A 56,535-nucleotide genomic window follows, 5' to 3' on the forward strand; every position below is an offset into this window, starting at 1 on the left:
GATCTGGAGCGGATGCGGCGTCAGGGGTTGCCGGCGTTGGATCCGGTGCAGGGTCTGGCGTTGTTCGATGCGGGTCTGGCTTCGGGTCGGGCGGCATTGGTTCCGTTGCCGATCGATGTGGCGGCGCTCCGTGCGCGTACGGACACCATTCCCGCACTCCTGCGCGACCTCGCCCACACCACCAAGAGGCGCAGTGCCGTCTCCAAGCCGGACGCGACGTCTCTGCGGCAGCGGTTCGCGCAGGCCGATCAGGAAGGGCAGGAGACCCTCCTCAGGACGCTCGTCCTGGAGCGGGCCGCCGCGCTTCTCGGCCACAGCAGCGCGGACGCCCTCGACGCGGAACGCGACTTCCTGGAGACCGGGTTCGACTCCCTGAGCGCGATGGAACTCCGTAACGCCCTGATGAAGGACACCGGACTGCGGCTTGCTCCGATGGTGGTCTTCGACAGCAAGAGTCCGGCCGAGCTCGCCCGGCTGCTGCGTACGGACCTCCTGGCCGCAGGGCCGCTCACACCCGACGGAACCGACGAGGTGAGTGCGGCCGGAGCCCGATCGTCCGATGGGCTCGACGGCGCGGAGAGCGGGGCCGTGACGGGGAGGGCCGAGGTCTCTTCTGCGGGCAGGCCGCCCGAGACTCTCCGTGACCTGTTCCACTCCGCCGTCGTCTCCGGCCGGGCGGACAAGGGGTTCGCGCTTCTTCAGGCGGCTGCCGACGTCAGGCCGGGCTTCGGATCGGTGGACGAGATCGACCGGTTGCCCGCCGCGGTCCGTCTCACGGACGCTGCCGAGGGGCCGCATCTCATCTGCCTCAGCACGCCGATGGCCACCGGCGGTGTCCATCAGCACGCGCGGCTCGTCTCCCACTTCGGAGGCAGGCACAAGATATCCGCACTGCCCGTCCCCGGATTCCTCGCAGGGGAGAGTCTGCCCACATCCGCCACCGCGGCCGTCCAGGCGCTTGCCCGGAGCGTCCTGACCGCGGCTGACGGCAAGCCGTTCGTCCTGCTCGGCTATTCGTCCGGAGGCACCCTCGCCTACGCCACCGCCGGGTACCTGGAACAGGAATGCGGGGTCCGTCCTGCGGGCGTCATCCTGCTGGACACCTTCGCCGTGCACGACGGCGGAAGTGACGGTGTCCCCCTCGACGGCCTCGCACTCGGCATGTTCGACAAGGAAGCGGTGTTCGGCAGTTTCGACAGCAGCAGGCTCTCCGCGATGGGCCGCTGGGTGGAACTCGTCCCCCAGCTCCCGCTCCCTCCCGTCGAGGCCCCGGTGCTCTTCGTGCAGTGCACCCAGTCCTTCGTACCGAACGGGGACGACCCGTCCCCCGAGCTGGTCAGCGGTCGTGCCGAGCCGTGGGAGACCGCCCACACCCTGCGGACCGTGAGCGCCAACCACTTCACGCTCGTCGAGGACCGAGCCGAGGAGACCGCGCACGTCATTGACGAGTGGCTGGAATCCAACGGGACGCCGACCGGAGCCTGACCGCAGCCGCAGCCGCAGCCGCAGCCGCAGCCGCAGCCGCAGCCGCAGAGCCCATGGCCCGCCCACACGCCCCACCCGCAAAAAGGCGGCGTGACGAAACGAAGCGGACGAAGCATGCGAACGAACCGAACGAACCGAACGAGCCGAACGAACCGAACGATGCGAACGAACCGAACGATGCGAACGAACCGAACGATGCCAACGAACCGAAGCGAGGCGAAGTGACGTGACCGTGGCACCCAGCAAGAAGGGGACCCTGCCGTTCGGCGAGCACGAGACGTGGTACCGGGTGACGGGCGACCTTCGCTCCGACCGGCCCACGCTCGTCGTCGTGCACGGAGGTCCGGGATCCACCCACGACTACCTGCAGAACCTCTCCGACCTCGCCGAAGACGGCTGGTCCGTCGTGCACTACGACCAGATCGGGAACGGCGGCTCGACCCATCTGCCCGACCGGGATGCGGAGTTCTGGACGGTGGACCTGTTCGCCGCCGAGCTCGACAACCTACTCACCGGTCTCGGCATCGCCGACGACTACGTGCTGTTCGGCCAGTCCTGGGGCGGCATGCTCATCACGCACCACGCTGCGGCACGCCCGGCCGGTCTGCGCGGCCTGGTCATCGCCAACTCGCCGGCCTCCTACCCGCTCTGGCTCCAGGAGGCCAAGATCCTCCGGGACCAGCTCCCGCCCGGCGTCAACGACACCCTGCTCCGCCACGAGGCCGCCGGAACCACCGAGACGGACGAGTACCACACGGCCATGCGCACGTTCTACGAGCGGCACGTCTGCCGCCTCACGCCCTGGCCCCGTGACTACCTGGCGTCGTTCTACGAGGTGTACAACGACCCCACCGTCTACTACGCGATGAACGGCCCCAGCGAGTTCCACGTGAACGGCACCCTGCGCGACTGGTCGGTCATCGACCTCTGCCCCGATGTCGACGTGCCCACTCTGCTGATATCCGGGCGCCATGACGAGGCCACTCCCGCGACGGTACAACCGTTCCAGGACCTCATTCCGGGAGCGCGCTGGGAGATATTCGAGGAGTCCAGCCACCTGCCGCACCTCGAGGAGCCGGAGCACTTCCGGCAGGTGATGCGGGCGTTCCTCGACGAGGTGGCCCCACCGCCTGCGGGTGGGCCGGGAGACCCCGCTCCGTCCCACAGGCCGTAGGCTGCGTGGAGAAGGCCGGCGGCACGTGGTGCCGCCGACCGGCAGGGCCCGGTGTCACCGTTGAGGCAGTGATATCCGGGTTGCAGTGGCAAGGTAGTCGCAGGGCGTGTCCGGAGTTGTGTACGAGGTCCGGATCGCCTGTCGCGGCAGTGGTGACCCGGGCATGGGTCCGGGTTCGGGTTTCGTTGAGGAGTGGTTTTGATGGTCATCGGTCGTGTGGTGCGGTTCGACAGCGCAAAGGGCTATGGGTTCATCGCCCCCGACCACGGAGGCGAGGACGTCTTCCTGCACGTGAACGACCTCCGTATTCCGGAGACGTCCCTGCGGCCCGGTCTGGTGGTCGAGTTCGAGATCGAGCAGGGCGACCGGGGTCTGAAGGCGTCCTCGGTGCAGCTCGCCGCCGGTAACGGCAGTGGGCCGGCCGCAGCGCCGGCGGCCGCTTTCCCGGCCAGGTCCGAGTTCCCGGCCAGGCAGGCGGCCGACGGTGACGACGTGTTGTGCGATGTGCTCAACTCGCAGGAGTACGTGCGGGACGTCACGGAAGTACTGCTGGAATCGGCTCCCTCACTCACCGCGGAGAACATCCTCCAGGTGCGTCAGGCGCTGTTGCAGTTCGCCAAGAACCACGGCTGGGTCGAGGGCTAGCCGAGGGCCGGCGCCGAGGAGTCAGGGGCCGGCGCCGCGGGGGCCTTCTTCCGCCCCCGCGCGTCGGCCGGTCTAACCTGCCTCCCATGACCGTAACCCTCGAAGTAAGCGGCGGCGTCGGCACGATCCGGCTGGACCGGCCGCCGATGAACGCCCTGGACGTCGCGACCCAGGACCGGCTCCGCGAGCTGGCCGAGGAGGCCTCCGGGCGCGACGACGTACGCGCTGTGGTCCTCTACGGCGGGGAGAAGGTGTTCGCGGCCGGCGCGGACATCAAGGAGATGCAGGCGATGGACCACCCGGCCATGGTCGTACGCTCCAAGGCGCTGCAGGACTCCTTCACCGCCGTGGCCAGGATCCCCAAGCCCGTTGTCGCCGCCGTCACCGGCTATGCGCTCGGCGGCGGCTGCGAGCTGGCACTCTGCGCCGACTTCCGGATCGTCGGCGACAACGCCAAGCTGGGACAGCCGGAGATCATGCTCGGCCTGATCCCGGGCGCCGGCGGCACCCAGCGGCTCGCTCGTCTGGTGGGCCCGTCCAAGGCCAAGGACCTGATCTTCACCGGCCGCCATGTGAAGGCCGAGGAAGCTCTCACCATGGGCCTGGTGGACCGTGTGGTGCCCGCGGCCGAGGTGTACGAGCAGGCGCACGCCTGGGCCGCGAAGCTGGCCAAGGGCCCGGCGCTCGCGCTGCGCGCGGCCAAGGAAGCCGTCGACGCCGGACTGGAGACCGACATTGATTCCGGCCTCACGATCGAACGGACCTGGTTCGCCGGACTGTTCGCCACGGAGGACCGGGAGCGCGGTATGCGCAGCTTTGTGGAGGACGGACCGGGCAAGGCCAAATTCCTCTGACCGAACGATAGTTGGGAACAGATCAAGGCGCGTTCATCCGTGCGGGCGGATTAGCTGAGCCTTAAGACAACCTTAAGGCTCAGCGTGCCGCCCGTCCTGGCAAACCCGTTCGGACGGGATGTCCGTGCAGGTCGGCGGGGGTGCGGACGGGGGCATTCTGCCAGTGGCATATGCCGGTAGACCACCACGGAATTGCTGATTCCGGGTCAGGGATTCCCGCGGAACGGCCCCGGAGTGCCCGCCGTGCGGCCATGATGGTGTCCATGGCGGGCCTGGAGGGTGTGGAGCAGCCGCGACAGCGCAGCGGCGCGACAGCGGCACGGGGGATGCCGACCGTCGAGGACGAACAGGCGTTCAAGGCGCTGGAGTTGTTCGGGAATCCGACGGAGGACGAAGTGCGGCTGCCCTCCCGCCCGGAGTCCGCCGCCACCGCGCGCCGGCTCACCTCGTGTGTGGTGCTGCGCCAGTGGGCGCTCTCCCCGCAGACCGCCGAACACGCCGTTCTGCTCGTGTCGGAACTCGTCGGGAACGCTGTGCGGCACACCGGTGCCAGGGTCTTCGGTCTGCGGATGCTGCGTCGTCGCGGCTGGATCAGGATCGAGGTGCGCGACCCCTCGCGCGGGCTGCCGTGCCTCATGCCCGTACAGGAGATGGACATCAGCGGGCGGGGGCTCTTCCTCGTCGACAAGCTCTCCGACCGGTGGGGCGTGGACCTGCTGCCGCGCGGCAAGACCACCTGGTTCGAGATGAGGATCTCCGACCGCTGACGACGCCCCGGATGCACCCCCCGGATGTGCCCCCCCGGGCACGCACCCCGGGCACGTGCCCCGGATGCACAGAAGCCCCCGGGTCGGCCGTCGTGCGGCGCTTGCGGGAGCTGCTGTGTGGGGGGCCGTGAAATGGGGGGTGTGTTCACGGCCGCTGATGACGACCCGGCCCGGGTCAATGGGGGTCGTGTCACCGACTATGGCAGACGGACGACCCCATCGCCAAAGCCGCAAAACGCCCATTAAGTAATGTATCTGGATATTGTCGCGATGAATCATAGGTGGGCTGGGTCACTTGCCTGGAAATCTATGAGCATTCAGGAGCTTCCGCGGGTGATTCATCGAACGCCGAGGGGGTTCGCGGCGCGCATCCGTGTGACCTGCGGGAGCAGGGAACAGGGTCAATTGTAATTTTCCTGACATTACGCACTTACTGTTCTGCACATGAACGTCTCCGACACCCCGGTGCACCGCCGCAGCGCCCTGCGCGCAGGAGCCGGGGCCGCCCTCGCCGCCGCCCTCGCCACCGGTTGCGGGGACCGGGACGCCGCCGGGACCTCGGCGAAGACCCTCACCCACCCCGCCCCCAAGAAGCCGGCCGGAACCGCCGGTGCCCCCGCGCCCGCCCCCGCCCCGCGCCGCTTCCCCGGCCGGCCCGTGCAGATCGACCACGGCCCCCGCGACCGCGCGCGCGTCGCCCTCACCTTCCACGGCCAGGGCGACCCCGCCATCGCCAGGACCGTGCTCGCCGAGGCCGAACGCGCCCAGGTGCGGATCACCGTCCTCGCCGTCGGCAGCTGGTTGGACGAACACCCCGAGATGGCCCGCCGCATCCTGGACGGCGGCCATGACCTCGGCAACCACACCCAGCGCCACATCGACATCTCCTCGATGGACGAGGCACAGGCGTACGCGGAGATCACCGGCTGCGCCCAGCGGCTGCGCCGGCTCACCGGCTCCATCGGCACCTGGTTCCGGCCCTCGCGCACCCAGTACGCCACCCCGCTCGTCCAGCGGCTCGCCGTCCGAGCGGGCTACCCGCACGTCCTCTCGTACGACGTGGACTCCCTCGACTTCACCTCGCCCGGCGCCGCGGCCGTCACCCGCAAGGTGGCCGGGGAGATCCGTAACGGATCGGTGGTGAGCATGCACTTCGGCTACGCGGACACGGTCGCCGCGCTGCCCCTCCTTCTCACCGAACTCGACCGCCGCGGACTGCGTGCGGTGACGACCACGGAGCTGCTGACCTGATGCTTCCCTCCACCACGCGCACCGCGGCCCTGCTCGGGGGCGTCCTGCTCGCCGTACTCACCGGCTGCGGCACCCCCGCGGACAAGGGGGCGTCCGACGCCGCCAGCGAGGCCGCGGCCCCGCCCGCAAGGCCCAAGCACATCAGCCCGCCCGCGCCGGCCGGCCTCGCCGGCATGCCTCCGGTGCTCGACCCCAGGAACGTGTACGCGGCCGACGCACCCGGAAAGCTGTCCCCGGCCGTCAAGGGCTTCCCGTCCCGGATCTACGTGCCCAACACCAACTCCAACACGGTGTCGGTCATCGACCCCGCCACGTACAAGGTCATCGAGACCATCCCGGTCGGCCGTCAGCCGCAGCACGTCGTCCCGTCCTGGGACCTGAAGACGCTCTGGGTCAACAACGACCTCGGCGACAGCCTCACCGCGATCGACCCGGCGACGGGGAAGGCGGGGAAGACGGTCGACGTCTCCGACCCGTACAACCTCTACTTCACCCCGAACGGCAAGTACGCCATCGTGATGGCCTCGATGGACCGGCAGCTGGTCTTCCGCGACGCCCACACCATGAAGACGGCCAAGGCCGTACCCGTCAGCTGCGCGGGCGTGAACCACGCCGACTTCTCCGCGGACGGCCGGTACTTCATCGTCTCCTGCGAGTTCTCCGGCGAACTCCTCAAGGTCGACACGGCGAAGATGGAGGTCGTGGGCCAGCAGAAGCTGCCGTTCAAGGGCGCCATGCCGCAGGACGTGAAGCTGTCGCCCGACGGCGGCACCTTCTACATCGCGGACATGATGGCCAACGGCATGTGGGTGCTGGACGGGAAGAAGTTCACCACCCCGAAACTGCTGCCCACCGGCAAGGGCTGCCACGGGCTCTACATCAGCCGCGACGCCAAGGAGATGTACATCTCCAACCGGGGCGAGGGGTCCGTCTCCGTCTTCGACTTCGCGCGGAACGAGCTGGCGAAGAAATGGCAGCTGCCGGGCGGCGGCAGCCCCGACATGGGCGGAGTCTCGGCGGACGGCAAGGTCCTCTGGCTGACCGGGCGGTACGACGCCGAGGTGTACGCGATCGACACCACCAGCGGCAAACAGCTCGCCCGGATCCCGGTGGGCAGCGGACCGCACGGCCTCGCCGTCTACCCGCAGCCGGGCCGCTACTCCCTGGGCCACACCGGCGTCTTCCGCTGAGACCTCCTCCGGACCCGGGCCGGCCGGTGGCTCAGCCCTCGACGAGCAGCGCCTCCGACCCCACCGGCCGGTAGCCCGCCGCCTGGAACGTCCGCACACTGCGGGCGTTCCCCGGCGACTGCTGCGCCCACACCACCTCGTCCGGCACCAGCTGCCGGGCCGCCCGCGCCAGCCGTTCGCCGAGCCGCCGCCCGCGTGCCTCCTCGGCCACCTCGATCGCGGTCTCCCAGCGGCCCGCGACGCCGCGGCCGAGGATCAGCACACCGCCGTCCGTCCCCCAGACCCGCACCTCGTCACGGAACCTCATCGCCTCGCCACCCGCGGGTGTTCCGGATCCCGGATCTCACGCAGCCCGAGCCCGGGGGAGCCCGGCAGGGCGCTCGCGACCGTGAGCAGGTCGATCGTGTTCATGTGCCGGCCGGTCCGGTCGAGCAGCGCGCCCAGGAACGACGGATTCATCGTCGCGGCGAGAGCGTCCCCCGGCGTGGCCGCCAGGGTCGCCCGCACCCAACGAGGATCCTCGTCCGTGAAGACCACCGAGTGCGCGGTGAACGCCAGCACCCCGGCGTCCCGGACGTTCGGCTGCCGCACCACCGTGGTGGACCCGTCCGGCGGCGGGAACCGCCCCCGCGCCGCGGCCGCCAGGATCCCCGCCAGTGCATCGGTCATCGCGCCGTACTCTCCCAACTCCGGTCCGCCGCCCCCGACGGACGGCCCCGCTCGTGATCGACGGCCGCCTGCCGACGGACGGCTCCGCCCATGATCGACGACCGGCCGCCGCGATCGCCATCCATCACGCCCGATAATCTGACTTCCGTCATCCAGGCATTACGAAGGGGCGGAACAGTGGCGGACATCGAGTCGGCGCGCAAGGCGTTCGAGCGGTACGACCTGAACGGCGACGGGCTGATCTCGGCCGCCGAGTACAAGAGCGTCATGGCCCAGCTGGGGGACCCCTATGTCACGGAGCCGGTCGCGCAGGCCGTGATCAACTCCCACGACGCCAACGGGGACGGCCTGCTCACGTTCGAGGAGTTCTGGGGCGCCCAGAACAAGGGCTGACGGACCGGGCCCCCGGCCGGCGGGCCGGGGGACGCGCCCGGCCCGGCTCAGGGGCCCGGCGGGTCGGCCGACCCGCCCGATTCGAAGGCCTCGTCGGGGGTCGCCACCGGGCGGAACAGGCCGTGCAGCCGGCCGGCCCGCAGCAGCCGCAGGATCCTCGGGCAGTCGCAGACGAGCCAGAACCGCCCGTCCCGGTCCAGCGCCCGCCGCCGGGCCCGGCACAACAGCGTCAGTCCCGAGCAGTCGAGGAAGCTCACCGCGGTCAGGTCGACCACCACGTGCGGTGACCCGTCCGACGTGGCCACGTCCAGGGCCGGTGTGATGAGGGCGGCGGTGGCGATGTCGATCTCGTCGCGCAACGCCACCACGGTACGGCCGCCTCTGCGGTACACACGGCCGCACGGTTCGGGCAGAGGGATGAGTGCAGGGGATGCCGTGGGGGACAGCCTCTCGGTCATGATGCCTCTCCTCGCAGCGCCGAATCCGCGGAGGCACCCGGGCTGGGTCGCTGTAGTTGAGGTGACAGTCGGTGAACCTAACCCGAGGCTCGCGTCGAGTGGTCATGCAGAAACGTTCGCGCCTGCGCTAATGCGTCCTTCCGGGTGAACGTCCGGTGTTGCCGTGGACATCGGGAGCCGGTTTGTGTGTTTGTCGGTCAGGAAGGGGGTGGGGGTGCTCCACTCACGCGTGCCCGCACCGGCCCGCCGTGGATCCGCGGTGGCCGCGCTCATCACGGCGGCGCTCTGCCTGACCGCCGTGGCAGCCGCACTGCTCGGCCCCGGCCTCGTCGCCCACGGCACCGGTGAACTGCGCATACCCGGCGCCGGAACGGCCACCCTGCTGCGCGCGGTCCTCTTCGGCGCGCTCGCCGTCCACCTCGGCACCCTCGCGGTCACCGCACTGGCCCGCACCCTGCCCGGCCGGCCCCGCACCGCCCCGCGCAACTGGACGGTGGCGGCCTCGGTCGCCGGGGCGGTCGCCGCGGCGGGACAGATCCTCCGGCTGGCCCGGATCAGCGATCTCGGCCTCGTCGAGACCTATGGGACCCGCGAGGGCGGGCTGCTGCTCCTGACCGCCAACGGCTTCGCCCTCGCCGCGTGCTGCGCCGCGAGCAGACGCCCGGCCCTGGCCACCGCCCCACTCGCCCTGGTCGTAGGCGCCGAGGCACTGCGCGCCCACCCAGAGGCCTACAGCCCGGCGGTGGGGGCCGTGCTCACCGTCGTCCATCTGACCGCAGCCTCGCTCTGGTGCGGCGGACTGCTCCAGGTGCTGCGCACCATGCGGCTGTGGCGGCGGACCGGGCCGGGCGCCGCCCGCGCGCTGCTCGGCCGCTACGCCCGGCTCGCCGGTTGGCTGTACGCGGCCCTGGCGGTGACCGGCACGTGCAGCGCCCTGCGCCGGCTGCCGCCGGACGTCGTCCTCACCTCCGCGTACGGGCGCACCCTGCTGGCCAAGCTGGTGCTGGTGACCGTCGTGAGCGCGCTGGCGCTGGCCGCGCGCCGGAGGCTGACGTCGGACGCGGACCCGCCGGCCGCCCACCGCCGGGCGCGCCGCGAACTGGTGGCGCTGGCGGCCGTCGTACTCGTGTCGGCGGTCCTGACCGTCGTACCCGACCCGCACTGGCTCAGCACTCGCTGACCACCGCGGGGGCGCCGCGCTCAGGGCTCGTCGCGGTACGGCGCCCAGCCGTGCAGTTCGTCGTCGCGCGGGGCCCGCACGAGCCCGGGAGCGCCGGGCCCGAACGCCATCACCGGACGTGACGCGTCCCAGGCGGGCCAGCCCGGGTCCCCGGAGCCGGCGAACCTCACCCAGGCTGCGTGCATCGCGTCGGCCAGCTCCTGCGGGGCGTCCCGGCCCGCGAGCGCCACCGCGTCCGGCCGGTCCAGATTGTCGAGGACGAAGCCGATCTCCAGCCCGTGGCAGGCGCCGAGCCGCTGTACCGGTGACGGCCAGCCGAACTCGTAGAGGTGGGTGGAGCCGGGGGCGCCGGTGCGGGCGTCGGCCAGCAGGTTGAGCGGCACGCGCAGCAGCAGATCGGTGGCGAGGGCGCCGAGCAGCTCGCCGGGAGTGGCCTCGGGCCGGTTGGCGCGGTAGGTGCGGGCCGTGGCGCGCGGCACCTTGAACTTCAGCAGCGCCAGCCGGAGTTTCGTACGGGAGAGCCGTTCGGTGAGGCCGCTGGGCACGAACCAGAGGCGGTACTCCTCGGTGTTCGAGCCCATCAGCAGATCGATCCCGGACGCGGCGCCGTCCCGCAGCGCATCGGCCGGGTCGCGGGGCAGCAGATCGCCGTCCACCACGATCTGGAAGGAGTTCCCGCCGGTCAGCGGGGAGCCGCCGCTCGTCACCTCGGTCTGCGCCGCCAGGAGCCGGTCGGGGTCCACGGCGGCCAGGGCCCGCGCCGTCGCCGCCACCCCAAGCCGCCCGGCGATCAGTTCGGTGGTGCGGCGGCCCTCGCGCACGGGGAGCGCGGTCGGAGCGCCGCTCTGCAGCACCGCGCGCCGGAACAGCCCCCGTGACCGCGGGGCGGCGAGCAGTGCGGCGATGCCTATGGCGCCCGCCGACTCCCCGCACACCGTCACCAGGTCCGGATCGCCGCCGAACGAGGCGATGTTGTCCCGTACCCAGCCGAGCGCGGCGAGCTGGTCGAGCAGCCCCCGGTTGGCGGGCGCGTCCGGGAACACTCCGAACCCCTCCATGCCGAGGCGGTAGTTGACCGAGACGAACACCACGCCGTCGCGGGCGAAGGCGGCCCCGTCGTACAGCGGAACGGCGGACGAGCCGTGCAGCAGTGAGCCGCCGTGGATCCAGACGAGGACGGGCAGCCCGGTGCGGGTGGGCGACGGCGTCCACACGTTGAGGTTGAGGCAGCCGGCGCCGGGCACCTCGGGATCGGGCAGCAGCCGGTCCAGTGGCGGGGCGTACGGCCGCTTGGGCGCGGTCGGTCCGAAGGCAACCGCCTCCCGTACCCCGTCCCAGCGCTCCGGTGGCGCGGGCGCCCGGAACCGCTCGGCGCCCACCGGCGCGGCCGCGTACGGGATACCGCGGAACGCGGCGACGCCCCGTTCGAGGGTGCCGCGGACCGTGCCCTGGGCGGTTTCGGCGTGCGGAGCCGCCCGGTCGGCGCCGGAGGCGGATATCGGAGGAGGTACGGCCGTCATGAGATGCCTCCAGCCCTGCTGCGGTGAGGCCGGCGGGCCCGCACCACCGGGCTGCCGCCTGCCATCGGGCGTACGCACCAGCACATCACGGCCGGGGGCGGCCGACCATTCGTGGGGCGCCGGAACCTTCCGCGGCCGGGCCGGGGAAGGGCTGCTTCAGGTAACACGCGTTTCTGGCCGCCGGCGGCGCCTCCGGTCCGGCCGGCGGCCCCGCCGGCGCCGACCGGGACCGTCGCCATGACGAATGTCCGGAAATCGCTGCCGGGTGCCGGCCTTCCGGGGGCAGGCGGCGCCCGACGGGGGCCCGGCAGGGCTTCGAGCCCTCGCCGGTCACCCCGCCGGGAGCCTCCTCAGGCGGCGAAGTTCCGTGACATGGAGCCCTGTTCGTCGATCTCCACGAGGTCCGGACGGGTGTAACGCTCGGCCCGCGCGTGGTAGTCGAAGTCTCCTCGGACGAGGCCCCGGTAGTCCTGGACGCAGCGCTCCAGAGCGACTCGGGGCGGGCCCTCGATCCCCGCCGCCGCCATCTCCTCGACGAGTTCCTTCTCGGCCCGCTGCACCCGGTCGGTAATGCGCGCCAGCAGGATTCCCGCCTCCTCCACCGCCTCCTGGAGCGTGCCTCCACGATCCCGCTGGATCAGCCGGACGGTGTTGTGTTCATAACCGAGCAGCGCCTCCTTCTCGAAGGAGCAGATATCGTTGCAGAGACCCGAGTGATCGGTCACCGCATTGCGCAGCGCGATATAGGCGGGAAGGCTCCTGGCGAATTCCGGAAGGTCTATTCCGGCGGTGATCTCGTGCAGATCGAGGAACGGCTGCATGGCCACGGAGTCGCGGCGGTGCTTCACGAAGTCGGCCGTGCTCGGCACATGGCCCGCGGCCCGGTCGACGGCCTCCGCGTAGTACGTCCACAGCCAGGCCGCCGTATCCCGGCGGAATTGCCGGACCCAGTGTGCCGGCCTGTCCGTGCAGGTCCGGACCAGGAGTTCGTCGAGGGCGTGCTCCATGGGGCCCACGGGTGCGCGGGCGCCGTCGAGTACGTCCACCAGATGCGCGATCGCCGATTCGCACAGCCGGGGGTCGCGGCCGGCCGGACCGTCGTCGAACTCGTCGTCGACGAGGAACGCCCAGAACAGCCATTGGCAGAACAGGTCCAGGTGTTTCTGCGAGGCCCTCGGGAATATCAGGGATATCCAGAGTTCGGGGCGGGTCCGGATCATCTTCTTGTGGGCCACGGGTGACAGGACGAGATTGCTGGACTCGGCCCATTCCCAGGCGGCCTGCCTGGTCTTCTCAACTCCCGGATTACATCCCGCACTCTCGAACGGCATGTGAAATTCTGGAAGCGCGATCTTGCTCATGGTGCACCTCGTGGAGACGAAACGAACAGGGAAGGGGGATGCGCGAAACGGACGCGCACGCGGAGACCGGAACGGCGAGCGGTGAACGCGGCCCTGCCGATCGGCGCTTCGGCAGGGCCGCGTCATCGGGGACAGCTGTCCGCACCGGCGCGACGGGGAGCGGTGAGACAGGGAACCTGCCGCGGCGGCGACCGCCGCGGCAATGGATCAGGGGCGGTTGGGCGGTCGTGCGTGACGACAGGGCCGCACCGCTCTTCGAGCGGTGCGGCCGGGCCGGACGGCCGGATCCCGCCGGAGGTACGTCACGGGAGGGGCGGCTGTCATCGCTGTCCTCTTTCCTCCGCCGGGGCCTGGGCATCGGAGCCGGGCCTCACGAGGCCCATGGCAGCGGACCGCCTGACGTGCACGGCGATTGCGTCACCACTCGTCACGACCAGTGAACTCCCAGTATGCGGAGGAGGGAAGCCGCCCGTGACTGAAAATGTGTGTTCCCCATGAACAGCTGCTCATTTATGAGCAGTTGAGGTACTCCTGTGTTGGCCGGGATGTCGCCCGGTGAGCCCCCGCTGGCCGGTTCGGTTCGCGGAGGGGAGGGTTCAGGCGAGGCGGGGGTGCGCGGGAGGCGGGCTGGACTGTTCGGCGGGGCGGGCTCAGGCGGGCAGTGAGCTGAGCCAGCCGGTCAGGATCCGGTTGACCTCCTCGGCGCGCTCCTGCTGGATCCAGTGGCCGCAGCCGTCCAGGATGTGCGAGGAGACCAGGCCGGGCAGAGTCGTGGGGTACGCGGCGATGGCATCGGCCATCCAGGTGGTGGAGGCGTCCAGGGAGCCGCCGATGAAGAGGGACGGCTGGGTGACGGGCGCCCCGTCGAAGTCGGCGAGATCCTCCCAGTCCCGGTCCATGTTCCGGTAGCGACTGAGCGCACCGGTCAGCCCGGTACGCTCGAACTCAGCCGCGTAGAAGTCGAGGTCTGCGTCATCGAGCCAGCCGGGACGGCCGGCCGGGAACCGTTCGCGCAGTGTTCCGCCGCGCGCTGCGAAGTGCGGGTCCGGGGCGTCGGGCGCGGGCATGGTGTCGGCCGAGAACGCCGCGTAGAAGCCCGCGAGCCAGCCGCGTACGTCCGGTTCGATCTCCGCCTCCGCCCGGCCGGGCTCCTGGAACCGGGAGACGTAGAACTCCTGGTCCCCGCCCATCCCCGCGAACACCTCACTGGGCCGCGGTCCGCCGCGCGGCGCGTACGGGACGCTCAGCAGCCCCACCGCACGGAAGACATCGGGCCTGAGCAGCGCGGAGTTCGCCGCGATCGTCGAGCCCCAGTCATGGCCCACGACGACCGCACCGCTCTCGCCCAGCGCGTGCACCACGGCGACGGCGTCCTCGACCAGTTCGGCCATCCGGTACGCGGCGACGTCGCCGGGCCGGGAGGACCGCCCGTAGCCACGGACGTCGACGGCGACTGCCCGGTAGCCGGCGGCGGCCAGCACGGGCAGCTGGTGGCGCCAGGAGTACCAGGACTCCGGGAATCCGTGCAGCAGCAGCACCAGGGGCCCACTGCCCTGCTCCACCAGATGGGTGCGGCCCGCCGGGGAGGCCACCAGACGGTGCGTGGGGCCGGGGGTGCGTTCGGACGGCTGGGGCATGGTTCCTCCTTGGCTGCGGGCCGGGAACTGGCCGTATCGTGCACCCGGCACCGGCCACGATCATGGAACGCCCGCGCATTCCACCGCGAGTCCTGTTGCCGCTTCGGCAAAGAGACGAACCCGCGAACCCGCGAACCCGCGAACCCGCGGACCCGCGAACCCGTGGGCCTGAAAGGCGACGGCGTGGGGCGGCGCCCTGCTCTCACGTCGTCCGGGACCCGCACTACGGCTGATGTCCGCCCGGCCGGTCCGTGACGGGTCACACCGTGCGGACCTTGACCTCGCCCGCACTCCAACTCCTAGCGTCACCCGCATGAGTACGAGACAGCAGAAGACCGGCACCGGGTTCGGTGCGCACAGCACGGCCGAGGACGTCCTCGCCGGGACCGACCTGACCGGCACCACCGCCCTGGTCACCGGTGGCTATTCCGGGCTCGGCCTGGAAGCGACCCGCGCCCTGGTCCGCGCGGGAGCCCATGTGATCGTCCCCGCGCGGCGGCCGGCCACCGCCGAGGACGCCCTGAGTGATCTCCGGGACGTCGAGGTGCACGCCCTGGACCTGGCCGACCTGGAGAGCGTTCGGACCTTCGCCGGCCGCGTCCTGGAGACGGGACGCACCCTGGACATCGTCATCAACAACGCCGGGGTGATGGCCTGCCCGGAGACCCGCGTGGGTCCCGGCTGGGAAGGGCACTTCGCGACCAACCACCTGGGGCACTTCGCCCTGGTCAACCACCTGCGCCCCGGCCTCGCCGCCGACGCCCGGGTGGTGGCCGTGTCGTCGTCGGGCCACTTCCTCTCCGGCATCAGGTGGGACGACCTCCACTTCCGCACCGGCTACGACCGCTGGCTCGCCTACGCCCAGTCCAAGACCGCCAACGCCCTGTTCGCCCTGCACCTCGACCGGCTCGGTGCGGCGAGCGGTCTGCACGCCTTCGCCGTGCACCCCGGCAGCATCCTCACCCCACTGCAACGCCACGTCCCGCGCGACGAGTGGCCGGCGCTCGGCTGGGTGACCGCCGACGACCGGCCCGCGGACGGCTTCAAGTCGCCGCAACAGGGGGCGGCCACCGCGGTCTGGGCCGCGACCTCACCCCTGCTCGACGCCCACGGCGGCGCCTACTGCCAGGACTGCGATGTCGCGGACCCGGCCGGCACCGAGGACATGCTCGCCGGCGGGGTGAAGCCCTGGGCCACCGATGCCCGGGACGCCGCCCGTCTCTGGGAGCTGTCGGCCGAACTCACCGGGGTCAGTGCGTTCTGAGACGGCCCTGATGCCGGCCGCCGGGCCGGTGGACGGTTCAGCCCCGTTCAGCCGGCGCTACGGACCGGGCGTCGTCCGAGGGGACGATCGGGCGCCACGCGATGGCTTCGGCGAGCCCGCTCCTGTTATGCGGTGCTCATGCACGAGCGCCCTCCCGGGTGTTTCTTTCTTGTGGTGGATGCCTATGGAAGCCGGTGGATCAAGATCGGACAATTCGACATGCGTAGGTTCCGGGGTTCCCCCGAAGGCCTGGTCGGTCGGCCAGGCCTGGTTCATGACCACGTGAGGTTCGCTGCACTCCAAGTGAGGGCGACAGCTTCGCCGTTGAGGAGTGTGTCCGCGAAGGCGGTGACCTGCCGGACGACGTCCGTGAAGCGTCCCGGGTAGCTCGTTGCGGCGGTGCCTTGCCGGCGGCGCCAGGCGGTGTAGGAGGTCTGGCGGCGCTCGCCGAGGTCGGTGATGGTGGTGCTGAGGGGTTTCGGATTGATGCCGCGGTGTGTGGCGGTGGCGGTCAGCGCCGTGGTGAGTTCTTGGCCGTCCAGGTCGTTGAGGGGGAGCAGGCGGTAGAGGTCGCCGTAGTCGCGGTCGCGGGTGTTGAGGTCGCCGAGTGAGACGGCGGTGGAGAGCTTTTCGGCGATGACGGTGGCGAGTGGGTAGCCGAGGAGCTGGAAGCTGTCCGTCGTGAGTTGCTGCGGATAGTCGATGACCCGGGGGCCGGGAGTGACGGGGTCGCCGAAGCTGATATCCAGTTGGAGCTTGAGTCGTGCTCGGGCGATGTAGGCGGCCATCGACAGGCGTAGACCGTGGTACTCGTCCTCCTCACGAATGGGGACGGTCTTGAGTGTCGTGGGATCGAATGCGACGCCGTCGTCGCTCTCGGTGGCGGCGATGGCCGCGATTCTGTGAATGATCTCTGTTTCTGTGCCTGGGAAAGATCGACCGAGGATGTCGACGTCCCGGGTCATTCGACGTGCGCCGAACTGAGCGAGCAGCAGGCCACCTTTGAGGACGAAGTGCTCCCGGCCCAGGGACGATGAGGCCAGGCGGTAGAGGAACCGCTCGAGGATGTACTCGACCATGACTTCGTCCGTGGACCGGCGGTTGCGGCGCGCCAGGTTGCGCAGGTCGTTGTAGACGCGGCCGGCGGTGGTGTCGCGGGTGGGGTTGGCCATCAGGCGAGCACCGCCTCTACGGCGGGACGGACAACGGAGAGGGCGTCCAGCTCGCGTGCGACGTGCTGGAGTTCGCCAACCCCGCCGCGCCCGCTTCGACGCAGGTAGCGGCCGAGCGCGGACAGGGCGAGGGTTTCGCCGAGGCGGCTGCGGTGGCGCATTGCGTCGACGACGCTGCGAGCTGCGTTGTACATGGGGATGCTTTCTCCCGGGGCTGCTTCGAACCGTTCGATACCGAGGTCGAAGGTCTTTGCGGCGTACTGCGCCACCACGGTCGGCGGGTAAGAAATCGTCGGGCGGCGTGAACCGCGCGGCACGGCGATGTGTACTGCTGCGGGGATGTCGTCGATCAGTTCATGCAGGGCCAGGGCGGATTCACCGCACACGACGGCGCGATGGGCCCGTGCGCACACGGCCAGCAAATCCGCGTGCGCCGTTTCCGGGGCGTCTGCCCGCCGGTACACCCCACGGGATAGTTCGTCTATCTCCCCCTCCGTGACCAAGTGCGCCAGATCGCGAGGGGAGAGCAGGGCCTGTCGCGCTTGCGCCGTCGTGAATGTGGGGGAGAGGCCGGCCAGCCGCTGCTCCAAGCGCGGGTTTTCCGCAGCGTTCATGTATCGAATGATACCCCTTGGGTGGAGGTGGGGGATCGATTTGATACATCAGCTGGTGGGTGAGCGGCACATCCGGCGTTGATCACATGACGCGAACCCGCAGGTCAAAAGCCTCTTCGAGAGGGGCATCCCAGGGACTTTTCAGGAACTCTCACGTCTGTCCTGGGGAGGTTTCAGGGACTTTCCGCCGCGTAAGCAGGGAAGGCCCTGACAGCGCTGAAAGATACAAACGCACTGGTCAGGGCCCATCCGCCTAGCACTCGATGATGTTGACCGCGAGCCCGCCCCGCGCCGTCTCCTTGTACTTGACGCTCATGTCCGCGCCCGTCTCCTTCATGGTCTTGATGACCTTGTCGAGGGAGACCTTGTGGCTGCCGTCGCCGCGCAGCGCCATCTTGGCCGCGGTCACGGCCTTGACCGCCGCCATCCCATTGCGCTCGATGCACGGGATCTGGACGAGGCCGCCCACCGGGTCGCAGGTCAGGCCCAGATTGTGTTCCATGCCGATCTCGGCGGCGTTCTCCACCTGCTCGGGGGTGCCGCCCAGGACCTCGGCCAGCGCGCCCGCGGCCATGGAGCAGGCGGAGCCGACCTCGCCCTGGCAGCCGACCTCGGCGCCGGAGATGGAGGCGTTCTCCTTGAAGAGCATGCCGATGGCGCCGGCGGCCAGCAGGAAGCGGACGATGCTGTCGTCCTTCTCCGTCTCGGTGGCGCCGCCGGCCGCGAAGTTCATGTAGTAGTGCAGCACCGCGGGGATGATGCCGGCGGCGCCGTTGGTCGGGGCGGTGACCACGCGCCCGCCCGCGGCGTTCTCCTCGTTGACCGCCATCGCGTAGAGGGTGATCCACTCCATGGCGTGGGTCTGGGGGTCGCCCTCGGCGCGCAACTGACGGGCGGTGTTCGCGGCGCGGCGGCGGACCTTGAGGCCGCCGGGCAGGATGCCCTCGCGGGACATGCCGCGCGACACACAGGCCTGCATGGCGCGCCAGATGTCCAGCAGACCCGAGCGGATCTCGTCCTCGGTGCGCCAGGCGCGCTCGTTCTCCAGCATCAGGGAGGAGATCGACAGGCCGGTGTCCTGGGCGAGCCGCAGCAGCTCGTCACCGGTGCGGAACGGGTGCTTGAGCACGGTGTCGTCGAGGACGATCCGGTCCTCGCCGACGGCGTCCTCGTCGACCACGAAACCGCCGCCGACCGAGTAGTACGTCTTCTCCAGGAGGGGGGCGCCCTCGCGGTCGTACGCGAAGACCGTCATGCCGTTGGCGTGGTACGGCAGGGCCTTGCGGCGGTGCAGGATCAGCTGCTCGTCGGCGTCGAAGGCGATCTCGTGCATACCGAGGAGGTTGAGCCGGCCGGTGGAGCGGATCGCGGCGACCCGGTCGTCGGCCGATTCGACGTCCACGGTTCGCGGGGACTCGCCCTCCAGGCCGAGCAGGACGGCCTTGGGGGTGCCGTGGCCGTGGCCGGTGGCGCCGAGCGAGCCGAACAGTTCGGCGCGTATCGACGCGGTGTGGGCGAGCAGGCCCTCGTTCTTCAGTCGGCGCGCGAACATGCGGGCCGCGCGCATCGGGCCGACCGTATGGGAGCTGGACGGGCCGATGCCGATCGAGAACAGGTCGAAGACCGAGATGGCCACGGGTGACTCCTAAGGGTTGGTAGACGCCGTTGTCTGCCGGTGGTGCGGTACGGGCCGGGTCGGCCCGAAGAGCGGGGGACAAGGGTTGGGGCACCGCGCTCACTGTTCAGTGTGCGTGGTGCCCCTCCCCGATACGCAAACGCGCCGGTCGGACTACTTGATACCGGGGTAAAGCGGGAACTTCTCGGCGAGCGCGACGACCCGGGCCTTCAGGTCGTCCGCGTCGTAGGACGGCTTGAGGGCGGACGCGATGATCTCGGCGACCTCGGTGAAGTCCTCGGTCCGGAAACCGCGTGTGGCCAGCGCCGGCGTGCCGATCCGCAGCCCCGAGGTGACCATCGGCGGCCGCGGGTCGTTCGGGATGGCGTTCCGGTTGACCGTGATGCCCAGCTCGTGGAGCCGGTCCTCGGCCTGCTGGCCGTCCAGCTCGGAGTTGCGCAGGTCCACCAGGACCAGGTGCACGTCCGTGCCGCCGGACAGCACGGAGACGCCGACCTCGGTGACGTCCGGCTGCACCAGACGCTCGGCGAGGATGCGGGCGCCGTCCAGGGTGCGCTGCTGGCGCTCCTTGAACTCCTCGGTCGCCGCGACCTTGAACGAGACCGCCTTGGCCGCGATCACGTGCTCGAGCGGACCGCCCTGCTGACCCGGGAAGACCGCCGAGTTGATCTTCTTGGCGAGTTCCTGGGTGGAGAGGATCACACCGCCGCGCGGACCGCCGAGGGTCTTGTGCGTGGTGGTCGTGACGACGTGGGCGTGCGGCACCGGGCTCGGGTGCAGGCCCGCGGCGACCAGACCGGCGAAGTGCGCCATGTCGACCATCAGGTACGCGCCGACCTCGTCCGCGATGCGGCGGAAGGCGGCGAAGTCCAGCTGACGGGGGTAGGCGGACCAGCCGGCCACGATGAGCTGCGGCTTGGACTCCTTGGCCAGGCGCTCGACCTCGGCCATGTCCACGGTGCCGGTGTCGTCGACGTGGTACGGGACCACGTTGTAGAGCTTGCCGGAGAAGTTGATCTTCATGCCGTGGGTCAGGTGACCGCCGTGCGCCAGGTTCAGGCCCATGATCGTGTCGCCCGGCTTCAGCAGCGCGAACATCGCGGCGGCGTTGGCCTGCGCACCGGAGTGCGGCTGGACGTTCGCGGCCTCGGCGCCGAAGAGCGCCTTGATGCGGTCGATCGCGATCTGCTCGACCACGTCGACGTGCTCACAGCCACCGTAGTAGCGGCGGCCGGGGTAGCCCTCGGCGTACTTGTTGGTCAGGACGGAGCCCTGGGCCTCCATGACCGCGACCGGAGCGAAGTTCTCCGAGGCGATCATCTCGAGGGTGGACTGCTGACGGTGGAGCTCGGCGTCGACAGCGGCGGCGACGTCCGGGTCCAGCTCGTGGAGGGAGGAGTTGAGAAGCGACATCAGGTGGTCCCTTGGGGTCTCAGTTGCCGGAGAACTCGGTGTACTCGTCGGCGGAGAGCAGATCCTTCGGCTCCTCGGCGACACGTACCTTGAACAGCCAGCCGCCTTCGAACGGTGCGGAGTTCACCAGCGAGGGGTCGTCCACGACGTCCTGGTTCGCGGCCGTGATCTCGCCGGTCACCGGCGAGTACAGATCGCTCACCGACTTGGTCGACTCCAGCTCGCCGCAGGTCTCGCCCGCGGTCACCGTGTCACCGACCTCGGGGAGCTGGGCGTAGACGACGTCACCGAGCGCGTTGGCCGCGTACTCCGTGATGCCGATCGTGGCCACACCGTCCTCGACGGCCGACAGCCACTCGTGCTCCTTGCTGTACCGCAGCTGCTGGGGGTTGCTCATGACCTGAATTCTCCTGTACGCGGGGGAGTGCTGATGAACGATGGTCTTACGGTGTGAGACAGGACTGCGTCACGTACGCGGTGCCCTGCCGGGCCCACGGTTCTACTTCTGGCGCTTGTAGAACGGCAGCGCCACGACCTCGTACGGTTCGTGGTTGCCCCGGATGTCCACTCCGACGCCCTCGGTGCCGGGCGTGGCGTGCGCGGCGTCGACGTACGCCATGGCGATCGGCTTGCCGAGGGTCGGCGACGGGGCGCCCGAGGTGACCTTGCCGATGACCTGGCCCTCCGCGATGACGGAGAAGCCCGCCCGCGGCACCCGGCGGCCCTCGGCGATCAGGCCGACGAGCTTGCGGGGCGGGGCGGTCTCGGCGCGCTCGGCAGCGGCCTCCAGCGCCTTGCGGCCGACGAAGTCGCTCTCCTTCTCGAACTTCACGACCCGGCCGAGACCGGCGTCGAACGGCGTCAGGGACGTCGTCAGCTCGTGCCCGTACAGCGGCATGCCCGCCTCCAGGCGCAGCGTGTCGCGGCAGGAGAGCCCGCAGGGGATCAGCCCGCGGGAGGCGCCGGCCTCGGTGAGTGCCCGCCACAGCTGCTCGGCGTGCTCGGGTGCGACGAAGAGCTCGAAGCCGTCCTCGCCGGTGTAGCCGGTGCGGGCGATCAGAGCGGGGACCCCGGCGACCGTGCCGGGTAGACCGGCGTAGTACTTCAGGCCGTCCAGGTCGGCCTCCGTGACGGCGGCCAGGATGGCGGGGGACTCGGGGCCCTGGACGGCGAGCAGCGCGTACGCGTCGCGGTCGTCGCGCACCTCGGCGTCGAAGCCCTCCGCGCGGGCGGTCAGCGCGTCCAGCACGGTCTGGGCGTTGCCGGCGTTGGCGACGACCATGTACTCGGTCTCTCCCAGCCGGTACACGATCAGGTCGTCCAGGATGCCGCCGTCCTCGGCGCAGATCATCGTGTAGCGGGCCCGGCCCACGGAGACGGTGCCGATGTTGCCGACCAGCGCGAAGTTCAGCAGTGCCACGGCCTCGGGGCCGGTGACGGTGATCTCGCCCATGTGGGAGAGGTCGAAGAGGCCGGCCTTCGTGCGCACGGCGTTGTGCTCGTCGCGCTCACTGGCGTAGCGCAGCGGCATGTCCCAGCCCGCGAAGTCGGTCATGGTCGCGCCGAGCGAACGGTGCAGCACATCGAGGGCGGTGAGACGGGGGGCGGTGCTCATGGATACGGCTCCCAGGGCATGACGACGAGGACGATCCCTCCCCATCTGTCATCGGAACCTGAGAGGTTCGCCGAGAGACCCCGCAGGGGTTCGGCTTGCACCTTGGGTGGAGCCGCCGGGCGACTCGCTTTTCAGATCTGCCTCATCCACGCGGTACGGGGCCTGAGAGATTCAAGGGAGGATCTTGCTCCTTCGGCGCCCGGCACGGTGACCGGAACTCTCCCGCGCGGATTCAAGCGGCCTTTATGCAGTTGGCCGGGTCATCATCGCACGCATTGCCGGACAGTGGGGCGCCGGTACCCCACCGGATCCGGCGGGTCGGACGCTTGTGCCGCATTACCTTTTCTTTACACTTCTTGACAGGTGTGGTCGGCCGACAGGGGGATGGCGATGACGTTGCGGCGGTACGCGGCGACCGCGGGGGTCGCGCACGGCGCACTGCCCGCACAGCAGGGCGCGCCGGCCCGCGAGACGCACGGCCCGCGCGGGCCCGTCGTGAGCGATCTGCGGGAGAGGTCCGGGTGCGGCCCGCGGAGCCTGCGCTTCGCTCCGGGTGACGTCGTGGTCGTCTCAGGACTGCCGGGCAGCGGCAAATCGACCCTGATCGCACGGGCCGTGGCCGCCCGCGTCATCGACTCCCAGGACACCCGGGACCGCTGGTCCGCCGCGCTGCCACGATTAGTCCCCTACGCCTTCTACCGTCCCCTCGTCCGGGTCGCCCACTACTGGGGGCTGTGGCAGGTGCTGCGCTCCGGCGTCTCCGTCGTCGTCCATGACTGCGGCGCCCAGGCATGGGTGCGCGGCTGGCTGTCGCGCGACGCCCGGCGGCGCGGCCGCGTCCTGCACCTCGTCCTGCTAGACGTCACCCCGCAGACCGCGCTGGCGGGCCAGCGGGAGCGGGGGCGCGGCGTCTCCGGATACGCGTTCGCCCGGCACCGCCGGGCGGTGCGCAGGCTGCTGCGGGACACCGAGGCGGGCACGCTGCCGCTCGGCTGCGTCTCGGCGGTGCTGCTGGACCGGGAGGCCGCGGCGCTGCTGACCCGGATCACCTTCGCAGACGCACAGGGTGAGAGCCCGTAGCGGGCTGTCCGATGCCTGGACACCCGGCGCTCGGCGCTAACCTCGTGCTGCACGGCACGGGGCGAGAGAGGGATGCAGTGGATATTCCGGCACAGGACGGGACCCATCCGCAGGGCGGATGGCCGGCCAACGAGCTCGAAGAAGTGCTGGGCGCCTCGCTCGGCAGCCCGGAGGCGGGCGGACGGCTGGTCGAGGTGCTCGGCCGCAGCCATCTCTGGGTGCCCCTGCCCAACGGCGGCGGCCCCGACGCCACCGACCTGGACCTGCCGACACTGGAGCTCGACGGCGCACCGTACGTCCCCGTGTTCAGCTCCGAGCAGCAGTTCCTCACCTGCGTCGGCTCCCACATGTCCTTCACCGTGGCACCCGCCGTCGAATTCGCCCGCGGGCTGCCCCCGCAGCTCGGTATCGCCGTCAACCCGGGCGGGGCGGTCGGCATGCCGCTGCCACCGCCCGCGGTCGCCGAACTCTGCCGGGTCGGACGCACCGTGCTCGACGGGCCCTCCAGCGGCGGCCGGGTCCGGCTCTACGAGCCGGACTGGAAGGAGGAGCCCGTCGACTTCCTCTCCGCCGCGGCCGGCGAGTTCGAGGAGAGCGGTGTCGTGCTCAGCGCGCGCAGGGCCCTCGCCAGCATCGAGGGCGGCGACCCCGTCCTCTTCGTCGGCGTCGAGTTCTCCACCTGGGACGGCGCCGGACGCAACGCCCCGATGGACGCCCTCGGCCGGGCGCTCGGCCGCGTCGAGGTGGCCTGGCCGGTCAATCTCGTACTGCTCGACGTGGCACAGGACCCGGTCGCCGACTGGATGCGTGCCCGGATCAGGCCGTTCTACCAGCGCGCCGCCGAGTAGCGGGGCCCGTCGCACCGCGGGGTGACAGTGGTGGACCGCGGAGTCAAGTCGGTGTCAGGACCGGCACCTAAGCTGGTTTGATGGCTGGTGCCTCGGCACCGCGCCGTACCCGAGTGCCCCGGGAGCGGCAGGCCGACACAGTGGATCGAAGAGGGGCGGGACCCAGGGTGAGTGCGTCAGGCACCGCGGCGGCCGGGCAGATCGAGCGCATGCTGCGCCAAGTGACGCCCGGACGCTACGACGCGTACGAGGCGCTGCTCCAGGCCCTGGCGGCTGACCGGATCTGGATGCTGCTCTGGAGCGGCCGGGCCGGATCGCCCGACGCCCAGTACGGCAACATGGAGGTCGACGGCCTCGGCTACGCCCCCTGCGTCACCTCCGCCCAGGAGCTCTCCGTCAGCGGCTGGAACCGGGCGCACGAGGTGGTGGGCGGCCGGGACATCGCCCGCGCCCTGTTCCCCGACCGCTGGGGCATCTGGCTCAACCCGCACGCGCCCGGTGGCGGCGTCGGCATCCCCTGGCTCGACCTGCGCCGGATCGCCACCGGTCTCGACCGGATGCCCGCCGGCCCGCTGCGGATCAGCGATCCCGCCCTGGAGACCCCGCACTTCTACGCCCAGCTGACGCAGAACGCCCACCACACGCCGGCCGTCCGCTCGCTGCGCCGCGCCTGGGTGCAGCCCGCGCTCGGCGCCCCGTACCTCGCCATCGGCCTCGATCTGTACGACACCAGCCAGCCGTCGGTTGACGCGGTGCGCGCGATGATGCAGCAGTCGATCGGCGCCGTCCCGGAGGGGCTCCCGGTCTCCACCGTCGCCATGTCCGACGAGTACGACCCGGTCGCGATGTGGCTGCGGGGCAACTCACGGCCGTTCTACGACCGGGAGTCGCACGCCCCGGCCGGCCGGAGTGGAGTCGTCGCTCCGGGTTACGGATACCCGCAGGCGCCGGGCCCCGCCCCGCACGCCTACTAGACCGCCCGGGGCCGCTCACCGGAGCGGACAAAAGACACCTCCTGCGGACAAGAGCACCGTCGGCGTAACCCAAATAGCCACTCAATGCGGCCCGTTGGGCGGCATGTCCGTTCTGGTGGATTAGCGGCCGAGTGGTCCGCTCACTCGATCAAGCTGTCCGGATAACGGAAGCTCACTGACCGCATCACGTTTGAGCAAACATTCCCCGTCAGGTCTGGCGGGTGATCGCAACTGCGTTGAAGACTCCCGGCTAGTGGGGATCGTCGGCCCTTTGTACGAGGTTGCACCGACGGACATTCCGCAGACGCTTTTTCGCATCGAGACATCAGCCGCATGAACGTGCGTGGCTGACACGCGCCAGGCCGCTACCGCGGCGAGCAAGGGCCGGCCACCACCGGCAGGAGGGGTCAGAGGCACTGTGACCGCACCGATCGAGACCACCGGATCGGCTGCCGAGGCTCAGCCGGAGGCAGTACTCACGGGAGTCAAGCAGAGCCAGATCGAGGGCCGTTCGCTCGGGCAGATCGCCTGGTCCCGCTTCAAGCGGGACAAGGTGGCCGTGGCCGGCGGCATCGTTGTCATCCTTCTGATCCTGCTCGCCGTGCTCTCCAAGCCGATCCAGGCCGTCTTCGGTCTGGACCCCAACGAGTTCCACCAGGACCTCATCGACCCGGCGCTGCTCGCCCCCAAGGGCGACTGGGGCGGCATGAGCTGGAGCCATCCGCTCGGCGTCGAACCGCAGTACGGCCGCGACATCATGACCCGGATCATCGAGGGCTCCTGGGTCTCCCTCGTCGTCGCCGTCGGCGCCACCCTGCTCTCCGTGGTGATCGGCGTCTTCTTCGGCGTGGTCTCCGGCTTCTACGGCGGCTGGGTGGACACGATCATCAGCCGCATGATGGACACCTTCCTGGCCTTCCCGCTGCTGCTGTTCGCGATCTCCATCTCGGCGGCCCTGCAGGACGGCGCGTTCGGTCTGACGGGACTGCCGCTGCGGATCGCCGTACTGATCTTCGTGATCGGCTTCTTCAGCTGGCCGTACATGGGGCGCATCGTCCGCGCCCAGACGATGAGCCTGCGGAACCGCGAATTCGTCGAAGCGGCCAGGTCGCTGGGCGCCCGGGGCCCCTTCATCCTCTTCCGGGAACTGCTGCCGAACCTGGTGGCACCCGTTCTGGTCTACTCCACGCTGCTGATCCCCTCGAACATCCTCTTCGAGGCCGGTCTCAGCTACCTCGGGGTCGGTATCGCCCCGCCGCAGGCCTCCTGGGGCGGGATGCTCACCAACGCGATCGACTTCTACCAGAACGACCCGATGTACATGATCGTGCCGGGCGTGGCCATCTTCGTCACCGTCCTGGCGTTCAACCTGCTGGGAGACGGGCTGCGCGATGCCCTCGATCCCCGTAGCAAGTAGTGCCCGGGCGCTCGTCACAACGACGTGCGACATGCCATGGCAACCATCGATTGAGGGGAATTTCCTCAGGTGAAGACCAGAAAAACGACAGCGGTGGTTGCCACGGCTGTGGCCCTGATGCTGGGCGCCTCCGCGTGCAACGGCTCGAAGGACGACAACGGCGGCGGCTCCAGCAAGGGCGGCTCCAGCGCCACTGACGCCGCGCTGACGTCGATCGTCAACAAGTCGGACAAGAAGGGCGGGACGCTCAAGCTCGAGCTGTCCGACGAGCCCGACTCGCTCGACCCCGGCAACACCTACTACGGCTGGGTGCAGAACTTCTCGCGCCTGTACGGCCGTTCGCTGACGTCGTTCAAGCCGGCCGCCGGCAAGGACGGCCTGGAGGTCGTCCCCGACCTCGCCGAGGGCCTCGGCAAGTCGAGCCCGGACGCCAAGACCTGGACGTACAAGCTCAAGAAGGGGCTCAAGTACGAGGACGGGTCCGCGATCACCTCGAAGGACGTCAAGTACGCCGTCGAGCGCTCCAACTTCGCGCCGGAGGCCATGTCCAACGGCCCGACGTACTTCAAGTCCCACCTCATCGGCGGCGACAAGTACAAGGGTCCGTACAAGGACAAGAACCCGGACGGCATCGCCTCCATCGAGACGCCGGACGACAGCACGATCATCTTCAAGCTGAAGGACGCCTTCGCGGACTTCGACTACCTGGCGACCTTCACGCAGACGGCCCCCGTGCCGGCCGCGAAGGACACCGGTGCCAACTATGTGAAGCACATCGTGTCCTCGGGCCCGTACAAGTTCGCGTCCTACGAGGAGGGCCGCAGCGCCACCCTCGTGCGCAACCCGAACTGGGACCCGAAGACCGACCCGCTGCGCCCGGCCCTGCCGGACAAGGTGACGATCCGGTTCAAGGTCAAGCAGGAGACGGTCGACAACAACCTCCTCGCCGACAACATCGCCGCTGACGCGGCCGGTACCGGTGTCGCCCCGGCGACGCAGCCGAACGTGCTCACCAAGGCCAACCTGAAGAAGCAGACCGACAACTCGTACGCGGGCGCCACCTCGTACGTCGGCCTGAACGTCAACGTGAAGCCGTTCGACAACATCCACTGCCGCAAGGCCGTGCAGTGGGGCCTCGACAGGGCTTCGGTCCAGGCCGCCCAGGGTGGCGACCCCAAGGGTGACGTCGCGACGACCCTGCTGCCGCCCACGGTCAACGGTTACTCGAAGTTCGACCTGTACGCGACCGAGGGTCACAAGGGCGACGAGGCCAAGGCCAAGGCAGAGCTGAAGCAGTGTGGCAAGCCGAACGGCTTCGACACCAAGATCTCGGCCCGCTCCGACCGCCCCGCCGAGATGTCCATGGTCACCGCCATCCAGGCCTCGCTCAAGAAGATCGGCATCAACGCCGAGATCAAGAGCTTCCCGACCGGTAAGTACTTCTCGAACTTCGCGGGCAACCCGAGCTACGTGCACGCCAACAAGCTCGGCATGATCATGAGCGCCTGGGGTGCCGACTGGCCGACCGGCTTCGGCTTCCTGGACCAGATCATCAACGGCGCCTCCATCAAGCCGTCCGGTGGCAACAACGTCCAGGAACTGAACGACCCGAAGATCAACAAGCTGCTCAACGAGGGCATCGCCAACACCGACACCGCCGCCCGTGAGAAGACGTGGGGCGAGGTCGACAAGGCCGTGGCCGAAGGCGCTACCGCAGTGCCGCTGATCTACCGCAAGAACCTGCTGCTCCGGCCGGAGTCCGCGACGAACGTCACGGTCACCCAGGCCTACCTCGGCATGTACGACTACGTGCTGATGGGTACCGCCAAGTAGGAACGGCCCCGCTCCCCGGGCCGCGCACGCGGCCCGGGGAGCGGGCCCCCGGGCCCAAGAAATGTCCTGAAAGGCAGGTGAAGGCACGGTGTCCGACCGGACGGGTTCCCCCCGGCAGACAGATACCGGCGCCGGATAGCTGTGGCTGCGTACATCATCCGACGCGTCTTCGGCGCGGTGCTGCTGCTGTTGATCGTCAGCGCAGTCACCTTCGCGATCTTCTTCCTCGTCCCCCGGATAGCCGGGCAGACGATGGACCAACTGGCAGCCCAGTACGTGGGCAAGGATGCCAATCCGCAGTCCATCCTCGCGGTCAAGCAGAATCTCGGCCTCGACCAGCCGCTTTACATCCAGTACTGGCACTTCATCAAGCAGCTCTTCGTCGGCGCCGACTTCCAGTTCGGCCCCGAGGCGACGCACTGCGGCGTGCCGTGCTTCGGCTACTCGTTCAAGCGGCACATCGAGGTGTGGCCCGAGCTGACCGCGCGCATTCCCGTCACGTTCTCCCTGGCGATCGGCGCCGCGGTGATCTGGCTGATCAGTGGTGTGGCGATCGGTGTCGTCTCCGCGCTCAAGCGGGGGTCGATCCTCGACCGCTTCTTCATGGCCATCGCGCTCGCCGGTGTCTCCCTGCCGATCTTCTTCACCGGCATGCTGGCACTGGGTGTGTTCACCGTGCAGTGGCCGGTGTGGGAAGGCGGCGTCAACTATGTTCCGTTCACGGAGAATCCGCTGGACTGGGCCTGGAACCTGCTGATCCCCTGGTGTTCGCTGGCCTTCCTGTACTCCGCGCTCTACGCCCGAATCACCAGAGCCGGGATGCTGGAGACGATGGGCGAGGACTACATCCGTACGGCCCGTGCCAAGGGCCTCAGAGAGAGTCACGTCATCGGCAAGCACGGTCTCAGGGCCGCGCTCACCCCCATCGTGACGATCTTCGGCATGGACTTCGGCCTGCTGGTCGGCGGCGCCGTCATCACCGAGACCGTGTTCTCCTTCCCCGGGCTCGGCCAGTACGCCATCAAGAGCGTGCAGGAGAGCGACCTGCCCATCGTGATGGGCGTGACGCTCGTCGCGGCCTTCTTCATCGTCATCTGCAATCTTCTGGTGGACCTGGTGTACGCCGCCATCGACCCCAGGGTGAGGTACTCGTGACCGAGGTTTCCAAGGCACAGACCGTGGCGGCCGACGGCCCCGCAGGCGCCGCGCGGACCGGCAGCGACGAGGCCTTCCTCTCCGTACGGGACCTGCGCATCCACTTCAAGACCGACGACGGCCTGGTCAAGTCCGTCGACGGCGTCAGCTTCGACGTGAAGCCCGGACAGACCCTCGGCATCGTGGGCGAGTCCGGCTCCGGGAAGTCCGTCACCTCGCTCGGCGTGATGGGCCTGCACCGCACGGCCCCCAATGCCCGCATCTCGGGTGAGGTCTGGCTGGACGGCGAGGAGCTGATCGGCGCCTCCGACGCCCGGGTGCGCGAGCTGCGCGGCCGCAAGATGGCCATGATCTTCCAGGACCCGCTCTCCGCGATGCACCCGTACTTCAAGGTCGGCGCGCAGATCGTGGAGGCCTACCGGATCCACCACAAGGTCAACAAGAAGACCGCCCGCACCCGGGCCATCGAGATGCTCGACCGGGTCGGCATCCCCGAGCCGCACAAGCGGGTCGACGCCTACGCGCACGAGTTCTCCGGCGGTATGCGCCAGCGCGCCATGATCGCGATGGCACTGGTCAACAACCCGGAACTGCTCATCGCCGACGAGCCGACCACCGCCCTGGACGTCACCGTCCAGGCGCAGATCCTGGACCTGATCCGGGACCTGCAGAAGGAGTTCGGCTCCGCCGTCATCATGATCACGCACGACCTCGGGGTCGTCGCCGAGATGGCCGACGAACTTCTGGTGATGTACGGCGGCCGGTGCATCGAGCGCGGACCGGCGGAGAAGGTCTTCTACGAGGCCCAGCACCCGTACACCTGGGGTCTGCTCACCTCGATGCCGCGCATCGACCGTGAGCAGACGGAGCGGCTGATCCCCGTCAAGGGACAGCCGCCGTCGCTGATCAACGTCCCGAGCGGCTGCGCCTTCAACCCGCGCTGCCCGTACGCGGACATCCCCAAGGACGACCTCACCCGCACGACGCGTCCCGAGCTGCAGCAGGTCGGCGACGGGCACTTCTCCGCCTGTCACATGTCGCCGGAGGAGCGGACCCGGATCTGGACCGACGAGATTGCGCCGAAGCTGTGAGCGAGGCGAGTGATGTGAGCGACGTGAGCGAGAAGAAGGATCCCCCGGTGCTGGAGAAGGACGTGACGATCCCGGAGCAGGCCACCGCCTCGCGCGAGCCGCTGCTCAGGGTCGAGGGCCTGGCCAAGCACTTCCCGATCCGCAAGGGGCTGTTCGGCCGGCAGACCGCCGCCGTGAAGGCCGTCGACGGCATCGACTTCGAGGTGTACCCGGGGGAGACCCTGGGCGTCGTCGGCGAGTCCGGCTGCGGCAAGTCGACGATGGGCCGGCTGATCACGCGGCTGATCGAACCGAGCGGCGGCAAGGTCGAGTTCGAGGGCCGCGACATCACGCACCTGTCCATGGGGCAGATGCGGCCGATGCGGCGCGACGTACAGATGATCTTCCAGGACCCGTACTCCTCGCTGAACCCGCGGCACACGATCGGCACGATCGTCAGCGCGCCGTTCCGGCTCCAGGGCGTCGAGCCCGAGGGCGGTCTCAAGAACCACGTCCAGGAGCTGCTGTCGCTGGTCGGGCTCAGCCCCGAGCACTACAACCGCTACCCGCACGAGTTCTCCGGCGGACAGCGCCAGCGCATCGGCATCGCCCGCGCGCTCGCACTGCGCCCGAAGCTCGTCGTCGCCGACGAGCCGGTCTCCGCGCTGGACGTGTCGATCCAGGCACAGGTGGTCAACCTGCTCGACGACCTCCAGGACGAGCTCGGGCTCACGTACGTGATCATCGCGCACGACCTCTCGGTCATCCGCCACGTGTCGGACCGGATCGCCGTCATGTACCTGGGCAAGATCGTCGAGCTGACGGACCGCAAGTCGCTGTACTCGGCGCCGATGCACCCGTACACCAAGGCACTGATGTCCGCGGTGCCGGTGCCGGACCCCCGGCGGCGCGGAGTGAAGAGTGAGCGCATCCTGCTCACCGGTGATGTGCCCTCGCCGATCTCGCCGCCCAGCGGCTGCCGGTTCCACACCCGGTGCTGGAAGGCGACGGAGGTCTGCAAGACGCAGGAACCGCCGCTGATCGCACTGAAGACCGGCCACCAGGTCGCCTGCCACCACCCGGAGAACGCACCGGACCAGGTGCCCGGACAGCAGGTACTGGCCGGGGCCCGGGAAGCGGTCGAGCTGATCACGAAGGCCGGGCCGGCTACGACCGAAGGCGCGACCGCCGAGCCGGAGGCGGCCGGAGGGACGACCGCCGAGCCGGAGACGACGACCGCCGGGCCCGAGACCGCTGAGCCGCAGAAGGCCGAGGCTGACGTGTCAGAGGAGGCCGCCGAGGGTGACGCCCCTCTCACCAAGGGTGACGCCGCCACCTCCGAGGCGGCCAAGGACGGCTCCGAGGAGTAGTACCGGCACAATTGCCCGGTGCTCAACGAACTGTTCACGCCCTCCGTCCAGCATGCGCTCGACATCGTCGGGATCTTCGTCTTCGCGATCTCCGGCGCTCTGCTCGCCGTACGCAAGAACTTCGATGTCTTCGGCATCGCGGTTCTCGCCGAGGTCACCGCGCTGGGCGGAGGGCTGTTCCGTGACCTGATCATCGGGGCGGTGCCGCCCGCCGCCTTCACGGACCTCGGATACTTCACCACCCCGCTCCTCGCCGCCGGTCTGGTCTTCTTCCTGCACCCGCACGTCGAACGGATCCAGGCCGGCGTCAACGTCTTCGACGCGGCCGGACTCGGCCTCTTCTGCGTCACCGGGACGGTCAAGGCGTACGACTACGGCCTCGGCCTGACCTCGTCGGCGGCGCTCGGACTGGCCACCGCTGTCGGCGGCGGTGTGCTGCGCGACGTGCTCGCCAACGAGGTGCCCTCGCTGCTGCGCTGGGACCGCGACCTGTACGCGGTGCCGGCGATCGTCGGGGCCGTGATGACCGTGCTCTGCATCCGCTTCGGCGCGCTCAACGCCTTCACCAGCGGGGGCGCGGTGATCACGGCGTTCGTGCTGCGGCTGCTGGCGCTGCGCTACAGCTGGCGGGCCCCGCGCGCCTACAACCGGCGCTCGGCCACGGCGGAGGAGGGGTAGGGGCTTTTCGGGAGTGCCGGCTGTCCGCGATCTCACGGACCGGAAAGCTACCGCTCAGTAATACGTTCGGTGTACCGTGCGTTCCATGGCACAGGCAGCAACGCAGGCGGCAGAGACCGCGCAGGCGACCATCGGTGACAGCGAGTTCGACCGGGACACCGCCGTCACCCGCCGCGAAGAGGGCGTCTACGACGCCGAGCTCTCCGCCGGCTGGACGATCATCCACGCGGTCAACGGCGGCTACCTGCTCGCGATGCTCGGCCGCGCGCTCGGTGAGGCACTCCCGCACCCGGATCCCTTCTCGGTCTCCGCGCACTACCTCACCGCCTCGGTCCCCGGGCCCGCGGTGATCCGCACCCAGGTCGTCAGGACCGGGCGCACCCTCTCCACCGGCGAGGCCTCGCTCTTCCAGTACGCCGAGGACGGCACCGAGGTCGAGCGCATCCGGGTGCTCGCCACCTACGGCGACCTGGACGGGCTGACCGACGACATCCGCACCACGGCGAAGCCGCCGGCCATGCCGCCCCGCGAGCACTGCCTCGGCACCGGCGACGGGACGGCCCCGATCCCCGGCAGCTCCGCCATCACCGAGCGCCTCGACATCAAGCTCGACCCGGCGACGGTCGGCTGGGCCGTCGGCCAGCCGTCCGGCAGGGGCGAGATGCGCGGCTGGTTCGGGCTCTCGGACGGCCGCGACGCCGACCCGCTCTCGCTGCTGCTCACCGTCGACGCACTGCCGCCGACCTCCTTCGAGCTGGGGCTCAAGGGCTGGACCCCGACCATCGAGCTCACCACCCACGTCCGCTGCCGCCCCGCCCCCGGCCCGCTCCGCGTCTCCATCACCACCCGCAACCTGGCCGGCGGCTTCCTGGAGGAGGACGCGGAGGTCTGGGACAGCGCGGACCGGCTGGTCGCCCAGTCCCGCCAGCTGGCCAGGGCACCGCGCAGCTGACACCCCGCGACGGCCGGGGCGGGGGGATGCTGGTCCGGTGAAATCCGACCGGTTGCTCTCGATCCTGCTGCTGCTCCAGACCCGCGGCCCGGTCCCCGCGCCCGAGCTCGCCGAGCGCCTCGACGTCTCCGTACGCACCATCTACCGGGACGTCGAGGCGCTCTCCGCGTCCGGCGTCCCCGTCTACGCGGAGCGCGGCCGGCACGGCGGGATCGCCCTGCTGCCCGGATTCCGCACCGATGTCACCGGGCTGACCGCGGACGAGGCCCGCGCCCTTTTCGTGCTGGCCGCCGACGGCACCCACGCGGCGCTCGGGCTGGACGAGGCGATCGGCTCGGCGCTGCGCAAGGTGATGGCGGCTCTTCCCGCCCCGCACCGCCCCGCCGCCGAGCTGACCAGCCGCCGCATCCTCGTCGATCCGGAGCGCTGGCTGAGCGGTCCGCGTGCCGCCGTCGACATCGCCGAGCTCCACGACGCCGTCTTCGCCGACCGGCGGCTACGGCTGGAGTACCGGCACAGCGGTACGCGGACCGCGCGCACCTACGTCGTCGACCCGTACGGCCTGGTGGTGAAGGCGGGCGTCTGGTACCTGGTCGCCGACCGGGACGGGGAGCCCCGGCTCTTCCGTGCGGACCGGGTGCGCGGGGCCCGCCTCACCGACGACCCGGTGGTGCGCAGGCCCGGGGTGGAACTGGCGCAGGTGTGGGAGCGGCTCCGCCGTCAGGTGGAGGAACGGCAGGGGGACGTGACCCTGCGGGTCCGGGTGCACCGCTCCAGGCTGGATCTGTTCCTGCGGCTGAACGCCGCCGCGCTGACGGGGGAGCCGGTTCCCGATGGGCCGGACGGCGAGTGGCTGCGGGCCGAACTCGCGGTGGAGTCGGTGGAGTGGGCGCGTTCCCTGCTCTCCTTCGGCCCGAACGTCGAGGTGCTGGAGCCGCCGGAGGCCCGTGGGGTGCTCGCCGCGCACGCGGCAGCCGTCATGGCGCTGTACGGGGATCGGGGCCGGTAGGCGTCCGCAGGAAGCGGGTGAGTGCGGCGGTCAGCTCGGCCGGGGCGTCCTCCTGCACGAGATGCCCGGCCCCCTCGATGAGGCGCAGCTCGGAACCCGGGACGAGGGCGGCCAGTTCGTGGCCCCGTTCGACCGGGATCCAGGTGTCATCGGTGCCCCAGCAGATCAGTACCGGCGGCTCGATCTCGCCGTAACGGTGCTGGATCTCGTCGGTGAACCGCTGGTCGTTCTGGCTGATCTGCCGGTAGAAGGCGGGCCGGCCGCTCTCGGTGCACCACGGCGCGACCAGCCGGTCCAGGACGGCCGGCGACAGGCCGGGGTGGCTGGCCGAGCTCACGTACTCGCGCACCAGCGCCCGGTGCAGCGCGGGCGGCAGCTGCCCGAAGACCTCCGGATGTCCGCCGAGCAGCCGGTAGGCGGGGGAGCCCCAGGGGGCCAGGGCCACCGGGTCCACCAGTGCCAGCCGGCGGTAGCGGGCGCCGTGCAGCAGATGGGCGCGCAGCGCGACGCAGCCGCCGAAGTCATGGGCGGCCACCGCGGGTTCAGTCAGCTCCCAGTGGGCGAGCAGTTCGGTGAGCACCCGCGCCTGGGAGCCGAGGGAGACGTCCTGGCCCTCGTACTGGGCGGAGGCGCCGTACCCGGGCAGGTCCCAGACGAACACCCGGTGGTCCTGGGCCAGTGCACGGGCCACCCCGCGCCAGACGTACGAGGAGAAGGGCGTCCCGTGCACCAGGACGACGGGCGGTGCGCCGGCCTGCCCGAAGGTGGCCCAGCGGACCTCCCCGGCGGAGCTGTGGAACGTGGCGTCCAGGATCCAGTCGCTGTCGTCGCTCATGGACAACAGCCTATGAGTACCCCCTGGACCCCCGGTGAACGCGGCGCAGGTCACATCTCCGCTCCATTGACGCCCCTGTTCCAAACCGGTTTAGTAATCGCCAGTCGGCCACTTAAACCGGTTTAAACGCCGGTCGAAAGTGCCTGAAAAGGCTGTTAGTTGCATATGTCGGGCAGAGTGGCCGCAGGCGTCTCGGTGCTGCGCGCCGCCGGCCCTCCCACCCGCAGGGGAGCTGAACGCGTCATGGCCCGCAAGCCCACCATCGCGGACGTCGCACAGCGCGCCGGTGTCTCCCGGAGCACCGTGTCCTTCGCGCTGAACGACCGGCCGGGCATCGCGCGGGAGACCAAGGAGCGCATACTCGCGATCGCCGCCGAGCTCGGCTGGACACCGAGCCGTCCGGCCCGGGCCCTGTCGCTGGGCAAGGCCGGGGCCTTCGGACTGGTGTTGACGCGGGATCCCGAGCAGATCGGCGCGGACCTCTTCTTCCCCGCCTTCATCGCGGGCGTCGAAGTGGTCCTCGGCGAGCGGGGCGACGGGCTCATGGTGCACGTGACCACGCCGGAGCGTGAGCAGGCCGTGTACGAACGGCTGGCGGCCGACCGGCAGGTGGACGGAGTGCTCATCACCGACCTGCGCCACGAGGACCCCCGCCCCGCACTCATGCACCGCCTCGCGCTGCCGGCCGTGGTGGTCGGGCGGCAGGAGTGGGCCGAGGGACTGTCGTCGGTGGGCCTGGACGACGAGCCCGCCTACGTCGAGGCGGTCCGCCGTCTCGCCGGCCTCGGCCACCGCCGCATCGCTCATGTCGAGGGCCCCCAGGAGTTCCGGCACGCACAGCGGCGCCGGGCGGCCTGGGAGACGACACTGCGCACGCTCGGTCTGCCCGCGGGGCCGGTGCTCCCGGGGGGATTCACCGCCGAGGGCGGTGCCCGCGCCACGCGCCGGCTGCTCGCACTGGACGAACCGCCCACGGCGATCGTCTACGGAAACGACCTGGCCGCGACAGCGGGACTGTCCGTGGCCCAGGAGCTGGGCGTCCCGGTCCCGGGGCGTCTGTCGGTCGTCGGCTACGACGACACACCGCTGACGCGGTACACCCACCCGCCTCTCGCCTCCGCCCGTGCGGATGCCCGCGGCTGGGGGGAGGCGGCGGCCCGCGCCCTGGACGGGGTGCTGGCCGGCGAGGGCGCGGCCCATGTGGAGCTGCCGCCCGCCGAGTTCATCCCCCGCACCTCCGTCGGGCCGGCACATCAGGGCTGACGAGGAGCGAGGGACCGGCCGCCACCCGCGGCCGGGGATTCCCGTCCGGCGACGAGGCCGGGCGGTGAACAGTTCGGAGAGCTTTCATGCTGAGGAGAACGGCGTACTCGCTGCTCGTGCTCGCACTCGCGGGGACGGTGGCCGCCTGCGGCAAGCCGGCTCCGGAGCCGGCCACGGCCGCGACGGCGCGGGGACCGATCAAGATCTGGCTGTCCAACAACGCCCAGGAAGTGGCGTGGGGCAAGAACATGGTCGCGGCCTGGAACAGGGGCCATCCGAAGGAACGCGTCACGGCGCAGCAGATTCCCGCGGGCAAGACCTCCGAGGAGGCCATCAGCGCCTCGATCATCGCGGGCAGCAGCGCCTGCCTGGTCTTCAACACCGCGCCCGCCTCGGTGCCGACCTTCGAGAAGCAGAACGGCCTGGTCCCGCTGAGCGACTTCCCCGACGGGGACTCCTACATCGAGAAGCGCGGCGGCACGCTCACCGGCCAGTACCGGTCCGCGGACGGGAAGTTCTACCAGCTGCCCTGGAAGAGCAATCCGGTGATGATCCTCTACAACAAGAAGATCTTCGAGAAGGCCGGTCTCGACCCCGACGACCCGAAGCTGGCGACGTACTCCCAGTTCCTGGAGACCTCCCGCGAACTCGTGCGCAGCGGAGCGGCGAAGGCCGCCATCTGGCCCGCGCCCAGCAGCGAGTTCTTCCAGTCCTGGAACGACTTCTACCCCGCCTTCGCCGCCCAGAGCGGCGGCAAGCAGCTGGTGGAGGACGGCAAGCCGCAGTTCGACTCGTCCGCCGGCCGGCAGGTCGCCTCGTTCTGGCGGCAGCTCTACGTGGAGAAGCTCGCACCGCAGGAGGCCTACGCGGGGGACGCGCTCAACGACGGGAAGGCCGCGATGGCCACCGTGGGGCCCTGGGCCGTGTCCGCCTACAAGGACAGCGTGGACATCGGCGTGGTGCCGGTGCCCACGTCCGGGGGGAGCAGCCCCGGCAGCACCTACTCCTTCAGTGACGAGAAGTCCGCCGCGATGTTCAGCTCCTGCGAGAACCGGGGCACCGCCTGGGACGTGCTGAAGTTCGCCACCTCGGCCCAGCAGGACGGCGAGTTCCTCGACGCGACCGGGCAGATGCCCATGCGTGAGGACCTGACCGGGCGCTACGCCGGGTTCTTCGCGAAGAACCCCACCTACAAGGCCTTCGCGCAGCAGGCCGAGCGCGTCGTCGAGGTGCCCAACGTGCCCGGTTCCGTCGACATCTGGCAGGCCTTCCGCGACGAGTGGACCAAGTCCGTGGTCTTCGGCCGGCAGTCCACGGACGAGGGCCTGCGCAAGGCATCGTCCAAGATCACCGACCTTCTCCAGGAGTACGGGGACCCGTCATGACGATGAACCTCCGTCCGGCCACGGCCACCCGTCACGGACGCATCAGGTCCCGCACGGGCCAGCTGTTCGTCACCCCGTACGTGCTCTTCCTGCTGGCCGTCTTCGCGGTTCCGCTGGTCTACACGGTGTGGATCTCCTTCCACCGCTTCTACTTCACCGCACCGGGCACCCACGTCGACTCGCCCTGGGTGGGTCTTTCCAACTACCGGGACGTGTTCACCGACCCGGTGGTCGGCCAGGCCTTCCTCAACATCGTGATCTTCCTGGTCATCAACGTGCCGCTCACGGTGGTCCTCTCCCTGGTGCTGGCCTCGGCGCTGAACGCGAAGATTCGCTTCCGCGCCTTCTTCCGCGCCGCGTACTACCTGCCGTACATCACGGCGAGCGTCGCCCTGGTCGCGGTGTGGCAGTTCCTCTTCGGCTCCGACGGCTTCGTCAACAACCTCCTGGGCTCGCACGCCCCGGACCCCTCGTGGCTGGTCAACTCCGATCTCGCGATGCCGATGATCGCCTTCTTCGTCACGTGGAAGCAGCTCGGCTTCTTCGTGATGCTGTACCTCGCGGCGCTCCAGAACGTCGGCAAGGAGCTGTACGAGGCGGCTTCCGTCGACGGGGCCGGCCGCGTACGGCAGTTCCTCTCCGTCACCGTGCCGGGTGTGCGCCCCGCGACCACGCTCGTCGTGATCTACGCGGTCATCACCGGCGCCAACCTCTTCAGCGAGCCCTACCTGCTCACCGGGGGCGGCGGCCCCGACCACGCCTCCACCTCACCCGTGCTGCTGATGTATCAGAAGGGCATCGAGCAGGGGCACCCCGACTTCGCCGCGGCGCTGGGCGTCGTACTGGTGGGCTTCGTCCTCGTCATCTCGCTGATCGCCCGCAAGCTCACCGAGAGGGGCAACTGACATGAGCGACTCCCCGGCGGCCCCGGACATCGCGGCCGTCCCGAAGCGGCCCGCCCGACGCAGGATCGTGCACTACACGGTGCTCTCGCTCGGTGCGGTGGCCTTCCTCTTCCCCTTCTACTACATGGTCGTCGGCTCGCTGCGGGCGACGACCACGGGCGACCTCTCGTCGGCGGTCCCCTCCGGGCTGACCGGCGGCAGCTACACGGCCGTCAACGGAGCTATCTCGCTGGGCCGTTCGCTGCTCAACTCCGGGATCATGACCGTCGGTGTGCTGCTGTGCACCCTGGTCTTCGGAGTGCTGGCCGGATACGCACTCGCCCAACTGCACTTCCGCGGACGTGGCACCCTGTTCGCCTCGCTCCTCCTGGTGCAGATGGTGCCCTTCCAGCTCCTGATGCTGCCGCTGTACGTGCTCGTGGTCCGCGACTACGGCCTCGGCGACAACTACCTGGGCATGATCCTGCCCTTCGCGATCAACTCGACGGCCGTCTTCCTCTTCCGGCAGTTCTTCCTCCAGATGCCGCAGTCCCTCTTCGAGGCGGCGCGCATCGACGGCGCCGGTGAGCTGCGCATCCTGGTGCGGATCGCCCTGCCGATGGCCCGGCCCGCCGTGCTCACCGCGCTGCTGCTGACGTTCATCGGCCCGTGGAACGAGTTCCTCTGGCCCTTCCTGGTCACCAAGGACGCCGACATGCAGCCGCTCGCGGTGTCCCTCGCGAGCTTCCTCTCCAACCTCCAGGGCACGGTCGCCAATCCGACCGGTGCCCTGCTGGCCGGCGCCTGTGTGCTGGCCGCCCCTGCCGTGGCGCTGTTCGTCCTGTTCCAGCGCCACTTCACCTCGACCGACGTCGACTCCGGAGTAAAGGGCTGATTCCCCCCCATGACCACCACGAGCAACGCCTCACACATCCCCTACCGGCTGGTCCGCAAGGGCCTCGTCATGTCCCCGCTGCCCGGCGAGGCCAACGAGGCCGAGGGCGTACTCAACCCCGCCTCCGGCCGCACCCCCGACGGCCGCCTGCACCTGCTGCCCCGACTGGTGTCCGAGGGCAACGTCTCCCGCGTCGGTCTGGCCGAGGTCACCTTCACCGACGGGGTGCCCTCGGGTGTCGAGCGCCGCGGTGTCGTCCTCTCCCCTGACGAGGGCTGGGAGCGCGGCAAGAACAACGCCGGTGTCGAGGACCCCCGGATCACGTGGGTCCCCTCGCTCGGGAAGCACGTCATGTCCTACGTCGCCTACGGCCCGCTCGGCCCCAAGCCGGCCCTCGCCGTCTCGGACGACCTGACCGAGTGGACCCGTCTCGGGCCCGTCCAGTTCGCCTACCAGCCGGACCTGGACACCGACCTGAACCTCTTCCCGAACAAGGACGTCGTCCACTTCCCCGAGCCCGTGCCCGGCCCCGACGGCGAGCCCGCGTACGCGATGCTGCACCGCCCGATGTGGGACCTCGGCTGGTTCCGTCCGGGCGAGGGCGTCCACCTGCCGGCCGGTCTCACCGACGAGCGCCCCGGCATCTGGATCTCCTACGTGCCCGTGGCCGAGGCGGAGGCCGACATCCGCGCGCTGGCCCGGCCGCGCGACCACCGCCTGGTCGCGCTGTCCGAGCACCCCTGGGAGGAGCTGAAGATCGGCGGCGGCCCCGCCCCGATCCGGGTCCCGGAGGGCTGGCTGCTCATCCACCACGGCGTCTCGGGCCATATCGAGGACCCCTTCGCGCAGAACCAGAAGGTCTCCTACGCGGCCGGAGCGATGATCCTTGACCCGGCCGACCCCGCGAAGGTCCTGGCCCGCTCCGAGGAGCCGCTCATGGCGCCCGAGACGGAGGAGGAGCGCTCGGGCACGGTGCCCAACGTCGTCTTCCCCACGGCCATCGAGGAGGTCGACGGCGAGCTGTACGTCTTCTACGGTATGGCCGACGCGCACATCGGCGTCGCCCTCCTGGAGCGCACCGCATGACATCCGGGCCCCCGCCGCTCGGTCTCGGACTGGTCGGCTGCGGCGGCTTCGGGACGTACGTCCTGGACGCCGTGGCCGGCCTGCCGGGGCTGCGGCCCGTCGCGGTCGCCGACCCCGACCCCGCACGGGCGAGGGCCCTCGGTGACCGGCACGGCCTGCCCGCGTTCACATCGCTCACGGAGCTGCTGGACCGTGCGGACGTGGCGGCGGTCGCCATCGCGTCGCCGCCCGCCACACACGCGGCCATGGCCGTCCGGGCGCTGCGTGCCGGGCGCCATGTGTTCTGCGAGAAGCCGCTGGCCACCACGGCCGAGGACGCCCGGACGGTCGCCGAGGAGGCCGCCCGCACCGGCCGGGCCCTGGTGGTGGACCACGTACTGCGCTACAACCCGCTGCTGCGTGCCCTGGAACGGCTCATGGCGCAGGGGCTGCTCGCGACGCCGCGCCGTTTCCTGTTCGAGAACGACGCTTCCGACGAGGACCTCGGACCCGGTCACTGGTTCTGGGACCCGTCGCACAGCGGCGGCATCTTCGTCGAGCACGGCGTGCACTTCTTCGACGCCGCCCGCGCCCTCCTCGGCTCGGAGCCGCTCAGCGTCCGTGCCACCGCCGTACGCAGGCCCGGCGGCCCGGTCGACATGGTCAGCGCCGACGTCCTGCACCCCGGCGGGGTCCTCGCCTCCCACCTGCACTCCTTCACCCACGCCCACCGGGCCGAGCGGCAGCTGATGCGGCTCGACCACGGCTTCGCCGAGACCAGGGTCAGCGGCTGGATCCCCGTACGGGCGGAGATCTCGGCCTGGGCGGACGAGACGGACGCCCGCCGCTGGGAGGAACTTCCGTCGCACGCGGCCGAACTGCTGCGGGTCGACGGCTTCAGCCCGCACGGCGAGGAGCGGATCACGGTCACCGTGGACCGCGACGCGGGCGGCGCCGGACCGGCCCGTGGGCGCGGCGAGGAGCGCGTGGTGCCCCACCATGTGCGCGCCGTGCTCGACCTGGGCGGCGAGGACCGCAAGCCGTTCGTCTACACACAGAGCGTCCGGGCCGCGGTCGCCGACCTCGTGCGCGTCGCCCGCGAGGGCGGCACACCGGTGGCCGACGCGGTCGCCGGGCTCACGGCCGTAGCGGTCGCAGAGGCCGCCACCCTGGCCGCCGGCACCGGCACGGAACAGCCGGTGCGAGCCGGCACCACCGCGCCCCGCACCACCGCCCGGCACCACCCGTAGGAGAATTCCCCATGAGCTGGTGGCAGGACACAGTCTGCTACGAGATGTACCCGCGCGCCTTCGCCGACTCGGACGGCGACGGGATCGGCGACCTGCGCGGGGCGACCGACCGCCTGGAGCACATCAAGGAGTTGGGCGCCGACGCGGTGTGGTGCACACCCTTCTACCCGTCCCCGTTGACCGACGGCGGATACGACATCGCCGACTGGACGGGTGTGGCGCCGGACCTGGGCACCCCCGAGGACTTCGACCGGCTGACCGCCCGGGCCCACGAACTGGGCCTCAAACTGATCATCGACCTCGTGCCCAACCACACGTCGGACCAACATCCCTGGTTCCTGGCGGCCGTGGCGGCAGGCCCCGGATCGCCGGCGCGCGAGCGCTATCTGTTCCGGCCGGGGCGGGGTGTGGACGGCGAACTGCCGCCCAACGACTGGGAGTCGGCGTTCGGCGGCCCGGCCTGGACCCGGCTCGCGGACGGAGAGTGGTACTGCCACCTGCACGCGCCGGAGCAGCCTGACCTGAACTGGCGTCACCCCGAGGTGCGTTCGGAGTTCGCGCAGGTGCTGCGCCACTGGCTCGACCGGGGCGTGGACGGCTTCCGGGTGGACGTGGCGCACGCCCTGTTCAAGGCCGACGGCCTTCCCGACGCCGGACCGGGCCAGCACCGCGACCCGCTGCGCAACCACCTCATGCCCTACTACGACCAGGAGGAACTGCACCCGCTCTACCGGGAATGGCGCACCCTGCTGGACAACCACCCCGCACCGCCGGGCGCGGTGGCCCCGCGGGACCGTGTGATGGTCGCCGAGTCGGCCGTGTTCGACCCGGTCAGACTCGCCCGCTACATCAGGCCCGACGAGATGCACCAGGCCTTCAACTTCGCCTTCCTGGAAGCGCCGTGGGAGGCGCGCGAGCTGCGCCGGGTCATCGACGCCTCGCTCGCAGCGCCCGGTGGCGGTGCGGTGACCTGGCTGCTGTCCAGCCATGACGCGGTGCGCCCGGTGACCCGTTACGGCTCGCTCCTGCGGGCCCGCTCGGCGGCCCTGCTGATGCTCGCGCTGCCCGGTTCCGCCTACCTGTTCCAGGGCGAGGAGCTGGGCCTGCCGCAGGCGCGCGTCCCCGAGGGCCGCATCCGCGACCCGCTGTGGGAGCGCTCGGGCCACACCGACCGTGGCCGGGACGGCGCCCGGGTGCCGCTGCCCTGGTCCGGCCGGAGCGCGCCCTACGGCTTCAGCACGGCGGCGCCCGGACGGACCTGGCTGCCCCAGCCGGACGACTGGGGGCCGCTCACCGTCGCGGCGCAGGAGGAGGACCCCGACTCGACGCTCGCGCTCTACCGTGCGGCGCTGCGACTGCGCCGGACCCACCCGGCGCCGGACCCGACGGCCGCGCCCACGTGGCACTCCGCGCCGGGCGACCCCCATCTCGCCTTCAGCCGGGGTGGGCTGACCTGCGTGGTCAACCTCGGCCCGGAGCCGCTGCGGCTCGCGGCGGTGGCCCCGCGCGGCCGGGCGCTGCTCAGCAGCGGCCCCCTGGACGGGGACGCCCTCCCGCCGGACACGGCGCTGTGGCTCCTCGCCCCGGAGGCCAACGGTGTTCGACCACCCGAAGAAGCCGGACCGCCCGAAGAAGCCGGACCGCCCGATGCGGCCGGACCGTGCGAGGCGGCCGACCTGCCCGATGCGGCCGGACCGTGCGAGGCGGCCGACCTGCCCGATGCGGCCGGACCGCCCGAAGCAGCCGATCCATCCGAAGAAGAGAGACGGCGATGACCGTGCCCACCGGCCCCTCCCCGCGCACCGACCTCTCCGCTCTCGTCAAGGCCTACGACATCCGCGGCATCGTCCCGGACGACTGGGACGAGTCGACGGCCGAGCTCTTCGGCGCCGCGTTCGTCCAGGTCACGCAGGCAGAGGCGATCGTGACGGGCCATGACATGCGCCCCTCGTCGCCGGGGCTCGCCCGTGCCTTCGCGCGGGGAGCGGCCTCCCGCGGCGCGGACGTCACGGAGACCGGCCTGTGCTCGACCGATCAGCTCTACTACGCCTCGGGCTCCCTCGGTCTGCCGGGTGCGATGTTCACGGCCTCCCACAACCCCGCGCGCTACAACGGCATCAAGCTGTGCCGCGCGGGTGCGTCGCCGGTCGGTCAGGAAACCGGGCTCGCCGAGATCCGCGCGCTGGTGGAGCGGTGGACCGACGGGGGCGGCGCCCCCTCGTCCGCAGCGCGGCGGGGCACGGTCACGGCGCGGGACACGCTGGCCGAGTACGCCGCCTGCCTGCGGGCGCTCGTCGACCTGTCGGGTCTGCGCCCCCTCAAGGTCGTGGTGGACGCGGGCAACGGCATGGGCGGCCACACGGTGCCGACGGTCCTGGCCGGTCTGCCCCTGACGCTCGTGCCGATGTACTTCGAGCTGGACGGCACCTTCCCGAACCACGAGGCGAACCCCCTGGACCCGGCCAACATCGTCGACCTCCGGGCCCGGGTCCTGGCCGAGGGCGCCGATCTCGGGCTCGCCTTCGACGGGGACGCGGACCGCTGCTTCGTCGTGGACGAGCGCGGTGAGCCGGTGTCGCCGTCGGCGGTCACCGCCCTGGTGGCCACCCGCGAGCTGGCCCGCCGCCCAGGAGCCACCGTGATCCACAACCTGATCACCTCACGCACCGTGCCGGAGGTCATCCGCGAGGCGGGCGGCACCCCCGTTCGCACCCGGGTCGGCCACTCCTTCATCAAGGCCGAGATGGCCCGCAGCGGCGCGGTCTTCGGCGGCGAGCACTCCGCGCACTACTACTTCCGCGACTTCTGGAACGCCGACACCGGAATGCTCGCAGCCCTGCACGTCCTGGCGGCGCTGGGCACCCAGGAGGCCCCGCTTTCGCAGCTCACCAGGGACTACGAGCGCTATGCGGCCTCCGGAGAGATCAACTCGACGGTGGACGACCGGTCGGCGAGGCTCGCAGCCGTGCGGGAGGCCTGGGGCGGGCGCCCCGGTGTGCACCTGGACGGACTCGACGGCCTCACGGTCAGCGGCGACGACTGGTGGTTCAACCTGCGCCCCTCCAACACCGAGCCCCTGCTGCGGCTCAACGCGGAGGCGCGGGACGAGCCGGCGATGCGCGCCCTCCGGGACGAGGTCCTGGCCGTCGTGCGCTCCTGAGCCGCCCTTCCGGCCTTGCCCGGCTTGCCCGGCTGCCGGGGGAGTGTTCCGGAAGTCGTGCCGCCCCTCCGGCGTCCGGCACGCCCTACCCGGCCCCGGGCCCGTCCAGCCAGTGCAGTCGGCCGAGCGTGATCAGCCTGAGCCTGCGGCGGGCCGTCCGGGCGACCTCCTGCTCCGCGTCCGGGCCGCCGTCCAGCATCGCCGACGCGGTGATCACCATGTGGTCGACGTAGAGGCCGCCCAGCATCAGCAGGTCCGCCTCGCTCCAGCCCCGTGACTCCGGTTCCACCGTGAGCGCCGCCGCCACCTCCTCGGCGAAGAGGTGGAGCTGGGCGGCGATGGCCTCGCGGACCTGGCCGACCCCGCCGTGCTGCTCGCGGGCGATGAACCGGAAGTGGGCGGGCTGATCGCGGACATGGCGCGTTATCAGGTCGACGCTGCGGTCAAGCCGGACCTCGCTGTCGCCGGTCTCGGCCAGGATCGCGCCGATCATGCCGTGCAGGCTGCCCAGCGTCTGTTCGACGAGAGCCACCCCGAGCGCGGCGATGTCGTCGAAGTGCCGGTAGAACGCCGTGGGTGTCACTCCGGCGGCGCGGGTCACCTCGCGCAGCCCGAGGCTGCTCAGACTCTGGTCCTCCAGCAGTCCCAGGGCGGCGTCCAGCAGGGCCTGGCGCGTCTTCAGCTTCTGGGTCTGGCGGATGCCGGCGGTGTGACTCATGCCATTCAGTAAACAACTGTTCTCTGGAGCGGGGAAGGGTCGTGCGGGTCTAGACTGACAAGTCAGTGAACACTCGTACTCTCAATTGTGGAAAGGCTGACCATGATCGTCCTCGTCGTCGCCCTGCTTCTGCTGGGGATCGTGCTGGGAGCGGTGGCGCAGATCCCGCTGCCGCTGACGCTCGTACTCGGCGCGCTGATCGGCTGCTGGCTGCTGGTCTTCGCCGTGCGTGAGCGGACGGGCGTACGCCGCCGCTCGCAGTGACGGCAGCCCCGTCCGCCGGACCGCGCCCCGGCCGGCAGCCCGGCCCGCATCCAGATCCGCATTCCGATCCGCATTCCGATCCGAAGGAGTCCGCACCATGACGCTCACCGCATTCGCCCGCCGATCCGCCCCGGAGACAGGGACCGAGGACCCGCGGACGCCCGAGGCCCCCGTGGCTCCGGAGGCCGCCCCCGTCGCCCGGCGCTCCACCCGGGACGCCGACGGCCTCGCCGTCGCCTCGTTCGTCCTCGGACTCGTCGGTCTGCTGGTGATGAACATCCTGCTCGGCCCGGCGGCCATCGTCATGGCGGGCATCGCTCTCGTCCGTTCCACCGCCCGCCGCGGCCGCGCCCTCCTGGGCCTCGGCCTCGGCATCGCCGACCTGGTGATCCTGGCCTTCCTCGTCGGCGGCGACGGCGCCGTCGGCTGGAACTTCGGCGGCTGACGGAGCACCGATTCCCGACGCTCTCCCCACCGGATCGGGCTCCGGAGCGGGGCGCGTGAGACGCACCTTCCGCGGTGCGCGGGCACCGGGACGCCATGCGCCCGCCGTACGCCCCGCCGCAGGCTCGTAGAATCGAGCCCACCATGGCTTACCTCGACCACGCCGCGACCACGCCGATGCTTCCGGAAGCGATCGCGGCGATGACCGCCCAGCTCGCTGTCACCGGCAACGCGTCCTCCCTGCACGCCGCCGGGCGCCGGGCCCGCCGTACCGTCGAGGAGTCCAGAGAGACCCTCGCCGACGCCCTCGGCGCCCGCCCCAGCGAGGTGGTCCTCACCTCCGGCGGCACCGAATCGGACAACCTCGCGGTGAAGGGCCTGTACTGGGCCCGCCGCGACGCCGACCCGCGACGCACCCGGGTACTGGCCAGTCCCGTCGAGCACCACGCGGTGCTGGACGCCGTGGACTGGCTCGGCGAGCACGAGGGCGCGACCGTCGAGTACCTCCCCGTCGACCGGTACGGCCGCGTCCACCCGGACGTGCTGCGCGAGGCGCTGGCCCGTAACCCCGACGACGTCGCGATGGTCACCGTGATGTGGGCCAACAACGAGATCGGCACCGTCCTGCCGGTGCGCGAACTGGCCGCTGTCGCGCGTGAGTTCGACGTCCCGATGCACGCCGACGCGGTGCAGGCCTTCGGGCAGCTCGAAGTCGACTTCGCCCGCTCCGGACTGGCCGCGATGACCGTCAGCGCGCACAAGATCGGCGGCCCGCCGGGAATCGGCGCACTGCTGCTCGGCCGTGAGTACACCCCCGTTCCCGTGCTGCACGGCGGCGGCCAGGAGCGTCATGTGCGCTCGGGCACCCTCGACGTGCCCGCCGTCGCCGCCTTCGCCGTCGCGGGACGGATCGCCGCGGACGGCCGCGAGGACTTCGCCCGGGAGATCGGCGGCCTCCGCGACCAGCTCGTCGCGGCCGTGCTCGCGGAGGTCCCCGACGCCCTCCTCGGCGGCGACCCGGCCCCCGGCGGACGGCTGCCCGCCAACGCGCACTTCACCTTCCCCGGCTGCGAGGGCGATTCCCTCCTGCTGCTGCTGGACGCCCAGGGCATCGAGTGCTCGACCGGCTCCGCCTGCACGGCCGGGATCGCCCAGCCAAGTCACGTACTGCTCGCCACCGGCACCGATCCGGACCTGGCGCGCGGCACCCTGCGCTTCTCGCTCGGCCACACCTCGACCAAGCAGGACGTCGAGGACGTCGCCCGGGTGATCGGCCCGGCGGTGGCGCGGGCCAGGACGGCGGGGCTCAGCTGAACCCGGGGCCGGCCGGGCCCGGGTTCAGCGCTTCGCGGCCCGCACCAGCTTCATGTAACGGTCCCAGTCCCAGTGCTTCCCCGGATCCGTGTGATCGGTGCCCGGCACCTCCACATGACCGATGATGTGCTTGCGGTCCACCGGTATCCCGTACCGCCCGCATATCGCCGCGGTCAGCCGGGCCGATGCCGCGTACATCGCGGGAGTGAAGTCCTGCGGGCGGTCCACGAAACCCTCGTGCTCGATGCCGACACTGCGTTCGTTGTACGAGCGGTTCCCCGCGTGGAACGCCACGTCCAGCTCGCGGATCATCTGCGTCACATGGCCGTCCTTGCGCACGATGTAGTGCGCCGCCGCCCCGTGCCGTGGGTTCTGGAAGGCGCTGACCGCTCCCCGGAAACTGCCCTGGGTGACATGGATGACTACCCGGTCGACCGGGTAGTCGTCGGGACGGTCCGCCCGCCGCCAGTTCGCCTCGGAGGCGGCCGTCCACTCGGCGCGGGCGTAGTCCACCGCTCCGGGTGTGCGCGGCTTCTCCACCCCCGGCATCCGCCACCAGGCACGCTTCAGCCGGTCCCGGGCCAGCGCCGCCGTGCCCGCCGCCGTGACGGCACCGCCGATCAGCACCGAGCGCCGGCTGATGCCGGTGCCGGTCTCGCCCGCGGTGCCCTTGGTCCCCATATGGTCGACAACGCATATCCATGAGCGTTCGGTTCCCGGGGCCCCGTACCCTGGTGGAGCTATGACTCAGACTTCCCAGCGCCCCCTCCGTGTGCTCGCCGCCATGTCGGGCGGAGTCGACTCCGCCGTCGCCGCGGCCCGAGCCGCCGAGGCGGGCCACGACGTGACCGGTGTGCACCTCGCCCTCTCCGCGAACCCGCAGTCCTTCAGGACCGGGGCCCGGGGCTGTTGCACGATCGAGGACTCCCGTGACGCCCGCCGCGCCGCGGACGTCATCGGCATCCCCTTCTACGTCTGGGACCTGGCGGAACGCTTCCGTGAGGACGTCGTGGAGGACTTCGTCGCCGAGTACGAGGCGGGGCGCACCCCCAATCCGTGCCTGCGCTGCAACGAGAAGATCAAGTTCGCCGCGCTGCTCGACAAGGCACTCGCCCTCGGCTTCGACGCGGTCTGCACGGGCCACTACGCCACCGTCGTCCTCGGCGACGACGGCGGCCGCGAGCTGCACCGCGCCTCCGACATGGCCAAGGACCAGAGCTACGTACTGGGTGTCCTGGACGAGCGCCAGCTCGCGCACGCGATGTTCCCGCTCGGTGACACCCTCACCACCAAGGACGAGATCCGCGCCGAGGCCGAACGCCGCGGTCTCGCCGTCGCCAAGAAGCCCGACAGCCACGACATCTGCTTCATCGCCGACGGCGACACCCAGGGCTTCCTGGCCGACCGCCTCGGCGGCACCGCGGAGGGCGACATCCTCGACGAGTCCGGTACGAAGCTCGGCACCCACGAGGGCGCCTTCGGCTTCACCATCGGCCAGCGCAAGGGCCTGCGCATCGGCCACCCCGCCGCCGACGGCAAGCCGCGCTACGTCCTGGACATCTCCCCGGTGAACAACACGGTCACCGTCGGCCCCGTCGAAGCCCTCGACGTGACGGCCCTGACCGCGATCAGGCCCCGCTGGTGCGGCACACCGCCGTCGGGTCCCGGCACCTACACCGCCCAGCTGCGCGCCCACGGCGGTGAGACCGAGGTGACGGCCGAACTGCTCGACGGGACCCTGCACGTCTCGTTCGCCGAACCGGTACGGGGCGTGGCCCCCGGCCAGGCGGTCGTGCTGTACGACGGCACCCGGGTCGTCGGCTCCGCGACGATCGCGACGACCGCGCGGCGCGAGGCGGCCGCGGCACCCGCCGGCTGACCCGGCGGGCAGGCTCGGCGGCCGGGGCCGCGGTGAGACGCGACCCGGCCGCCCGGCTCAAGCCCGGTAGTTCTACGGCGCCCGGACCGCACCGGACGCCGAATCCGTGGGGGCGCGGTAAGCCGGATCGCCCCGAGCTCCGCGCACCGGCTTGACGGCCCCGATGGTGAAGCCGGGCAACCGGCCGACCCCCGGCCCCGCACGGCAGCGCCCGACCCCTGTACGGGCGCAGCCGCGCGGGGTGCTTCGGCCCCCCGGCCCGCCCGAGCGTTCTCAGGACGCCTGGTGTACGTGCACGTCCCGGGTGAAGAACTCCGCCAGCACCGGAGCGATCACCTGTGGCGCGAGCTCCCGGGTCTGGCCCGTGAGCGTGCGATGACGGCCCCGGGGCAGGGCGTCCGCCAGCAGCCGCGTCGCCGCCCGGGCGGCGGACGCGCTGGAGCCGCCGCTGACCACCAGGGTGCGCGCCGTGACGGAGGCGAACCGCTCGGCCGGCACGGAGCCGTCGCCCAGCAGCGCGTCGTCGTACGCCAGGGTGTGCGCCACGGACTCCAGGTTCCGCCACAGCGGCGCACTCCGCATCCTGGCGATCAGACCGGCCGGCACACCGGTGGCGGACAGGAACAGCTCCACCGCCCCGCCCCGGTCACCGGCGGACAGCAGCCGGTGCAGCCGGGCCGTGCAGCGGGCCTTGAACACCAGCCCGGCCTCGCCCGGGGTGTACGGCGGCTCGTACACGGCGAGCAGATCGATGGGGAGACCGGCCGCCTGCGCCTCCAGGGCCAGCGCGCCGCCGGCCCCCACACCGAAGACCGAGGGGCGGTCGCCCACGGCCTCCGCGACCGCGCTCAGGTCCTCGATCTCGCGCTCCACCGCGTACGGAGCGCTGTCGCCGCTGTCGCCCCGGCCGCGCCTGTCGTACGTGACGACGTGCAGGCGCGGCGCGAGGAGACGTGCCAGCGGCGCCTCGGTCCGGGCGGTGGCGAGTGCCCCGCCCACCAGAATCAACGGCCGCCCTTCACCCCGGCGCCGGTACGCGATCAGGGTGCCGTCGCGGGAGAGAGTCTTGTCCATGTGAGGGTGGACCGAGGGCCGCCCTCAAACTCATCGCCGAACGCGAAGAAGTTTCTGGACTTTCTCTTCTCCGCGGCTCGAAGGGGGTGTTGACGGCTCGTGGGACAGCACGCCAGGACAGCACGCCAGGACAGCCCGTCGGGACAGCCCGCCAGGACAGCCCGTCAGGTGTCAGCTTCCTACGGCCTCGGTCTCGTAGAAGCAGAAGTGGTCCTTGATCGCGGCGACTTCCTCCTTCGGCTCCGGGTACGCCCAGACGAGATCCGCCGCGTCCGGCAGCGACCAGTAGGAGGCGTCCCCCTTGAAGGGACAGTGGGTACGGGTGTCCGATGCCGTCAGCAGTTCGGTACGGACGTCCTCGGGCGGCAGGTAGTAGCGGACCGGACAGCCCGTCTCGCGCAGCACGAGCGGGCGACGGCTCTCGGCGAGCAGCAGCCCGTCGCGGACCACGCGCACGTGCTCGGTGCCGGGCTCGACGGTGATGCGGTGTCCTCGGATGGCAGTCATGTCTTTCTCAGCCGTGCGGCCGGCGCGTTTCTTCCCAGGGACCGGGATCCCGCCCCTGATCCCTGATCCCCGATCGCCGATTCCCGATCCCTGATCCCGGGCTCCTGATCCCGGATCCGGGACCGTCGGTGGCGGGTTCTACCGTGGCCCCATGAAGATCTGTGTTTTTCTCTCCGCCGCCGACCTCGACGAGCGCTACACCGGGCCCGCCCGCGAATTCGCCGAACTGCTCGGCCGGGGCGGACACACCCTGGTCTGGGGCGGCTCGGAGAGCGGGCTGATGAAGGTCGTGGCCGACGGGGTGCAGGCGACGGGCGGAAAGCTGGTCGGGGTGTCGGTGGACTTCCTGGCCGCGAAGGCGCGTACCGACGCCGACGAGATGGTGATCGCCCGCGATCTCGCCGAGCGCAAGGCACTGCTCCTGGAGAAGGCCGACGCCGTGGTGATCATGGTGGGCGGCACCGGCACGCTCGACGAGGCCACCGAGATCCTTGAGCTCAAGAAGCACGGCAAGCACACCAAGCCCGTGGTGCTGCTCAACACGGCGGGTTTCTACGACGGTCTGCGCCAGCAGTTCCAGCGCATGGAGGAGGAGGGCTTCCTGCCGCTCCCGCTGACCGACCTGGTGTTCTTCGCGGAGGACGGGGTCGGCGCCCTGGCCTATCTGGAGGAGTGGGCCGGCCTGCAGTGATGCGGCGGCAGTGACGTGACGGGAGCGGTGCGGCGGGTGCGACGATGGGGGCATGCCCACACACCTGATCACCGGTGCCGGTTCCGGCATCGGCGCAGCCGTCGCCCGCCGTCTCACGGAACGGGGGGACGATCTCGTCCTCCTGGCCCGTGACGCGGGCCGCGCCAAGGAACTCGCCGCGCTCCACCCCGGCTCCCGCACCATCGTCGGCGACCTCTCCAACCCGGACCGGCTCTCCTGGGCCTTCGCCCAGCAGCCGATGCCGGAACGGCTCGACTCGCTGCTGCACATCGCGGGCGTCGTCGAGCTCGGCCGGGTCGGCGAGCTCACGCCCAAGGCCTGGCACATGCAGCTCAACGCCAACCTCGTCGCCCCCGCCGAGGTGACCCGGCTCTTCCTGCCCCAGCTGCGAGTAGCCGAGGGCCACGTCCTCTTCGTCAACTCCGGCGCCGGGCTCGCCGCCCACGCCGAGTGGAGCGCCTACGCGGCGAGCAAGCACGGACTGAAGGCCCTGGCCGACTCGCTGCGCCACGAGGAGCACGGCAACGGGGTCCGGGTGACCTCCGTCTATCCCGGGCGCACCGCGAGCCCCATGCAGGCCAAGGTGCACCAGCAGGAGGGCAAGGAGTACGACGCCGAGCGCTGGATCGACCCCGAGACGGTCGCGACCACGATCCTGATGGCGATCGACCTGCCGCGCGACGCCGAGGTCAACGACCTCACGGTGCGCCCCGGCCGCTGACGGCACCGGCCGGGAACCGCCGTAGGCTTCCCGGGTGAGCGAGAAGAGCAAGTTCAGCGGGTGCCCGGCCACCGGAATCGGTTCGATGCCCGGAGGGGACGCGCGGGAGGCGGCGAAGACCGTCACCGGTTCCTTCGGGGACGGCCAGGGCATCCCGTACCTGGCGGAACTGCCCGCCCGCGGACCGGGCGCGGACATGATCGGACGGACCATCGGGCTGCTGGTCGAGATGTACGGGCACGTCGAGCCGAGCGGCTGGCGGATCAGCGACCGGCCGGGACGCGACACCCGCCGGGCCCGTTCCTGGCTCGGCGAGGACCTCGACGCGCTGGAGGAGTTCACCCAGGGCTACGAGGGCCCGCTCAAGGTGCAGGCCGTCGGCCCGTGGACGCTGGCCGCCGCACTGGAGCGCCGGGGCGGCGAGGCCGTGCTCGGGGACCCCGGCGCCTGCCGCGACCTGGCGGGCTCGCTCGCGGAGGGCCTGCGCAACCACCTCGCCGAGGTACGGCGGCGAATGCCCGGGGCCCGGGTGATCCTCCAGCTCGACGAGCCCTCCCTGACCGGTGTCCTGCTCGGACGGGTCAGGACGGCCAGCGGCTACCGCACCTACCGGGCCGTGGACCGGCAGGTCGTCGAGTCCACCCTGCGCGACGTGCTGGGCGCGGCCGGCGAGGACGCGACGCTCGTCCACACCTGCGCACCCGAGGTGCCGTTCGCGCTGCTGCGCCGGGCCGGGGCGGACGGCATCTCCTTCGACTTCTCCCTGCTCACCGAGCGTGAGGAGGAGACGATCGGGGAAGCCGTCGAGGGCGGCACCCAGATCTTCCTCGGGGTGGTGCCGGGCACCGACCCGGCCTCGGGCCAATTGTCGGACCCGGGCGGTAGCGTCATGGGTGTCAGGACGCTGTGGCGCAGGCTGGGGCTGAATCCGGGGACTCTGACCGAGTCCGTGGCGATCACTCCCGCATGCGGCCTCGCGGGTGCGTCGCCCGCGTACGCACGGGCCGCGCTCGCCCACTGCGCCCGGGCCGCGAGATCGCTCGCAGACAACCCTGAGTAACGGGGCACTGGGTAACGGGAGGACGGGACGATGGCCGGCGAACAGCAGAGGTCACTGCCAGACGAACAGGGCACGGCAGTGCCGGCCGAGGCGCAGGAGCGGCACAAGCTCCTCGCCGAGCAGATCGAGGAGCACCGCTTCCGCTATTACGTGAACGACCAGCCGGTCGTCAGCGACGCCGAGTTCGACCGGCTGATGCGCGAGCTGGAGGGCCTGGAGGACGCCCACCCGCCGCTGCGCACGCCGGACTCGCCCTCGCAGAAGGTCGCGGGCCCCTACCGGACGGAATTCACCTCCGTCGAGCACCGCGAACGGATGCTGTCCCTGGACAACGCCTTCGACGACGAGGAACTGGCCACCTGGGGCGAGCGGGTCGCACGGGACGTCGGCTCCACCGGGTACCACTTCCTGTGCGAGCTCAAGATCGACGGCCTCGCCGTCAACCTCACCTACGAGCACGGCCTGCTGACCCGGGCGGCCACCCGCGGTGACGGCCGCACCGGCGAGGACATCACGCCCAACGTCCGCACGATCGCCGACATCCCGCACCGGCTGAAGGGCGACCGCATCCCGGCGCTCGTCGAGATCCGCGGCGAGGTCTTCTTCCCGATGGAGGGATTCGAGGCGCTCAACGCCCGGCTGGTGGAGGCGGACGACAAGCCCTTCGCCAACCCGCGCAACGCGGCGGCCGGTTCACTGCGCCAGAAGGACCCCAAGGTCACCGCATCCCGCCCGCTGCACATGGTGGTGCACGGCATCGGGGCCCGCGAGGGCTTCGACATCGACCGCCTCTCGCAGGCCTACGAGCTGCTGCACGAATGGGGGCTGCCCACCGCCAAGTACAACAAGGTGGTGGACTCCCTCGAAGGCGTGCGGGAGTTCATCACCTACTTCGGCGAGCACCGGCACTCCGTGGAGCACGAGATCGACGGGGTCGTCGTCAAGCTCGACGAGATCCCGCTCCAGGGCCGGCTCGGCTCCACGTCCCGCGCACCGCGCTGGGCGATCGCCTGGAAGTACGCGCCGGAGGAGGTCAACACCAAGCTGGTCAACATCCGGGTAGGCGTCGGCCGCACCGGCCGCGTCACCCCGTACGCCCAGGTCGAACCGGTGGAAGTCGCCGGATCCGAGGTCGAGTTCGCCACCCTGCACAACCAGAACGTCGTCCGCGCGAAGGGCGTCCTGATCGGCGACACGGTGGTCCTCCGCAAGGCCGGTGACGTGATTCCGGAGATCCTCGGCCCGGTCGTGGACCTCCGGGACGGCACCGAGCGGGCGTTCGTCATGCCCACCGAGTGCCCCGAGTGCGGGACGGAGCTGCGGCCGATGAAGGAGGCCGACATCGACGTCCGCTGCCCCAACGCCCGCTCCTGCCCGGCGCAGTTGCGGGAGCGGGTCGCCTACCTCGCGGGCCGCAAGTGCCTGGACATCGACCACTTCGGCTATGTGGTGGCGGCCGCCCTGACCAGGCCGCTGGAGCCCGCCGAACCGCCGCTGCGCGACGAGGGCGACCTGTTCGGGCTGACCGTCGACCAGCTGCTGCCCATCCGGGCCTACGTCCTCGACATGGACAGCGGGCTGCCCAAGCGGGACCCGAAGAGCGGTGAGGAGAAGACCGCGCTGGTCTTCGCCAACCAGCAGGGCGAACCGAAGAAGAACGCCCTCGCCATGCTGGACGCCATCGTCCAGGCGAAGGAGGCGCCGCTCGCCCGGATCCTCACCGGGCTCTCGATCCGCCATGTCGGACCCGTCGCCGCGCAGGAGCTGGCCCGCCAGTTCCGTTCCATCGACCGGATCGACGAGGCCACCGAGCAGGAGCTGTCCGACGCCGACGGGGTCGGGCCGATCATCGCCGCCTCGGTCAAGGCGTGGTTCGCCGAGGACTGGCACCGGGAGATCCTGCGCAAGTGGCGGGAGGCCGGGGTCCGGATGGAGGACCAGGGGGCCGGCGAGGACGAGGGACCGAGGCCCCTCGAAGGGCTCACCGTCGTCGTCACCGGGACGCTGGCCTCGCACACCAGGGATGGCGCGAAAGAAGCCCTCCAGAGCCGCGGGGCGAAGGTGACGGGTTCCGTTTCGAAGAAGACCGCCTTCGTCGTCGTCGGCGACAACCCGGGGTCGAAGTACGACAAGGCCGTGCAGCTGAAGGTGCCCGTGCTGGACGAGGACGGTTTCGCCGTACTGCTCGCGGAAGGCCCCGACGCGGCGCGCGAGGCGGCGGTGCCGGCCGGGGAGTAGGGCCGCAGCGCGGAGCCCGGCGCCCGGGGAGCGGCGGGCCCACGCGCGGATTCACCCGGCCGGCGCATAGCAGATGCTGATGGGTGGTCGGTTTGCATTCGGGCAAGAGATGTAGAGCGCTGCCCCTGGAAGCCTTCTGCGGCCTACTGTTGAGGGATGCGCCTGCGGCGGCCCGGCGACCGG

At 70.8% G+C, this 56,535-nt stretch carries 52 protein-coding genes, 1 pseudogene and 1 riboswitch; of the genes and pseudogenes, 37 read left to right on the forward strand and 16 right to left on the reverse strand.

What is annotated here, in order from left to right:
• The 7 genes from ACFVJX_RS26865 to ACFVJX_RS26895 form a co-directional block, all read left to right on the forward strand.
• Positions 1-1,485, forward strand: a 1,485-nt coding sequence (locus tag ACFVJX_RS26865; protein ID WP_385745931.1) for an alpha/beta fold hydrolase, incomplete at its 5' end; no start/stop codon positions are given.
• 226 nt (positions 1,486-1,711) lie between these two features.
• A complete protein-coding gene (locus tag ACFVJX_RS26870) occupies positions 1,712-2,659 on the forward strand; it encodes a proline iminopeptidase-family hydrolase (protein WP_384131560.1) in 948 nt (315 codons plus the stop codon).
• Between the two features lie 201 nt (positions 2,660-2,860).
• Positions 2,861-3,304 carry a cold-shock protein gene (locus tag ACFVJX_RS26875; protein WP_384131563.1) on the forward strand — a complete coding sequence of 148 codons (444 nt, stop codon included), beginning with the start codon at positions 2,861-2,863 and terminating at the stop codon, positions 3,302-3,304.
• A gap of 86 nt (positions 3,305-3,390) precedes the next feature.
• Positions 3,391-4,158 carry an enoyl-CoA hydratase/isomerase family protein gene (locus tag ACFVJX_RS26880; protein ID WP_384131566.1) on the forward strand — a complete coding sequence of 256 codons (768 nt, stop codon included), beginning with the start codon at positions 3,391-3,393 and terminating at the stop codon, positions 4,156-4,158.
• A gap of 251 nt (positions 4,159-4,409) precedes the next feature.
• On the forward strand, positions 4,410-4,925 hold the full coding sequence (locus ACFVJX_RS26885) for an ATP-binding protein (RefSeq protein WP_384131569.1): 516 nt from the start codon (positions 4,410-4,412) through the stop codon (positions 4,923-4,925).
• 444 nt (positions 4,926-5,369) lie between these two features.
• Positions 5,370-6,176 carry a polysaccharide deacetylase family protein gene (locus tag ACFVJX_RS26890; protein WP_384131571.1) on the forward strand — a complete coding sequence of 269 codons (807 nt, stop codon included), beginning with the start codon at positions 5,370-5,372 and terminating at the stop codon, positions 6,174-6,176.
• Positions 6,176-7,366 (forward strand): hypothetical protein, encoded by a 1,191-nt coding sequence (locus tag ACFVJX_RS26895; RefSeq protein WP_384131574.1) that lies wholly within the window; start codon positions 6,176-6,178, stop codon positions 7,364-7,366. The genes ACFVJX_RS26890 and ACFVJX_RS26895 overlap by 1 nt, the downstream gene beginning before the upstream one ends.
• 31 nt (positions 7,367-7,397) lie before the next feature.
• Here the strand turns inward: ACFVJX_RS26895 and ACFVJX_RS26900 are convergent.
• Positions 7,398-8,035, reverse strand: a pseudogene (locus ACFVJX_RS26900) (GNAT family N-acetyltransferase).
• Between the two features lie 177 nt (positions 8,036-8,212).
• Between ACFVJX_RS26900 and ACFVJX_RS26905 the strand changes: the two are divergent.
• Positions 8,213-8,428 (forward strand): EF-hand domain-containing protein, encoded by a 216-nt coding sequence (locus tag ACFVJX_RS26905; protein ID WP_384131577.1) that lies wholly within the window; start codon positions 8,213-8,215, stop codon positions 8,426-8,428.
• 47 nt (positions 8,429-8,475) lie between these two features.
• Here the strand turns inward: ACFVJX_RS26905 and ACFVJX_RS26910 are convergent, their stop codons facing one another.
• Positions 8,476-8,886 (reverse strand): STAS domain-containing protein, encoded by a 411-nt coding sequence (locus ACFVJX_RS26910; RefSeq protein WP_384131579.1) that lies wholly within the window; start codon positions 8,884-8,886, stop codon positions 8,476-8,478.
• A 214-nt stretch (positions 8,887-9,100) separates the two neighbouring features.
• Here ACFVJX_RS26910 and ACFVJX_RS26915 point away from each other — a divergent pair, with 214 nt between their 5' ends.
• The gene (locus ACFVJX_RS26915; RefSeq protein WP_384131582.1) at positions 9,101-10,066 is read left to right on the forward strand and encodes a CopD family protein; all 966 of its coding nucleotides are present in this window, start codon (positions 9,101-9,103) and stop codon (positions 10,064-10,066) included.
• 20 nt (positions 10,067-10,086) lie between these two features.
• Here the strand turns inward: ACFVJX_RS26915 and ACFVJX_RS26920 are convergent, their stop codons facing one another.
• The 3 genes from ACFVJX_RS26920 to ACFVJX_RS26930 form a co-directional block, all read right to left on the reverse strand.
• A complete protein-coding gene (locus tag ACFVJX_RS26920) occupies positions 10,087-11,586 on the reverse strand; it encodes a carboxylesterase/lipase family protein (RefSeq protein ID WP_384131585.1) in 1,500 nt (499 codons plus the stop codon).
• A 350-nt stretch (positions 11,587-11,936) separates the two neighbouring features.
• On the reverse strand, positions 11,937-12,917 hold the full coding sequence (locus ACFVJX_RS26925) for a terpene synthase family protein (protein ID WP_384131588.1): 981 nt from the start codon (positions 12,915-12,917) through the stop codon (positions 11,937-11,939).
• Between the two features lie 680 nt (positions 12,918-13,597).
• Positions 13,598-14,584 (reverse strand): alpha/beta fold hydrolase, encoded by a 987-nt coding sequence (locus ACFVJX_RS26930; RefSeq protein ID WP_384131590.1) that lies wholly within the window; start codon positions 14,582-14,584, stop codon positions 13,598-13,600.
• A 313-nt stretch (positions 14,585-14,897) separates the two neighbouring features.
• Here ACFVJX_RS26930 and ACFVJX_RS26935 point away from each other — a divergent pair, with 313 nt between their 5' ends.
• Complete coding sequence (locus ACFVJX_RS26935) at positions 14,898-15,848, forward strand: SDR family NAD(P)-dependent oxidoreductase (protein WP_384131593.1); 951 nt, start codon at positions 14,898-14,900, stop codon at positions 15,846-15,848.
• 272 nt (positions 15,849-16,120) lie between these two features.
• Here the strand turns inward: ACFVJX_RS26935 and ACFVJX_RS26940 are convergent, their stop codons facing one another.
• The 6 genes from ACFVJX_RS26940 to gcvT all read right to left on the reverse strand — a co-directional run bounded on the left by ACFVJX_RS26940 (position 16,121) and on the right by gcvT (position 22,298).
• On the reverse strand, positions 16,121-17,020 hold the full coding sequence (locus tag ACFVJX_RS26940; protein ID WP_384131594.1) for a nucleotidyl transferase AbiEii/AbiGii toxin family protein: 900 nt from the start codon (positions 17,018-17,020) through the stop codon (positions 16,121-16,123).
• Positions 17,020-17,634 carry a type IV toxin-antitoxin system AbiEi family antitoxin domain-containing protein gene (locus ACFVJX_RS26945; protein ID WP_384131597.1) on the reverse strand — a complete coding sequence of 205 codons (615 nt, stop codon included), beginning with the start codon at positions 17,632-17,634 and terminating at the stop codon, positions 17,020-17,022. The genes ACFVJX_RS26940 and ACFVJX_RS26945 overlap by 1 nt, the downstream gene beginning before the upstream one ends.
• 253 nt (positions 17,635-17,887) lie before the next feature.
• Complete coding sequence (locus ACFVJX_RS26950; protein WP_384131600.1) at positions 17,888-19,270, reverse strand: L-serine ammonia-lyase; 1,383 nt, start codon at positions 19,268-19,270, stop codon at positions 17,888-17,890.
• Between the two features lie 153 nt (positions 19,271-19,423).
• A complete protein-coding gene (gene glyA / locus ACFVJX_RS26955) occupies positions 19,424-20,683 on the reverse strand; it encodes a serine hydroxymethyltransferase (RefSeq protein WP_384131604.1) in 1,260 nt (419 codons plus the stop codon).
• Positions 20,684-20,702: 19 nt separating this feature from the next.
• On the reverse strand, positions 20,703-21,080 hold the full coding sequence (gene gcvH / locus ACFVJX_RS26960; RefSeq protein ID WP_145765699.1) for a glycine cleavage system protein GcvH: 378 nt from the start codon (positions 21,078-21,080) through the stop codon (positions 20,703-20,705).
• 102 nt (positions 21,081-21,182) lie between these two features.
• The gene (gcvT, locus tag ACFVJX_RS26965; RefSeq protein ID WP_384131607.1) at positions 21,183-22,298 is read right to left on the reverse strand and encodes a glycine cleavage system aminomethyltransferase GcvT; all 1,116 of its coding nucleotides are present in this window, start codon (positions 22,296-22,298) and stop codon (positions 21,183-21,185) included.
• Between the two features lie 141 nt (positions 22,299-22,439).
• Positions 22,440-22,533: riboswitch (glycine riboswitch) on the reverse strand.
• Between the two features lie 155 nt (positions 22,534-22,688).
• Here gcvT and ACFVJX_RS26970 point away from each other — a divergent pair.
• From ACFVJX_RS26970 to ACFVJX_RS27020, 11 genes are all read left to right on the forward strand, one after another.
• A complete protein-coding gene (locus ACFVJX_RS26970) occupies positions 22,689-23,378 on the forward strand; it encodes an AAA family ATPase (RefSeq protein ID WP_384131610.1) in 690 nt (229 codons plus the stop codon).
• A gap of 77 nt (positions 23,379-23,455) precedes the next feature.
• Positions 23,456-24,226 (forward strand): enhanced serine sensitivity protein SseB, encoded by a 771-nt coding sequence (locus ACFVJX_RS26975; protein ID WP_384131613.1) that lies wholly within the window; start codon positions 23,456-23,458, stop codon positions 24,224-24,226.
• 167 nt (positions 24,227-24,393) lie between these two features.
• Positions 24,394-25,200, forward strand: a complete 807-nt coding sequence (locus ACFVJX_RS26980; protein ID WP_384131615.1) for an enhanced serine sensitivity protein SseB C-terminal domain-containing protein — start codon at positions 24,394-24,396, stop codon at positions 25,198-25,200.
• 418 nt (positions 25,201-25,618) lie between these two features.
• Positions 25,619-26,617, forward strand: a complete 999-nt coding sequence (locus tag ACFVJX_RS26985) for an ABC transporter permease (RefSeq protein ID WP_384131618.1) — start codon at positions 25,619-25,621, stop codon at positions 26,615-26,617.
• Positions 26,618-26,734: 117 nt separating this feature from the next.
• A complete protein-coding gene (locus tag ACFVJX_RS26990; protein WP_384131695.1) occupies positions 26,735-28,450 on the forward strand; it encodes an ABC transporter substrate-binding protein in 1,716 nt (571 codons plus the stop codon).
• A gap of 141 nt (positions 28,451-28,591) precedes the next feature.
• Entirely contained in the window at positions 28,592-29,605 is a 1,014-nt protein-coding gene (locus tag ACFVJX_RS26995) for an ABC transporter permease (RefSeq protein WP_384131620.1), read from the forward strand.
• Positions 29,602-30,696 carry an ABC transporter ATP-binding protein gene (locus ACFVJX_RS27000; protein ID WP_384131623.1) on the forward strand — a complete coding sequence of 365 codons (1,095 nt, stop codon included), beginning with the start codon at positions 29,602-29,604 and terminating at the stop codon, positions 30,694-30,696. Before ACFVJX_RS26995 ends, ACFVJX_RS27000 begins: the two co-directional genes overlap by 4 nt.
• Positions 30,697-30,746: 50 nt before the next feature.
• A complete protein-coding gene (locus ACFVJX_RS27005; protein ID WP_384131698.1) occupies positions 30,747-32,045 on the forward strand; it encodes an ABC transporter ATP-binding protein in 1,299 nt (432 codons plus the stop codon).
• An 18-nt stretch (positions 32,046-32,063) separates the two neighbouring features.
• The gene (locus ACFVJX_RS27010; RefSeq protein WP_384131626.1) at positions 32,064-32,723 is read left to right on the forward strand and encodes a trimeric intracellular cation channel family protein; all 660 of its coding nucleotides are present in this window, start codon (positions 32,064-32,066) and stop codon (positions 32,721-32,723) included.
• An 85-nt stretch (positions 32,724-32,808) separates the two neighbouring features.
• The gene (locus ACFVJX_RS27015) at positions 32,809-33,675 is read left to right on the forward strand and encodes a thioesterase family protein (RefSeq protein ID WP_384131628.1); all 867 of its coding nucleotides are present in this window, start codon (positions 32,809-32,811) and stop codon (positions 33,673-33,675) included.
• Positions 33,676-33,712: 37 nt separating this feature from the next.
• Positions 33,713-34,684, forward strand: coding sequence for a helix-turn-helix transcriptional regulator (locus ACFVJX_RS27020; protein ID WP_384131631.1), 972 nt, complete (start codon positions 33,713-33,715; stop codon positions 34,682-34,684).
• Here ACFVJX_RS27020 and ACFVJX_RS27025 read toward each other — a convergent pair.
• Positions 34,653-35,519, reverse strand: coding sequence for an alpha/beta fold hydrolase (locus tag ACFVJX_RS27025; RefSeq protein WP_384131634.1), 867 nt, complete (start codon positions 35,517-35,519; stop codon positions 34,653-34,655). The genes ACFVJX_RS27020 and ACFVJX_RS27025 overlap by 32 nt on opposite strands.
• Before the next feature lie 243 nt (positions 35,520-35,762).
• Here ACFVJX_RS27025 and ACFVJX_RS27030 point away from each other — a divergent pair, with 243 nt between their 5' ends.
• The 8 genes from ACFVJX_RS27030 (at position 35,763) to ACFVJX_RS27065 (ending at position 45,421) form a co-directional block, all read left to right on the forward strand.
• Complete coding sequence (locus ACFVJX_RS27030) at positions 35,763-36,782, forward strand: LacI family DNA-binding transcriptional regulator (protein WP_384131637.1); 1,020 nt, start codon at positions 35,763-35,765, stop codon at positions 36,780-36,782.
• Positions 36,783-36,868: 86 nt separating this feature from the next.
• The gene (locus tag ACFVJX_RS27035; protein WP_384131640.1) at positions 36,869-38,167 is read left to right on the forward strand and encodes an extracellular solute-binding protein; all 1,299 of its coding nucleotides are present in this window, start codon (positions 36,869-36,871) and stop codon (positions 38,165-38,167) included.
• Entirely contained in the window at positions 38,164-39,072 is a 909-nt protein-coding gene (locus ACFVJX_RS27040) for a carbohydrate ABC transporter permease (protein ID WP_384131643.1), read from the forward strand. The genes ACFVJX_RS27035 and ACFVJX_RS27040 overlap by 4 nt, the downstream gene beginning before the upstream one ends.
• Position 39,073: 1 nt before the next feature.
• Complete coding sequence (locus ACFVJX_RS27045) at positions 39,074-39,946, forward strand: carbohydrate ABC transporter permease (protein ID WP_384131646.1); 873 nt, start codon at positions 39,074-39,076, stop codon at positions 39,944-39,946.
• 9 nt (positions 39,947-39,955) lie between these two features.
• On the forward strand, positions 39,956-41,032 hold the full coding sequence (locus ACFVJX_RS27050) for a glycosidase (RefSeq protein ID WP_384131649.1): 1,077 nt from the start codon (positions 39,956-39,958) through the stop codon (positions 41,030-41,032).
• Complete coding sequence (locus ACFVJX_RS27055; protein ID WP_384131652.1) at positions 41,029-42,261, forward strand: Gfo/Idh/MocA family protein; 1,233 nt, start codon at positions 41,029-41,031, stop codon at positions 42,259-42,261. The genes ACFVJX_RS27050 and ACFVJX_RS27055 overlap by 4 nt, the downstream gene beginning before the upstream one ends.
• A gap of 11 nt (positions 42,262-42,272) precedes the next feature.
• The gene (locus tag ACFVJX_RS27060) at positions 42,273-44,036 is read left to right on the forward strand and encodes a glycoside hydrolase family 13 protein (protein WP_384131655.1); all 1,764 of its coding nucleotides are present in this window, start codon (positions 42,273-42,275) and stop codon (positions 44,034-44,036) included.
• Positions 44,033-45,421, forward strand: coding sequence for a phosphomannomutase/phosphoglucomutase (locus ACFVJX_RS27065; protein WP_384131658.1), 1,389 nt, complete (start codon positions 44,033-44,035; stop codon positions 45,419-45,421). The genes ACFVJX_RS27060 and ACFVJX_RS27065 overlap by 4 nt, the downstream gene beginning before the upstream one ends.
• 85 nt (positions 45,422-45,506) lie before the next feature.
• Here ACFVJX_RS27065 and ACFVJX_RS27070 read toward each other — a convergent pair whose 3' ends face one another.
• A complete protein-coding gene (locus ACFVJX_RS27070) occupies positions 45,507-46,139 on the reverse strand; it encodes a TetR family transcriptional regulator (protein ID WP_384131661.1) in 633 nt (210 codons plus the stop codon).
• An 87-nt stretch (positions 46,140-46,226) separates the two neighbouring features.
• Between ACFVJX_RS27070 and ACFVJX_RS27075 the strand changes: the two genes are divergently transcribed.
• The 3 genes from ACFVJX_RS27075 (at position 46,227) to ACFVJX_RS27085 (ending at position 48,161) form a co-directional block, all read left to right on the forward strand.
• Entirely contained in the window at positions 46,227-46,403 is a 177-nt protein-coding gene (locus ACFVJX_RS27075) for a hypothetical protein (protein ID WP_384131701.1), read from the forward strand.
• Between the two features lie 97 nt (positions 46,404-46,500).
• On the forward strand, positions 46,501-46,848 hold the full coding sequence (locus ACFVJX_RS27080; protein ID WP_384131664.1) for a DUF4190 domain-containing protein: 348 nt from the start codon (positions 46,501-46,503) through the stop codon (positions 46,846-46,848).
• A 143-nt stretch (positions 46,849-46,991) separates the two neighbouring features.
• Positions 46,992-48,161 (forward strand): cysteine desulfurase family protein, encoded by a 1,170-nt coding sequence (locus ACFVJX_RS27085; protein WP_384131667.1) that lies wholly within the window; start codon positions 46,992-46,994, stop codon positions 48,159-48,161.
• Between the two features lie 24 nt (positions 48,162-48,185).
• On the opposite strand, the gene ACFVJX_RS27090 is transcribed toward ACFVJX_RS27085, so the two are convergent.
• Positions 48,186-48,842, reverse strand: coding sequence for an N-acetylmuramoyl-L-alanine amidase (locus tag ACFVJX_RS27090; protein WP_384131670.1), 657 nt, complete (start codon positions 48,840-48,842; stop codon positions 48,186-48,188).
• A 61-nt stretch (positions 48,843-48,903) separates the two neighbouring features.
• On the opposite strand from ACFVJX_RS27090, the gene mnmA reads away from it, so the two are divergent.
• On the forward strand, positions 48,904-50,040 hold the full coding sequence (gene mnmA / locus ACFVJX_RS27095) for a tRNA 2-thiouridine(34) synthase MnmA (RefSeq protein ID WP_384131673.1): 1,137 nt from the start codon (positions 48,904-48,906) through the stop codon (positions 50,038-50,040).
• A 273-nt stretch (positions 50,041-50,313) separates the two neighbouring features.
• Here the strand turns inward: mnmA and ACFVJX_RS27100 are convergent, their stop codons facing one another.
• On the reverse strand, positions 50,314-51,114 hold the full coding sequence (locus ACFVJX_RS27100) for an alpha/beta fold hydrolase (RefSeq protein ID WP_384131675.1): 801 nt from the start codon (positions 51,112-51,114) through the stop codon (positions 50,314-50,316).
• A gap of 171 nt (positions 51,115-51,285) precedes the next feature.
• On the reverse strand, positions 51,286-51,621 hold the full coding sequence (locus ACFVJX_RS27105; RefSeq protein ID WP_384131677.1) for a DUF427 domain-containing protein: 336 nt from the start codon (positions 51,619-51,621) through the stop codon (positions 51,286-51,288).
• A 151-nt stretch (positions 51,622-51,772) separates the two neighbouring features.
• Here ACFVJX_RS27105 and ACFVJX_RS27110 point away from each other — a divergent pair, with 151 nt between their 5' ends.
• The 4 genes from ACFVJX_RS27110 to ligA are packed head-to-tail and all read left to right on the forward strand — an operon-like array spanning position 51,773 to position 56,352.
• A complete protein-coding gene (locus ACFVJX_RS27110) occupies positions 51,773-52,312 on the forward strand; it encodes a TIGR00730 family Rossman fold protein (RefSeq protein ID WP_384131680.1) in 540 nt (179 codons plus the stop codon).
• A gap of 52 nt (positions 52,313-52,364) precedes the next feature.
• Positions 52,365-53,054, forward strand: a complete 690-nt coding sequence (locus tag ACFVJX_RS27115) for an SDR family oxidoreductase (protein WP_384131683.1) — start codon at positions 52,365-52,367, stop codon at positions 53,052-53,054.
• Between the two features lie 34 nt (positions 53,055-53,088).
• Positions 53,089-54,114 carry a methionine synthase gene (locus ACFVJX_RS27120; RefSeq protein ID WP_384131686.1) on the forward strand — a complete coding sequence of 342 codons (1,026 nt, stop codon included), beginning with the start codon at positions 53,089-53,091 and terminating at the stop codon, positions 54,112-54,114.
• 30 nt (positions 54,115-54,144) lie between these two features.
• Positions 54,145-56,352 (forward strand): NAD-dependent DNA ligase LigA, encoded by a 2,208-nt coding sequence (gene ligA, locus ACFVJX_RS27125; RefSeq protein ID WP_384131689.1) that lies wholly within the window; start codon positions 54,145-54,147, stop codon positions 56,350-56,352.
• Positions 56,353-56,535 lie beyond the last annotated feature (183 nt).

The sequence above is a fragment of the Streptomyces sp. NPDC127177 genome (assembly GCF_042672475.1).
In the GTDB taxonomy this organism is placed as follows: domain Bacteria; phylum Actinomycetota; class Actinomycetes; order Streptomycetales; family Streptomycetaceae; genus Streptomyces.

Excerpts from the sequence above, each read along its gene's own strand:
- ACFVJX_RS26875 (WP_384131563.1), top strand. The coding sequence starts at position 2,861 with ATGGTCATCGGTCGTGTGGTGCGGTTCGACAGCGCAAAGGGCTATGGG.
- ACFVJX_RS26880 (WP_384131566.1), top strand. The coding sequence starts at position 3,391 with ATGACCGTAACCCTCGAAGTAAGCGGCGGCGTCGGCACGATCCGGCTG.
- ACFVJX_RS26885 (WP_384131569.1), top strand. The coding sequence starts at position 4,410 with ATGATGGTGTCCATGGCGGGCCTGGAGGGTGTGGAGCAGCCGCGACAG.
- ACFVJX_RS26890 (WP_384131571.1), top strand. The coding sequence starts at position 5,370 with ATGAACGTCTCCGACACCCCGGTGCACCGCCGCAGCGCCCTGCGCGCA.
- ACFVJX_RS26895 (WP_384131574.1), top strand. The coding sequence starts at position 6,176 with ATGCTTCCCTCCACCACGCGCACCGCGGCCCTGCTCGGGGGCGTCCTG.
- ACFVJX_RS26910 (WP_384131579.1), bottom strand. The coding sequence starts at position 8,886 with ATGACCGAGAGGCTGTCCCCCACGGCATCCCCTGCACTCATCCCTCTG.
- ACFVJX_RS26920 (WP_384131585.1), bottom strand. The coding sequence starts at position 11,586 with ATGACGGCCGTACCTCCTCCGATATCCGCCTCCGGCGCCGACCGGGCG.
- ACFVJX_RS26925 (WP_384131588.1), bottom strand. The coding sequence starts at position 12,917 with ATGCCGTTCGAGAGTGCGGGATGTAATCCGGGAGTTGAGAAGACCAGG.
- ACFVJX_RS26930 (WP_384131590.1), bottom strand. The coding sequence starts at position 14,584 with ATGCCCCAGCCGTCCGAACGCACCCCCGGCCCCACGCACCGTCTGGTG.
- ACFVJX_RS26935 (WP_384131593.1), top strand. The coding sequence starts at position 14,898 with ATGAGTACGAGACAGCAGAAGACCGGCACCGGGTTCGGTGCGCACAGC.
- ACFVJX_RS26940 (WP_384131594.1), bottom strand. The coding sequence starts at position 17,020 with ATGGCCAACCCCACCCGCGACACCACCGCCGGCCGCGTCTACAACGAC.
- ACFVJX_RS26945 (WP_384131597.1), bottom strand. The coding sequence starts at position 17,634 with ATGAACGCTGCGGAAAACCCGCGCTTGGAGCAGCGGCTGGCCGGCCTC.
- glyA (WP_384131604.1), bottom strand. The coding sequence starts at position 20,683 with ATGTCGCTTCTCAACTCCTCCCTCCACGAGCTGGACCCGGACGTCGCC.
- gcvH (WP_145765699.1), bottom strand. The coding sequence starts at position 21,080 with ATGAGCAACCCCCAGCAGCTGCGGTACAGCAAGGAGCACGAGTGGCTG.
- gcvT (WP_384131607.1), bottom strand. The coding sequence starts at position 22,298 with ATGAGCACCGCCCCCCGTCTCACCGCCCTCGATGTGCTGCACCGTTCG.
- ACFVJX_RS26970 (WP_384131610.1), top strand. The coding sequence starts at position 22,689 with ATGACGTTGCGGCGGTACGCGGCGACCGCGGGGGTCGCGCACGGCGCA.
- ACFVJX_RS26990 (WP_384131695.1), top strand. The coding sequence starts at position 26,735 with ATGCTGGGCGCCTCCGCGTGCAACGGCTCGAAGGACGACAACGGCGGC.
- ACFVJX_RS27015 (WP_384131628.1), top strand. The coding sequence starts at position 32,809 with ATGGCACAGGCAGCAACGCAGGCGGCAGAGACCGCGCAGGCGACCATC.
- ACFVJX_RS27025 (WP_384131634.1), bottom strand. The coding sequence starts at position 35,519 with ATGAGCGACGACAGCGACTGGATCCTGGACGCCACGTTCCACAGCTCC.
- ACFVJX_RS27030 (WP_384131637.1), top strand. The coding sequence starts at position 35,763 with ATGGCCCGCAAGCCCACCATCGCGGACGTCGCACAGCGCGCCGGTGTC.
- ACFVJX_RS27035 (WP_384131640.1), top strand. The coding sequence starts at position 36,869 with ATGCTGAGGAGAACGGCGTACTCGCTGCTCGTGCTCGCACTCGCGGGG.
- ACFVJX_RS27040 (WP_384131643.1), top strand. The coding sequence starts at position 38,164 with ATGACGATGAACCTCCGTCCGGCCACGGCCACCCGTCACGGACGCATC.
- ACFVJX_RS27045 (WP_384131646.1), top strand. The coding sequence starts at position 39,074 with ATGAGCGACTCCCCGGCGGCCCCGGACATCGCGGCCGTCCCGAAGCGG.
- ACFVJX_RS27050 (WP_384131649.1), top strand. The coding sequence starts at position 39,956 with ATGACCACCACGAGCAACGCCTCACACATCCCCTACCGGCTGGTCCGC.
- ACFVJX_RS27055 (WP_384131652.1), top strand. The coding sequence starts at position 41,029 with ATGACATCCGGGCCCCCGCCGCTCGGTCTCGGACTGGTCGGCTGCGGC.
- ACFVJX_RS27060 (WP_384131655.1), top strand. The coding sequence starts at position 42,273 with ATGAGCTGGTGGCAGGACACAGTCTGCTACGAGATGTACCCGCGCGCC.
- ACFVJX_RS27065 (WP_384131658.1), top strand. The coding sequence starts at position 44,033 with ATGACCGTGCCCACCGGCCCCTCCCCGCGCACCGACCTCTCCGCTCTC.
- ACFVJX_RS27070 (WP_384131661.1), bottom strand. The coding sequence starts at position 46,139 with ATGAGTCACACCGCCGGCATCCGCCAGACCCAGAAGCTGAAGACGCGC.
- ACFVJX_RS27080 (WP_384131664.1), top strand. The coding sequence starts at position 46,501 with ATGACGCTCACCGCATTCGCCCGCCGATCCGCCCCGGAGACAGGGACC.
- ACFVJX_RS27085 (WP_384131667.1), top strand. The coding sequence starts at position 46,992 with ATGGCTTACCTCGACCACGCCGCGACCACGCCGATGCTTCCGGAAGCG.
- ACFVJX_RS27090 (WP_384131670.1), bottom strand. The coding sequence starts at position 48,842 with ATGGGGACCAAGGGCACCGCGGGCGAGACCGGCACCGGCATCAGCCGG.
- mnmA (WP_384131673.1), top strand. The coding sequence starts at position 48,904 with ATGACTCAGACTTCCCAGCGCCCCCTCCGTGTGCTCGCCGCCATGTCG.
- ACFVJX_RS27100 (WP_384131675.1), bottom strand. The coding sequence starts at position 51,114 with ATGGACAAGACTCTCTCCCGCGACGGCACCCTGATCGCGTACCGGCGC.
- ACFVJX_RS27105 (WP_384131677.1), bottom strand. The coding sequence starts at position 51,621 with ATGACTGCCATCCGAGGACACCGCATCACCGTCGAGCCCGGCACCGAG.
- ACFVJX_RS27110 (WP_384131680.1), top strand. The coding sequence starts at position 51,773 with ATGAAGATCTGTGTTTTTCTCTCCGCCGCCGACCTCGACGAGCGCTAC.
- ACFVJX_RS27115 (WP_384131683.1), top strand. The coding sequence starts at position 52,365 with ATGCCCACACACCTGATCACCGGTGCCGGTTCCGGCATCGGCGCAGCC.
- ligA (WP_384131689.1), top strand. The coding sequence starts at position 54,145 with ATGGCCGGCGAACAGCAGAGGTCACTGCCAGACGAACAGGGCACGGCA.